This window comes from Escherichia sp. 93.1518, from assembly GCF_013368915.2.
GTDB classification, from domain to species: Bacteria; Pseudomonadota; Gammaproteobacteria; order Enterobacterales; family Enterobacteriaceae; genus Escherichia; species Escherichia ruysiae.
In genome coordinates, this window is record NZ_JABWMT020000019.1 from 1 (window position 1) to 57,227 (window position 57,227).

Consider the following 57,227-nt stretch of genomic DNA (forward strand, 5'->3'; position numbering starts at 1 on the left):
GCGCATTATAGGGAGTTATTCTGAGCTGACAAGAGGAAATTTAAAATAATTTTCCAAATGCGCGTTTTTTATTCTTTGTGCTTATTTCAGCGTCGGTTTGTCGGTTAAATGGGCAATTTCCCGGGCGAAATTCGCCACTTGCTCCCAATCGGTATAGACAACTTCTTTGCGCGTATCCGTTTCACCGCCTGACATCTTCATGATGAGCTTGATCATAAAGCGGTCGTACCAACGATAGCGGGGATAACGCAGCGCCCCGGCAATGACTGCACAGCGATCGGGACGCCATTGTGAGTTCATCAGAAACTTCCGCGCGTAGCTATTAGTCTGCACAGTACGCTTCTCCGGTTTACGCGCCACCAGGTTTACGGAGTAAAAGGCGCTCGGCATTGAGTTCAGCTGCGTCGCATGTTTTTTGACAAATTCCTGGAACGCAGAATGGTAGTGACCGTAGCGAATAGACGCGCCAATGACCACGCGATCGTAGTTTTCCCACTGTGGCTCTTCAATGCGGTGCACATTAGCGACATCCGCCTGGATCCCCAGTTCTTTCAGTTCCGAAGCCAGGTAGGAGGCAATCTCGCGCGTTTGTCCGTCCCTTGTTGAGAAAAGAATTAATGTTTTCACGTATTACTCCATCATTCACGCCAGAAAGTCGGGGTAAAGAGCACCAGCAATGTAAACACCTCGAGACGACCAAACAACATATTGGCAATCAGGATCCATTTAGCCACCGGGTTCATGCTGGTAAAGTTATCAGCAACCACGCCAAGCCCCGGCCCCAGGTTATTCAATGTCGCCACAACCGAAGCAAAGGCAGAAAAGTCATCCACGCCAGTGGCGATAATCGCCAACATACTGACAATAAATACCAACGCATAGGCCGAGAAAAATCCCCATACAGCCTCGAGGATACGTTCCGGCAGTGCACGGTTCCCCAACTTAATGCTGTAGACGGCGTTCGGATGCACCAGTCGTTTCAGCTCACGGTTCCCCTGTTTGAACAACAGTAAGATGCGGATCACTTTCAGGCCACCGCCCGTTGACCCGGCGCAACCGCCGATAAAAGCTGAACATAACAGCAGTACCGGCAAAAAGAGCGGCCAGCGGGCAATGCTGTCAGTCGTAAACCCAGCGGTTGTCGCCATCGACACCACCTGGAAAAACGCCTGGTTAATCGTCATCAGCGCCGAACTGTAGACATTATGAAACCACAGTACGAGTGTACAAATAACCACCAGCGTAAACTGTACGCCGATAAACATGCGAAATTCCGGATCGCGCCAGTAAACCTTCAGACTACGACCACTTAGCAGCGAGAAGTGCAGGCCATAGTTACAGCCGGAGATCAGCAGGAAGATAGCAATGATAGTGTTAATTGTCGGGCTATCGAAATAGCCAACGCTGGCATCATGGGTTGAGAAGCCGCCAATGGCGATTGTCGCGAAGCTATGACCGATGGCATCAAAAGCATTCATTCCGGCAAACCACAGCGCCAGCGCACAGGCGACGGTCAGCAAGACATAAATCAGCCACAAGGTTTTCGCCGTTTCCGCAATACGCGGGCGCATTTTGTTATCTTTCAGCGGGCCGGGCATTTCTGCGCGATAGAGCTGCATCCCACCCACGCCGAGGATAGGTAGTATCGCGACTGCCAACACGATGATCCCCATCCCGCCAAACCATTGCAGCATCTGGCGATAAAAAAGAATCGCATGAGGGAGCGAATCCAGCCCCACCAGCGTAGTGGCCCCGGTGGTGGTCAGGCCGGAGAAAGATTCAAAAAACGCATCGGTAATCGTGAGGTTCGGGCTTTCCGAGAAGATAAAAGGGAGCGCACCGACGCTACCCAGCACCGTCCAGAACAGCACCACAATCAGAAAACCTTCGCGGGATTTCAGTTCGCCCTTCTCTTTACGGTTCGGCCACCACAGCATAGAGCCAATGGCGAGGGCGACAAAAAAGGTCTGGGTAAAAGCGCGGCCTGCCCCATCCCGGTAGATGAGTGCTACCAGCCCAGGGATAATCATGGTCCCTGAAAATAAGATGACCAGTAGTCCAACGATTCGGGTAATGGCGCGAAAATGCATCTCTGCCGCTTCCTTAGTTCTGCAAAACGAAGTGGGGATTATTCTTCAATCGCTAACAATTGCAATGAACCACGGCTAAAATCCGCCAGCTTTGCGGAAAATTCAGCCACTTTCGCCGCCGGAAGCGCCAACCGCAGCAGAACGAATGCCTGATAATCACTGTTGATAATTTTGCCACCACACTGCCCCAGCAACGCTTCAATGCCGGTTAACTGACTATATTCACATTGCAAAGTATATTCGGTTAATGGCGTCTTGCGTTGGGTCGTTAGCTGTCGCAGCGCCTGATTCACGCCGCCACCATACGCTTTCACTAACCCACCAGTGCCCAGCAAGATGCCACCGTAGTAGCGCACCACCACGGCGGTAATTTCCCCGACGCCGCTGCCCATTAGTTGGGCGAGCATCGGTTTACCTGCCGTTCCCGCAGGTTCCCCGTCATCAGAGAAACCCAGTTGTTGAGAATCATCCGGTGCGCCAGCTACCCACGCCACGCAATGGTGGCGGGCATCTGGGTGCTCTGCCCGCACCGATTCAACAAACGCTTTCGCCGCCTCGACGCCATCGGTATGCGCCAACAACGTAATGAAGCGGCTCTTTTTGATCTCTTCAACGACCGTGACCGGTGCCGCAGGAATTAACCAGCTTTCCATCACGCCAGTTTCAGATCCCGGGTCATGTTTTCCACGTTGTTTTCGTGGATCACCACGTTGTCTTCGATACGAATGCCGCCGAACGGTTTCAGTGCTTCAATTTTCTGCCAGTTGAAGTGTTTGCTGAACTGCCCTTCACGCCACGGTGCCAGTAGCGATTCGATGAAGTAGATACCCGGTTCGATGGTTAACACCATGCCTGGCTGGAGAATACGGGTGCAGCGCAGGTACGGATATTTTGCCGGTGCCGCGAGGTGCGTACCGCTATCATCCTGCATAAAACCGGCTACGTCATGCACCTGCAGGCCCAGCGGATGGCCGATACCGTGCGGCATAAACGGTCCGGTGAGATCGTTTTCGACCATCGCTTCTTCACTCATATCGGTGATGATTTGATGTTTACGCAGCAGTTTGGCGATGCGCTGATGGAACTGGATGTGGTAATCCACATAGCTTACGCCTGCTTTCATGGTGGCGATCAGCGCCAGTTGTTCATCATTTACGTCTTTCACCAGCTGTGCGTAGTCGTTGTCGCTTTTTGCCGACCAGGTACGGGTCAGGTCAGCCGCATAGCCGTTATATTCGGCCCCGGCATCCAGCAGGAAGCTGCGCATCTCTTCCGGCGCCTGATGATCCAGTTTGGTGTAATGCAGCACCGCAGCATGTTCGTTAAGCGCCACAATGTTGCTGTAAGGCACGTCGGTATCACGATGACCGGTCGCGGTCAGATAGGCAATATTGATATCGAACTCGCTCATGCCAGAACGGAACGCTTCTTCTGCCGCACGATGACCGTTGACCGCCATTTTCTGCGCTTCACGCATACAGGCCAGTTCGTACTCGGTTTTGAAGGAGCGGTAGTAATGCAGGTAGTCGATCACCCCTTTCGGGTTGATGTTGCTGGCCTCAATACCCAGTTGCAGCGCACGTTCCGGCACCGGACCGATATAACCGATATTGCCGCGCGCAGCAGGCAGCAGGCTACCAATGCCATCGGCTTTCGGCAGCGCGATCACTTCCACATCTTCAGTCCAGAAGGAGGTCGGCAGCGGTTCGACGTTGTGCCAGTAATCAACCGGCAGATAAAACCACAGTTTCGGCTTGTTCACGCCATCCACCAGCAGCCAGCAGTTTGGCACCTGAGTTACCGGCACCCACGCTTTGAATTGCGGGTTCACTTTAAACGGATAGGGATGATCGTCGAGAAAAACGTTGAACAGCTCGCCGGAGTGAATAAGTAATGCATCCAGCTTGAAGCGCGCCAGCGCATCACGAGTCCGTTCTTGTAAGGTAGCTATATGATTTTTATAGAGCGAGGCCAGTGATTCCATTTTTTACCCTTCTGTTTTTTTGACCTTAAGTCTCCGCATCTTAGCACATCGTTCATACAGAGCGTGATTTCTGCCGAGCGTGATCGAATCGGCATTTCTTTAATCTTTTGTTTGCATATTTTTAACACAAAATACACACTCCATTTCATCTGGTACGACCAGATCACCTTGCGGATTCAGGAGACTGACATGCTTTACAAAGGCGACACCCTGTACCTTGACTGGCTGGAAGATGGCATTGCCGAACTGGTATTTGATGCCCCAGGTTCAGTTAATAAACTCGACACTTCGACCGTCGCCAGCCTCGGCGAGGCCATCGGCGTGCTGGAACAGCAATCAGATTTAAAAGGGCTGCTGCTGCGTTCGAACAAAGCGGCCTTTATCGTCGGTGCTGATATCACCGAATTTTTGTCCCTGTTCCTCGTTCCCGAAGAACAGTTAAGCCAGTGGCTGCATTTTGCCAATAGCGTGTTTAATCGCCTGGAAGATCTGCCGGTGCCGACCATTGCCGCCGTCAACGGCTACGCGCTGGGTGGTGGCTGTGAATGTGTACTGGCGACCGATTATCGTCTGGCAACGCCGGATCTGCGTATCGGTCTGCCGGAAACCAAACTGGGCATCATGCCGGGCTTTGGCGGTTCTGTACGTATGCCACGTATGCTGGGCGCTGACAGTGCGCTGGAAATCATTGCCGCCGGTAAAGATGTCGGCGCGGATCAGGCACTGAAAATCGGTCTGGTTGATGGCGTAGTCAAAGCAGAAAAACTACTTGAAGGCGCGATGGCGATTTTACGCCAGGCCATTAACGGCGACCTCGACTGGAAAGCGAAACGTCAGCCGAAGCTGGAACCGCTAAAACTGAGCAAGATTGAAGCCACCATGAGCTTCACCATCGCTAAAGGGATGGTCGCGCAAACGGCGGGGAAACATTATCCGGCCCCCATCACCGCAGTAAAAACTATTGAATCGGCTGCCCGTTTTGGCCGTGAAGAAGCCTTAAACCTGGAAAACAAAAGTTTTGTCCCGCTGGCGCATACCAACGAAGCTCGCGCACTGGTCGGCATTTTCCTTAACGATCAATATGTAAAAGGCAAAGCGAAGAAACTCACCAAAGACGTTGAAACCCCGAAACAGGCCGCTGTGCTGGGCGCAGGCATTATGGGGGGCGGCATTGCTTACCAGTCTGCGTGGAAGGGCGTGCCGGTGATCATGAAAGATATCAACGACAAGTCGTTAACCCTCGGCATGACTGAAGCCGCGAAACTGCTGAACAAGCAGCTTGAGCGCGGGAAGATCGATGGTCTGAAACTGGCTGGCGTGATCTCCACGATCCACCCAACGCTCGACTACGCCGGGTTTGACCGTGTGGATGTTGTGGTAGAAGCGGTTGTTGAAAACCCGAAAGTGAAAAAAACCGTACTGGCAGAAACCGAACAAAAAGTACGCCCGGATACCGTACTGGCCTCTAACACTTCAACCATTCCTATCAGCGAACTGGCCAACGCGCTGGAACGCCCGGAAAACTTCTGCGGTATGCACTTCTTTAACCCGGTGCACCGGATGCCGTTGGTGGAAATTATTCGCGGCGAGAAAAGCTCCGACGAAACCATCGCGAAAGTCGTCGCCTGGGCAAGCAAGATGGGCAAGACGCCGATTGTGGTGAACGACTGCCCCGGCTTCTTCGTTAACCGCGTACTGTTCCCCTACTTCGCTGGATTCAGCCAGTTGCTTCGCGACGGCGCGGACTTCCGCAAGATCGACAAAGTGATGGAAAAACAGTTTGGCTGGCCGATGGGTCCGGCATATCTGCTGGATGTCGTGGGGATTGATACCGCGCACCATGCTCAGGCCGTGATGGCAGCAGGCTTCCCGCAGCGGATGCAGAAAGATTATCGCGACGCCATCGACGCGCTGTTTGATGCCAACCGCTTTGGTCAGAAGAACGGCCTCGGTTTCTGGCGTTATAAAGAAGACAGCAAAGGCAAGCCGAAGAAAGAAGAAGACACCGCCGTTGACGGCCTGCTGGCAGAAGTCAGCCAGCCGAAGCGCGATTTCAGCGAGGAAGAGATTATCGCCCGCATGATGATCCCGATGGTCAACGAAGTAGTCCGCTGTCTGGAAGAGGGCATTATCGCCACTCCGGCAGAAGCGGACATGGCGCTGGTCTACGGCCTGGGCTTCCCTCCGTTCCACGGCGGCGCGTTCCGCTGGCTGGACACCCTCGGCAGCGCGAAATATCTCGATATGGCACAGCAGTATCAGCACCTCGGCCCGCTGTATGAAGTGCCGGAAGGTCTGCGTAATAAAGCGCGTCATAACGAACCGTACTATCCCCCGGTTGAGCCAGCCCGTCCGGTTGGCGACCTGAAAACGGCTTAAGGAGTCACAATGGAACAGGTTGTCATTGTCGATGCAATTCGCACCCCGATGGGCCGTTCGAAGGGCGGTGCTTTTCGTAACGTGCGTGCGGAAGATCTCTCCGCTCATTTAATGCGTAGCCTGCTGGCGCGTAATCCGGCGCTGGAAGCGGCTACTCTCGACGATATTTACTGGGGGTGTGTGCAGCAGACGCTGGAGCAGGGTTTTAACATCGCCCGTAACGCTGCGCTGCTGGCAGAAGTGCCGCACTCTGTCCCTGCGGTGACCGTCAATCGCTTGTGTGGTTCATCCATGCAGGCATTGCATGACGCAGCACGGATGATCATGACCGGCGATGCGCAGGCATGTCTGGTCGGCGGCGTGGAGCATATGGGCCATGTGCCGATGAGCCACGGCGTCGATTTTCACCCCGGTCTTAGCCGTAATGTCGCCAAAGCGGCGGGCATGATGGGCTTAACGGCAGAAATGCTGGCGCGTATGCACGGTATCAGCCGTGAAATGCAGGATGCCTTTGCCGCGCGATCACACGCTCGCGCCTGGGCCGCCACGCAGTCGGGGGCATTTAAAAATGAAATCATCCCGACCGGTGGTCACGATGCCGACGGCGTACTGAAACAGTTTAATTACGACGAAGTGATTCGTCCGGAAACCACCGTGGAAGCCCTCGCCACGCTGCGTCCGGCGTTTGATCCGGTCAGCGGTACGGTAACGGCGGGCACGTCCTCTGCTCTTTCCGATGGTGCAGCCGCCATGCTGGTAATGAGTGAAAGCCGCGCCCGTGAATTAGGTCTTAAGCCGCGCGCTCGCGTGCGTTCGATGGCGGTCGTTGGTTGTGACCCATCGATTATGGGTTACGGCCCGGTTCCGGCCTCTAAGCTGGCGTTGAAAAAAGCGGGGCTTTCTGCCAGCGACATCGGCGTGTTTGAAATGAACGAAGCCTTTGCCGCGCAGATCCTGCCGTGTATTAAAGATCTGGGGTTAATGGAGCAAATTGACGAGAAGATCAACCTCAACGGTGGTGCGATCGCGCTGGGTCATCCGCTGGGTTGTTCCGGTGCGCGTATCAGCACCACGCTGCTGAATCTGATGGAACGCAAAGACGTCCAGTTTGGTCTGGCGACGATGTGTATCGGCCTGGGTCAGGGCATTGCGACGGTGTTTGAGCGGGTTTAACCACTTGCCGGATGCGGCGTAAACGCCTTATCCGGCCTACGGTTCAGAACTATTTGTAGGCACGATAAGACGCAACAGCGTCGCATCGGGCATTGTTTGCCGGATGCAGCGTCGATGTAAATGCCACTGATTAACAGTTTAGTTGCCGTTCTTCCCGCCTGTCAGGGGCGGGTTTTTTTATGGCTTAGATAAACGCAAACGCATCGCCAAACAGGCGGTCTTCCCGCGCATTACGCTCACTGCAAAACAGGTCACGGGCGATTTTCGCCATCTCAAAACGTCCGGCAATGTAGATATCATGCTCTGCCAGCGTACCGTGATCCTGCAACACCGCCGTTAAAACCGTGCCAGTACGACCACGCCAGCCCGCTTCCGGTTGTTCAACCACCGGCACCACTTGCAGACCAGGATGCTTAAGCGAAAGCGCCTCAAGTTCGGAAAGATCATAAAGGTGCTGCTCTTCACGCCCGCCCCAGTAAATGGTGATATCACGATTGGGATTACGCGCCAGCGCCGTCAGCAAAATCGAACGGGCATAAGAGAACCCGGTGCCGCCCGCAATCAGAATCATCGGACGCTCTTCATCATCGCGCAGCCACGCATCACCGTGCGGAATATCGACCACGATTTGATGATCTTTGAGGATGCGATCCATGACTGCTTTCGCGTAAAGGTTGATTTCAGAAGCGCCAATATGCAGCTCAATGAAACCTTGTTCATTCGGCGTCGAGGCCATTGAGAACGGGCGTTTATCGCGCTCGTCCATCACTACCATCAAATACTGACCAGCACGAAAAGAAAAGGCCGCGTCTGGCACGATTCGGACACGATATACGGTATCCGTGATAGCTTCTACCGAGGTCACTTTACAGCTTAAGGTTGTCATGCGCTTTCTCTGTCGGATCGATAAATAGGGCAATACAAACGCGCCTCAGGCGCTTTTACCGTTGTTAAAAATAGCCAGTTCATCCCAGATTGCATCAATACGCGCGACAACGTCCGGATCTTTTTTGATAGGACGCCCCCACTCGCGCTGGGTTTCCCCCAGCCATTTATTCGTGGCATCCAGCCCCATTTTTGAACCCAGCCCGGAAACAGGCGAGGCAAAATCCAGGTAATCAATGGGTGTATTTTCTACCAGAACGGTATCCCGCGCCGGGTCCATACGGGTAGTAATCGCCCAAATCACATCATTCCAGTCGCGTGCGTTGACATCATCATCGCAAACGATCACAAATTTGGTGTACATAAACTGGCGTAAGAACGACCAGACGCCCATCATGACGCGCTTCGCGTGCCCGGCGTATTGCTTTTTGATCGTCACAACCGCCAGACGATAGGAACAGCCTTCCGGCGGCAGGTAAAAATCGACAATTTCCGGGAATTGTTTTTGTAGAATCGGCACGAACACTTCGTTCAACGCCACACCCAGTACCGCAGGTTCATCCGGCGGACGACCAGTATAGGTGGAGTGGTAAATCGCATCTTCACGCTGAGTAATATGCGTCACGGTAAATACCGGGAAACTATCGACTTCATTATAGTAACCGGTGTGGTCGCCATACGGCCCTTCTGGCGCCGTTTCGCCTTGTTCGATATACCCTTCCAGTACAATTTCCGCACTGGCGGGCACTTCAAGGTCATTGGAGATACACTTCACCACTTCGGTTTTGGTGCCGCGTAGTAATCCGGCAAATGCATACTCTGAAAGCGTATCTGGAACGGGCGTGACTGCACCGAGAATTGTGGCGGGATCAGCACCCAGCGCCACAGAAACCGGGAAACGTTCGCCCGGATGCACCGCACACCACTCCTGGAAATCCAGCGCGCCGCCGCGATGCGACAACCAGCGCATAATCAGCTTGTTTTTACCAATCAACTGCTGGCGATAAATGCCAAGATTCTGCCGCTCTTTGTGCGGGCCACGCGTTACGGTCAACCCCCAGGTAATCAGCGGAGCGGCATCTTCCGGCCAGCAGGTCATAATGGGAATGCGGTTAAGATCGACATCCTCGCCGGAGACGATTTTTTGCTGACAAGGCGCACCACGTAACCGTTTCGTTGGCATGTTCAACACCTGCTTAAACTGCGGCAGCTTATCAAACAGGTCGCGGAAACCTTTTGGCGGCTCCGGCTCTTTCAGAAACGCTAATAATTTACCGACTTCACGTAGCGCCGAAACATCTTCCTGCCCCATGCCCATCGCCACGCGCTTCGGCGTACCGAACAGGTTGCACAGCACCGGCATCGAGTACCCTTTAGGGTTTTCGAACAACAGCGCAGGCCCACCGGCACGCAATGTGCGGTCAGCAATTTCAGTGATTTCCAGATGCGGATCCACCGGGAGCGTGATACGTTTTAGCTCACCCTGCTGTTCAAGCAGAGTCAGGAAGTCGCGTAAATCGTTATATTTCATGGCGTCCATTGTAGCCTCTTAATCTGCGCCCATTATACGGCGTTCATCTTCGCGATGCTGTAAATTTGTTAAATTAGCGTGAACTCAGGCGCTATAACGCAAACCGGGGAATATAATTAACTTAACGCATCGCTTTTGCTATTCTTGCGCCCCGATTAAACGGATAAGAGTCATTATGCAATCCTGGTATTTACTGTACTGCAAGCGCGGGCAACTTCAACGTGCCCAGGAACACCTCGAAAGACAGGCCGTTAATTGCCTGGCACCGATGATCACCCTGGAAAAAATCGTGCGTGGCAAACGTACCGCAGTCAGTGAGCCGTTGTTCCCCAACTACCTGTTTGTGGAATTTGATCCAGAAGTGATTCATACCACTACCATCAACGCCACACGTGGTGTCAGCCACTTCGTGCGCTTTGGTGCATCGCCAGCGATAGTCCCATCGGCTGTGATTCATCAGCTGTCGGTGTATAAACCGGAAGACATTGTCGATCCGGCAACGCCATATCCAGGTGATAAGGTGATTATTACCGAAGGCGCATTCGAAGGTTTTCAGGCCATTTTCACCGAACCCGACGGCGAGGCACGCTCCATGCTATTGCTTAATCTTATCAATAAAGAAATTAAGCACAGCGTGAAGAACACTGAGTTCCGCAAACTCTAGAACGCAATCCCAAACAGCGTTTTGACATTGGCATCTGTGGTGGCCGCCAGCCACGCAGCATCCTCCCCTCGCCAGTGCGCAATACGTTGCACAATATGAGGCAGATAAGCAGGCTCGTTACGCCGGGATGATGGCTTTGGCGTGAGATCGCGCGGGAGTAAATACGGCGCATCGGTTTCGATCAGCAATTTCTCCGCCGGAATAAATGGCAACAGATCACGCAATTCCATCCCGCGTCGTTCATCGCAAACCCAACCAGTAATGCCGATATAAATCCCACGCGCCACGCACGCCTGCATCTCTTCGCGTGTGCCAGTAAAGCAATGAAGAACCGCACCAGGCAGTTTATTCAGCCACGGCTCCAGCAATGTCATAAACCGCTCATGGGCATCGCGACAGTGCATAAATACCGGCATGTTTAATTCTGCGGCAATACGTAGCTGGGCAACAAAAGCGCGTTCCTGCTCTTCCGGCGTAGAAAAGTTGCGGTTAAAGTCGAGACCACACTCACCAATCGCCACTACTTCTGGCAGCGCGGCCAGTTCAATAATTGCTTCTTCGGTCGCGGCTTGCCACTGGCTGCTGTCATGAGGATGCACGCCCGCCGTTGACCAACAGTGCGGATACTGACGCGCCAGTTTTTGCGCCTGCTGGCTTTCACGCAGGTTAGTGCCGGTGATGAGTAGCCCATCAACTCCCGCGTCAAAAGCGCGCTCTACAACATCACCACGGTCTTTCGCAAATTGTGAACTGGTCAAATTAACGCCGATATCAAACATCCTGCACTCCATATGACAACCGCCCTGACGGGCGGTTGAATTTATTCTTCAGTTTTTTCGCTTTCAGCGTCGTTTTCTTCTTCCCGGTTTCGGCCTTTACCAACGTAAAAGCGGGAGAAGAAGACACCGATTTCAAACAGGCAGTACATCGGGATCGCCAGCAGCGTTTGCGAGAAGACATCCGGCGGCGTCAGCAGCATCCCAACGACGAATGCGCCAACCAGCACATACGGGCGTTTTTTGCGTAAGTCTTCTGGCGAGGTAATCCCCATCCAGCACAGCAGCACAATGGCAACCGGCACTTCAAACGAAACACCAAACGCCATAAACAACGCCATAACGAAGCTTAAGTAGCTGGCGATGTCGGTGGATACCTGTACCCCTTCCGGCGCGGTATTGGCGAGGAAGCCAAATGCCAGTGGAAAGACCACGAAGTAGGCGAACGCCATGCCGATATAAAACAGCAAAGAGCTGGAAACCAGCAGAGGCACCACCAGGCGACGTTCGTGCTTATACAACGCCGGGGCGATAAACGCCCACACCTGATAGAGAATCACCGGCGCTGACAGAATCAGCGACACCATAAAGGTCAGCTTGATCGGCGTAAAAAACGGCGAGGCCACATCGGTGGCGATCATCGTTGAACCTTGCGGCAATTGCTTGATCAACGGCGCGGATACCAGGTGATAGATATCATTGGCGAAATAGACCAGGCACAGAAATATCACGATCACCGCGATAATGCAGTTCAGCAGACGCTTACGCAGCTCAATCAGATGCGTGATAAGCGGTTGAGTATCTTCTACAGACATGTTTACGGTTTATCACTCGACGAAGGGGAAGGTGCAGCGGTTTTCGGTTCAGCGTCCGCAACAGGTTTTACCACCGGCTCTGGCGTGGTTTCTGGCTTCTGTTCCGGCGAACTGGCCTGCGTTTGTGCAGCGGCAGGGGTTACTCCCTCATGCGCAGCTTCATTATCTTTCACCACCGGATTATGGATGGTGTGCGCTTCATCACTCGCCTTTTCAGGATCGTTTGCAACATAGGAACGCTTCATCGATTCTGCAGCCTGGCGTAGTTCATCCATTGACGCTTTCAGTTCAGGCGTCAGGTTGGTCAGGCTTGCCTTTTCAACCTTTTTCAGGCTGTCCTGAAACTCCTGGAGTTTTAACTCCTGGGTCAGTTCGTTCTGCACCGTTGTCGCCAGTGAACGCAACGCGCGAATCCAGCCCGCTACCGTTTTTACCGCCACAGGCAGTCGTTGCGGCCCCAGAACGACGAGGCCGATGATGAATACCAATAGCAGTTCGCTAAAACCGATATCAAACACGGATTACACCTGCTCTTTATCGTGGCGCTTCGCGTCTTCTGTTTTAGCCTGTTCCTGATTCGTATCCGCCTGCTTATCGGCGATAGTTTTTGCAGTAAAATCAGCATCCTGACTGGTTTTATCCTGCTTTGGTTCATCATCGCTCATTGCTTTTTTAAAGCCTTTAATTGATGCACCAAGATCGGAACCGATGGAGCCGAGCTTTTTGGTGCCAAAAAGCAGTACAACGATGACGGCAATAATCAATAACTGCCAAATACTGATACCACCCATACATGTTCCTCTGTGGTAGATGATGATTAAACAAGGCCGCATTATACGTTACACGGCCCGCCTTGAGCGATGAAAAAATCAGCGTGTTTTGCGCCAACCGACAAACCAGGCGATCAGACCACCTGCCATTAACCAGCCGGGCATCAGCCCCCATTCCGGTCGGCTGACCAACAAGAATGTGCCGCTTAATACTAACGTCGCGCCAATTCCGAGAAAATAACGCGATTGTCCCTGACGTACATGATTTGCCTGAAGCTCGCGGGCAATCTTATCAACACTGTGCTGTAAATACTTGCCCTGGCGCAAACTGTCGTAAACCAGTTCAGGCAGTTCTGGCATTTTTTCGACCCAGAACGGCGCTTTTTCTTTAAATGCTCTCACCAGCGCAGGAATACCAACCTGATCTTTAATCCATGACTCGAGAAAAGGCTTCGCCGTTTTCCATAAATCGAGCTGCGGATAAAGCTGGCGTCCTACCCCTTCGATGTAGAGCAAGGTTTTCTGGAGTAACACCAGTTGCGGCTGTACTTCCATATTGAAACGACGCGCCGTATTAAACAGATTTAACAGCACATGTCCAAATGAAATTTCTGCCAGCGGTTTCTCAAAAATAGGTTCACAGACAGTACGAATGGCAAATTCGAACTCTTCAACGTTGGTATCTGGTGGCACCCAGCCAGAATCAACGTGCAGTTCCGCTACCTTGCGATAGTCACGGTTAAAGAAGGCGATAAAGTTTTCCGCCAGATAGCGTTTATCTTCTTTGTTTAGCGAGCCGACAATCCCGCAATCAATACCAATATACTTCGGATTTTCCGGGTGTTCGAAGCTTACGAAGATGTTGCCAGGGTGCATATCGGCATGGAAAAAGCTGTCGCGAAAGACCTGAGTGAAGAACACCTGCACACCGCGTTCCGCCAACAATTTCATGTTGGTGCCGTTTTTCTCCAGCGTCGCGACATCCGAAACTGGAATGCCATAGATACGCTCCATCACCATCATCCCTTCACTGCAATAGTCAGGGTAAACTTCCGGGATGTAGAGCATCGGGCTATTTTCGAAATTACGCCGAAGCTGAATGGCGTTGGCAGATTCCCGCAGCAAATTCAGTTCATCAATCAACGTCTTTTCGTACTCGCGCACCACTTCGGTTGGACGCAGACGGCGACCATCCGGTAGTAAACGCGGCACCCAACGAGCCAGACGATAGATGAGTTTCAGATCCGCTTTTATGACCGGCAAAATATCCGGGCGAATGACTTTAATCACCACCTCTTTGCCATTCGATTTCAACCGAGCAGTATGTACCTGTGCTACGGAAGCCGATGCCAGCGGCTTAATGTCAAAATCATCAAACCACGCTTCCACCGGCAGACCGCCCATCGCCGCTTCAATTTGTGCTTTCGCCAGTTCGCCGTCAAAAGGCGCGACTTTATCCTGCAAGAGCGCCAGTTGGTCAGCAATATGCGGCGGAAAAAGGTCACGGCGGGTCGATAGCATCTGTCCAAACTTGATCCATACCGGACCCAGTTCTTGCAGCGCCAGTCGCAGTCGTTCACCTAATGGTTTGTCTTTATGCCGATTCGGCATCCAGAATAATGAGTATCGCCATAACCGCAACGGCAAAGTGATACGCATTTTAGGGATCAGTTCATCAAGTCCGTAACTTAAAAAAGTGCGAATGATGAAATACAGGCGCCGTACTTCACCTGGCGTCATTAAACTGCCTCCAGTTTTTCCAGCCGTTTGGTTAGCGCATCGACGGCTCGCTCAACGGCGGATGTCTCTTCCGCAAACCAGGCCACTTCAAGCGGACCAGGCGCCATACGCCACTCTTCAGTAATGGCTTCCGCCACGTAGCGTTGCTGGCGTTGAATACCGTGATGCAGGAACTTCGCGCCACCACGCAGGGCTTTGCTAATGCCTTCGGCGGCGATATCACCCGTATAAGGTGCCAGCAGTTCCGCTGGGTCGAACTCCGCCAGATCTGCCAGCGCAACAAAGTTTTGCACCACCTGAATATCGCCCTGCACTTCCAGCTCACCGCTACGAATCAGTGCAGCAAGCTGCTGGCGATCACGAAGTTTCGGCAACACGCTGGCATAAGCGATAACAGTGCAGTCAGCATCGCCTGCCCATTCTCCCAGTACATCGACCTGACGTTCGCTGAACACCAGAATCAACGATGTCGAAAAGCCTTTTACCTCCACGCGCAATACTTTACCCAGCAGACGCGAGCGGGCGGTTTTCAGCGCGGGTGAGCGATACAGGAAGGTGTTGAGCAGACTTTCGATTCCTGCCGTCACTAAAGGTTTAAAAGGCATAGTCGTACTCCTGTCAGAACTTATAACCACGATGCAGCGCCACAACGCCAGCCGTCAGGTTGTAATAGTCGACACTTTCGAATCCGGCATCCTGCATCATGGCTTTCAGAGTATCCTGATCGGGATGCATACGGATGGATTCAGCCAGATAACGGTAGCTGTCGGCGTCATTCGCGACCAGCGAGCCAATACGCGGCAGAACATGGAAGGAGTAAGCGTCATAAGCTTTGCTTAACGGCTCGATAATCGGTTTCGAGAACTCAAGCACCAGCAGGCGGCCGCCGGGTTTCAGCACGCGATACATTGAACGTAGTGCTTTATCTTTGTCGGTGACGTTACGCAGACCAAACGAAATGGTGATGCAATCAAAGGTGTTATCCGGGAACGGCAGCGCCTCGGCGTTCGCCTGAACATACTCAACGTTGCCAATCACACCGATATTACGCAGTTTCTCGCGCCCCATTTTGAGCATGGATTCATTGATATCGGCGAGGACCACCTTACCCGTTTCACCGACCAGGCGAGAGAATTTCGCTGTCAGATCGCCGGTGCCGCCAGCCAGATCCAGTACAGTCTGCCCACGGCGTACGCCGCTGCAATCGATCGTGAAACGCTTCCACAAACGATGAATACCAAATGACATCAAATCATTCATAACATCGTATTTCGATGCCACGGAATGGAAAACGTGGGCGACCATATCCGCTTTTTGCTCTTTCGCGACGGTCTGAAAACCAAAGTGCGTCGTTTCTTGTGACTTATCCACCATCTCAATGCCTGCTCATCAAAAAATTGTTCCAGAAGTGTAACAGATTGGGCGTCGATGCCCTAGATTTCTACCCGGCGTAACTACCCCCAATGGGCTAGCGCGACTGCTGATTATATTCATCATCGCGTTGATAAGCTTCATCATTCGGCTGCCCCGGAACCGACCGCAGTCGATACTCTTCATCCTGACTCACCGCCTGTTCAGCCAAATCCGGATTAATCTCGCGTTTAATTTCTACCCCTAAACCGCGAAACGCTTCTGCCTGCGCCAGCACATTTCCGCGACCTGAAGAGAGTTTTTTCATTGCCTGACGATAGTTATCCTGCGCTTTGTCCAGACTTTGACCTATCGCAGACATGTCATCGATGAACAAACGCATCTTGTCGTACAGCTTGCTGGCGCGATCGGCGATTTGCTGGGCGTTGCGACTTTGATGCTCATAACGCCAGAGATTGGCGATAGTACGCAACGCCACCAGCAGCGTGGTCGGGCTAACCAGCATGATATTGTTTTTCAACGCTTCTGTTATCAGCTCCGGCTGGCGATCAAGCGCCAGTAAAAACGCAGGCTCGACGGGGATAAACATCAGCACGTAATCCAGGGTTCTTAGCCCCGGCAGCTGTTGATAATCTTTACGTCCCAGCAAGCGGATGTGGTTACGCACCGACGCGATATGTTCCTGCAATGCACTTTCGCGGGTGTAGTCGTCTTCCGCGTTGAAGTAGCGTTCATAAGCGACCAGCGTCATTTTGGCGTCGATCACCACGTCTTTCCCCTGCGGTAGCCGCACGATGACATCCGGCTGCATCCGCGAGCGGGCGTCATTTTCGATACTCACCTGGGTTTCGTATTCATACCCTTCACGCAAGCCAGATGCTTCCAGTACTCGCGTTAATACCACTTCGCCCCAGTTGCCCTGGGTTTTATTGTCGCCTTTCAGCGCACGCGTCAGGTTGATTGCCTCCTGGGCCATTTGCGCGTTGAGCTGCTGGAGATTGCGAATTTCGTGGGTCAGGGTATGGCGTTCTTGTGCTTCTTTACCGAAGCTGTCCTGAACCTGACGGCGAAAACCGTCCAGTTGTTCACGCAGCGGCGACAACAGGCTGTTCAGGCTCTGACGGTTTTGCTCATCAACGCGGCGATTGCTGTGCTCGAAAATACGGTTGGCGAGGTTTTCAAACTGCTCGCTCAAACGCTGCTCGCTGTTAATCATCTGGCGAATTTTATCGTCAGCGTGTTGCTGTGCGGCCTCCATCCGCGTGGTCACTTCACGCAGATCAGCCTCCAGCGAGGTGTTAATACTTTGCAGGCTGCGCACTTCGTTATTGAGTAATTCACACTCTGTGCGCCAGTGTTCACTTTGGGTAATTTGTTGTTTTGCCGCGCTTAACTCCGCGACCATCTCTTCACGTTCAGCTAATTGCTCGGCTTTTTGCTGCGCATGTTGATAACTGGCAAACAGCCAGCCGATGGCCACACTGACCAGCGCAATAATGGCATAAACAATGATTGAGAAATCCACAAAGCCTCCTGACGCAACAACTTACCCGCACAAAATAGAATTGTGCTGTACAAACGTCCAGTTGGAAAGGCATTTCCTGCGAGGCGCTACGCAAAAATACAAAAGGCCGAACGCGTCGGCCTTCAGACAGGAGAAGAGAATTACAACAGACGACGCGCCGCTTCCACCACGATTTTCACCGCATGGCTTTCGGTTTGTTTCATCGTCTCAGCATTCGGGATCTCTTGCTGAGTGCGGTTAACGATAACGCCCGCCACCATACCAGCACGCAGGCCCTGACTTGCACACATGGTCAGCAGAGTCGCAGATTCCATTTCATAGTTCATCACGCCCATCGCCTGCCACTCTTCCATAGAACCTTTAAAGTGACGGACTACGCGACCAGAGTAAGTATCGTAACGTTCCTGACCTGGGTAGAAGGTATCAGAAGAAGCAGTCACGCCAACGTGCGTCGTCGCGCCAATAGACTTCGCTGCTTCAACCAGCGCAGTCGTACATTCGAAATCAGCGACAGCCGGGAACTCCAGCGGTGCGAAGTGCAGGCTCGCGCCATCCAGACGAACAGACGCCGTGGTAACCAGTACATCGCCAACATTAATATGCGGCTGAATAGCGCCAGTTGTACCGATACGCAGGAAGGTGCGAATGCCCAGCTGTGCCAGCTCTTCAACAGCAATAGAGGTAGACGGGCCGCCGATACCGGTAGAGCAGACAATAACAGGTTTACCATCCAGCTCTGCACGCCAGGTGGTGAATTCGCGGTGAGATGCCAGCTTAACCGGCTTATCCATCAGCACGGCGATCTTTTCCACACGATCCGGGTCGCCTGGGACGATGGCAAGCGTAGCCCCTTGTAAATCGTTTTTAGTGAGGCCGAGATGAAAAACATCAGACTTGGACATGTACAACTCCTCTGTGAATCGGTTTAGTCAGAAGAAGCAAAAAGGTACTTTACCGAAGGGATTAAGATTTTTTCGTGATAATCATCACTATGATGCAAATGTGTTGCATACATTTACTCATCAAAAGTGACTTAAATCACATAATTTACTCTTAAGTCAGTAAGGCTGCTTAAAAGATGAGCCATTTGAGGCAATGTGAATTGTTGCACGCTGACTATAGTTAACATTGCGCAAAATTTTTATAAGGGTACGGAGAATACCATGACAACAACACAACACTCTGGATTTGCACCTGCTGCATCCCCCCTCGCCTCGACCATCGTTCAGACCCCGGACGATGCGATTGTAGCAGGGTTCACCTCTATCCCTTCACAAGGGGATAACATGCCTGCTTATCATGCCCGTCCAAAGCAGAGCGATGGCCCACTACCAGTGGTCATTGTAGTGCAGGAAATTTTTGGCGTGCATGAACATATCCGTGACATTTGTCGCCGTCTGGCGCTGGAGGGGTATCTGGCTATCGCACCAGAACTCTACTTCCGCGAAGGCGATCCTAATGATTTCGCCGATATTCCCACGTTGCTCAGCGGTCTGGTGGCAAAAGTGCCTGACTCGCAGGTGCTGGCCGATCTCGATCATGTCGCCAGTTGGGCGTCCCGCAACGGCGGCGACGTCCATCGCTTAATGATTACCGGATTTTGCTGGGGCGGACGTATCACCTGGCTATATGCCGCGCATAACCCGCAACTGAAAGCGGCAGTGGCGTGGTACGGCAAACTGACGGGCGATAAGTCGCTGAACTCACCGAAACAACCTGTTGATATCGCAACCGATCTCAACGCGCCGGTTCTCGGCTTATATGGTGGTCAGGATAACAGCATTCCGCAGGAGAGCGTTGAAACCATGCGCCAGGCGCTGCGGGCTGCTAATGCGAAAGCAGAGATTATCGTGTACCCGGACGCCGGTCATGCGTTTAACGCCGATTATCGCCCGAGCTATCATGCCGCATCTGCAAAAGATGGCTGGCAGCGTATGCTGGAGTGGTTTAAGCAGTATGGTGGGAAGAAGTCGCTGTAATGAGAAAAGACCGGGTGGCATTGCCACCCGGTTTATGTTTACCCCCGACGCAAATTCTGCGCCGCCTGCACCATGTTCGCCAGTGCCGCGCGGGTTTCTGGCCAGCCGCGCGTTTTCAGGCCACAGTCCGGGTTGACCCACAGGCGCTCTGCCGGAATGCGTTTTGCCGCTTTCTTCAGCAAGGCTTCAATCCATTCTACGCTCGGTACGTTTGGCGAGTGAATGTCATAGACGCCTGGACCGATTTCATTCGGATAATCAAACTCTTCAAACGACTCCAGCAACTCCATGTCGGAACGCGAGGTTTCGATGGTGATGACGTCTGCATCCAGTGCCGCAATCGAATCCATGATGTCGTTGAACTCGCAATAACACATGTGAGTGTGGATCTGCGTTTCATCTTTCGCCACGGCGGCGTTGATACGGAAGGCCTCTACGCCCCACTGGAGATATGCATCCCAGTCGCTACGACGCAGCGGTAAACCTTCGCGCAGCGCCGGTTCATCAATCTGGATGATGCCAATTCCAGCGGCTTCCAGATCGGCCACTTCATCACGCAGCGCCAGCGCAATTTGTTTGGCGATGGTTTCACGGCTGACATCTTCGCGCGGGAACGACCAGCAGAGAATGGTTACCGGGCCAGTCAGCATCCCTTTCACCGGTTTGTCGGTCAGCGATTGCGCATACTTCGCCCACTCCACGGTAATCGGTGCCGGGCGGCTAACGTCACCAATGACAATCGGTGGCTTCACGCAGCGGGAACCGTAGCTCTGTACCCAACCGTTTTGCGTAAAGACAAAACCGTCGAGGTGCTCGCCAAAGTATTCCACCATGTCATTACGCTCAGCCTCGCCATGTACCAGCACATCCAGTCCCAAACGTTCCTGCTCAACAATGGCCTGCTTGATATGTTCCGCAATGCCCGTGCGGTAGTTGTTGGCGTCGAGATTACCCTTTTTGAAATCCAGACGCAGGGTACGAATTTCCGTGGTTTGCGGGAAAGAACCAATCGTGGTGGTCGGCCACGCTGGCAGTTTAAAACGCGCACGCTGGGCTTCGGCACGCACTTCATAGACATTCGCACGCTGACTGTCCTGGGCGGTGATCGCCGCCAGACGCTTTTCTACCGCCGGATTATGTACACGAGTAGAGTGACGACGCGCCTGAATCGGGGCGCTCCACTCTGCCAGTGCTGCCGTGTCACCACTGTTCAGCGCATCGCGCAGCAGCGCCAGTTCATGGCATTTTTGCAGGGCGAAGGCAAACCAGCTTTTCACTTCTGCATCAAGACGCGTTTCCACGCTCAGGTCGATAGGGCTATGCAGCAGTGAGCAGGAAGATGCCACCCACAAATCACGTTTGCCGACAATGTCCTTAATTTGCGCATATTTCTCGGTGAGATCGGCGCGCCAGACGTTACGACCATTGATAAGACCCGCAGACAGCAGCCAGTCAGAAGGCAGACACTTGTGCAGTTCTGCTACGTCATCTTTACCATGCACGAAGTCGACATGCAGACCCTGAACAGGCAGCGCCGTAATCGTGTCGAGATTTGGCGTTACGCCTTCAAAATAGGTAGTCAGCAGCAGTTTCACCTGCCCCTGTAGAGCATCGTAAGCGGGTTTGTATGCGTCCAACCACGCCTGCGGTAGTTCCAGCACCAGCGCCGGTTCGTCGATCTGTACCCACTCAATACCGCGTTTTGCCAGTTCTGCCAGAACCCGCTGATAAACCGGCAGAATGTCGTTCAGCAGGCTCAGGCGGTCAAACTGTTCACCTTTCACCTTACCCAGCCACAGCCAGGTAACCGGCCCCAGAAGCACAGGTTTCACCTTGTGACCCAGCGCCAGCGCCTCGTCCACTTCATCCAGCAGCTGCGTCCAGGTCAGTTTGAACTGTTGGCCTTTAACGAATTCCGGCACCATGTAGTGATAGTTGGTGTTAAACCATTTGGTCATTTCCGCCGCCGCCGCAGGTTCACCTGTTGGCGCACGACCGCGACCAATACGGAACAGGGTGTCGATATCCACCGAACCATCTTTATTCTGATGACGCGCTGGAACGTTACCCAGCAGCAGGCTGGTAGTCAGAACATGATCGTACCAGGCAAAATCGCCCACCGGCAGCAGGTCAATCCCCGCCTGCTTTTGTTGATCCCAGTGACGAGCACGCAGTTCACGCCCTACTGTCAGCAGTTCTTCACGCGTGGAGTTCCCCGCCCAATAACTTTCTTGCGCTTTTTTCAGCTCGCGACGCAGGCCAACGCGAGGGAAACCGAGGGTGTGATTAAGAATTGTCATTATATGCCCCTTATGGAATTTTTAGTATTTAGCCGTCCAGATGTTTACACATCCATAATTGGCGGTTACTGTATATTCCTCAAGCGCAAATTATTCATGCCGAAGTGAAGGACTTTCATGATCGAAGTAAAACACCTGAAAACGCTACAAGCGTTGCGGAATTGCGGCTCGCTCGCAGCCGCTGCGGCGACGTTGCATCAGACGCAATCCGCCCTGTCTCACCAGTTTAGCGATCTGGAACAACGCCTTGGCTTCCGGCTATTTGTGCGTAAAAGCCAGCCGCTACGTTTTACGCCGCAGGGAGAAATCCTGTTGCAACTGGCAAACCAGGTGCTGCCGCAAATCAGCCAGGCACTGCAAGCCTGCAATGAACCGCAGCAGACGCGCCTGCGCATTGCCATTGAGTGCCATAGCTGTATTCAGTGGCTGACGCCCGCGTTAGAAAATTTCTATAAGAACTGGCCGCAGGTAGAGATGGATTTTAAATCGGGCGTGACGTTTGACCCGCAGCCCGCGTTGCAGCAGGGCGAGCTGGATCTGGTGATGACCTCCGATATTCTGCCGCGCAGTGGCCTGCATTATTCGCCGATGTTCGATTATGAAGTACGCCTGGTGTTAGCACCTGACCATCCACTGGCCGCGAAAACACGAATCACGCCGGAAGATCTCGCCAGCGAAACGCTGCTGATTTATCCGGTACAGCGTAGCCGACTGGACGTCTGGCGGCATTTTCTGCAGCCCGCAGGCGTTAGCCCGTCGCTGAAAAGCGTCGATAACACTTTATTGTTGATTCAGATGGTTGCCGCGCGGATGGGTATTGCCGCTCTACCACATTGGGTCGTGGAGAGTTTTGAGCGCCAGGGTCTGGTTGTGACCAAAACCCTGGGCGAGGGATTATGGAGCCGACTGTACGCCGCCGTGCGCGACGGCGAGCAGCGTCAGCCAGTGACAGAAGCGTTTATTCGCTCGGCGCGCAATCACGCCTGCGATCATCTGCCGTTTGTAAAGAGCGCGGAGCGACCCACTTCCGATGCACCCACAATGAAGCCAGGATCACCAGCGCGCCTGTAATAAATGTTGGCCAATGCGGCTGTTGATGCCAGATAGCCAAGTTAACCAGTAATCCTGCCGGAACGTGCATATTATTCATAATGCCGAGCGTTCCGGCGTCCACCTGAGTCGCACCGTAGTTCCACATAAAATAACCAATCCCGGAAGCCACCACGCCAAGAAACACCAGAATGCTCCATTGCAGCGTGGTTTGCGGCATTTTCTGCGCATTTCCCAGCAAGAACCATGCAACCACCGCCACCAGGAACGCGCCAAGATAGAACCACGCAAAGGCGTTATGCTGCGGCATCGGGCGAGTTTCCATCAGGCGTTTGTAACCCACCATGCCGATGGCAAAAGTGATATTGGAGAGTTGCACTAGCAGCAGGCCAGTCCAGAAATGGTCGGTGACCTGATCATAGCGAATAATCCCGGCACCAATCACCGCGAGTAACGCGCTAAAAGCATATCCCCAGCGCAGACGGCGCTTACTCATAATGTCATAAATCAGCGTGATGTAGAGCGGCGTCAGGACGGTAAATAACAGCAGTTCAGAGACCGTCAGGTAGAGATAGGCGCGGAAACTCAGCATATACATAATGCCAAGCTGCATCGCGCCCACCAGCATATACAGGCCAATGGTTTTCAGGCTATTGCCACGGGTACGCAGGAACGGCAGGAAAACGAGCGCCGCCAGCCCAACGCGTACCAGCACCGAAAAATAGCTGTCGACGTGCCCCGCAAGGTACTCGCCATAAAAGCTAAAGGAGAAGGCCCACAGAATAGTGGTGATGATAAGTAGCGCCACAATGGAAAACTCTTTGATTAACGAGTATCCATTGTAGCGAAGTATCAGGTTGACAACTGACCAAATAAAGAACGATTACGATAAATAGAGCTTACGCAGATAATGCGGCACCGCGTCGTCGGCGTTAGTTCCAATCACTTCCAGTTCCGGATGCAGATCTTTCAGGCGCTGGTGCGCGCTGCCCATAATGCAGCCTTTCCCCGCCATCGACAGCATTTCGGCGTCGTTCATTCCATCGCCAAAGGCAATGCAATCTTGCAGGCTGTAGCCCAGCTTCTTCGCTACCGCTTCCAGCGCATGGCCTTTCGAAACGCCACCCGCCATCACTTCAAGACAAGTTAAGGTAGAGAAACTGACGTTGACGCGATCGCCCCAGCGAGCGTTGATAGCCTGCTCCAGCGGCAACAGTGTTTCATGAGACTCACTGGTGAAGAACACTTTGCTGACGCCTTCCGGCTCCAGCAATCCTGGCTCATACAGCGCATATTTGAACACCGCTTCTTTAAAAAAGCGCATCTCCTCTGGGCGGTGGCGATTCATAAACCATTCATCATCACGATAAACGTTAGTAATGATGTCCGGGTTGTCGTTGACTACACCAAACAGGTCGCTGGCAATGTCATGATCCAGGTTATGCGCGAAAATCAGATTACCATCCAGATCGTGCACGCGCGCGCCATTGGAGGTAATCATGTAAGACTTAATCTCCAGATTATCGCGAATTTGCCCCACGTCGACGTGGTGGCGACCCGTCGCAAACACAAAGTTGATGCCACGCGCGGTGAGCAGTTTTAGGGTTTCTTTGGCGTAAGGGGATAATGTATGGTCGGGAGAAAGTAACGTACCATCTAAATCAGACGCAACAACCTGATACATAAGAAATTTAAACCTCTATAGAGCGATTTCCGCTGGGTGAGTTATGCCGGTTGAAAAATTCAACGATGGCGTGGAGCGCGACTGAGCGCATTGCGTCCTTTTCAAAAAGGATCTCATGGTACGCACCTTTAATTACCAGCGGCCGCCCCCCTTCTACAGGATGGCCCGCTGCGGCGCGGAGTTCACAAAAACGGTCGTGCATACGGTTATCTACCACGCGTTCCTCTTCAGCCTGCAAGAGAAGCGTTGGCGTGGCGTCATCACCCGCACCGGCTAACACCTGTTCGCCAGCCAGAATACTTTCGCGTACCCAATGGTAGGTCGGCCCACCGACGCGAATCGTTGGGTCATCAGCATAGAAACGCAAATTACGTCGATATCGCTGTCTGCTGTGGGTCAGAACATTGATGGTAAACGGCAGCGCGCGCCAGCGCCCGGTGCCAATCGCATAGCCATCACGAAAACGTGGGTGCGCTTCTGCCCAGTTAAGGATCTGCCGCGCCATAAATGATGGCATACGAATCACAATCCCAAACATTGGCGCAGTTAGCGCAATGGCATCGCATACGCCGGGGTGACGTTGCAGAAACAGCGTGGAGATTGCACCGCCCATCGAGTGCGCCAGTATATAGCGTTTACGCCACGGACCTGGCTGGACCTCTTGTTGCCAGAACGCCGCCAGATCATCAACATAATCATTAAAGCGATTAACATGCCCGAGATGCGGATCGGCTAACAGTCGACCGGAACGCCCCTGACCGCGATGGTCGATGATTAACACATCAAACCCCAGATGGAACAGGTCGTAGGCCAGCTCCGCATACTTTACATAGCTCTCAATACGCCCCGGACAAATGACGACTACCCGATCATGTTGCGGAGCGCGAAAGCGGACAAAACGCACCGGAATGTCATCCACGCCGATAAACTCTGCTTCGTCCCGCTGACGCCAGAAGTCGGTCAGTGGCCCCATCGTAAAAGCAGCAAACGCTTTTTCTCTTGTTTCCCAGTCTTTTTGCTGCTGAAACATCGGGTAATCTGCCTCTTAAACCACGTAAAATCGTTTTTTTAAGCGTGCCTGACACAACGCTGCGACAGTAGCGTATTGTGGCACAAAAATAGACTATCCGGGAGATTCCCATGACCTTTGAATGGTGGTTCGCCTACTTACTAACATCGATCATTTTAAGCCTCTCGCCAGGCTCTGGCGCAATCAACACCATGACCACTTCGCTCAACCACGGTTATCGCGGCGCGGTAGCGTCTATTGCAGGGCTTCAGACCGGACTGGCGATTCATATTGTGCTGGTTGGCGTGGGTTTGGGAACGCTATTTTCCCGCTCGGTTATTGCTTTTGAAGTGTTGAAGTGGGCAGGCGCGGCTTACCTGATTTGGCTGGGAATCCAGCAGTGGCGCGCCGCTGGTGCAATTGATCTTAAATCGCTGGCTCCTACCCAATCGCGCCGCCACCTGTTCCAGCGGTCAGTGTTTGTGAATCTTACTAATCCCAAAAGTATTGTGTTTCTGGCTGCGCTATTTCCGCAATTTATCATGCCGCAGCAACCGCAACTGATGCAGTATATCGTGCTCGGCGTCACCACTATTGTGGTCGATATTATTGTGATGATCGGTTACGCCACCCTCGCCCAACGGATCGCACTCTGGATTAAAGGGCCGAAGCAGATGAAGGCGCTGAATAAGATTTTCGGCTCGTTGTTTATGCTGGTGGGGGCGCTGTTGGCATCGGCAAGACATGCGTGAAAAATAATGTCGGATGCGGCGTAAACGCCTTATCCGACCTACTCTGATGATGCGTCTGGCATCAACGCGAAATAATCAAATGAATGCCAAATCCGGCAAATAACGCTCCGGCAAAACCGTCGATCCACTTCGCCAGACGTTGATAACCCCGGCGCATTTGCGGTAGCGCAAACAGGCTGGCAACAACGGTAAACCACGCCAGCGTTTCGACAATAATCAGCGCGAAAATGCCCCAGCGTTCGGTGGTGCCGACGTTATCGCCGACAAACAGTGAGAACACCGAACCAAAGTAGATAATCGCTTTCGGATTCGCGAGATTGGTCAGCAAGCCTTTCAGGAAACTGCGCCCGCTTTTCGCCAGTTCTACCTGTGGCGCAGGCGCAGAAACAGCCTCTTTTTTCAGCGCACCGCGCAGCATCTGGTAACCCATCCAGCAAAGATACAGGCCTCCGCCAACCATAATCAGCGTATGTAGCCAGGCCATTTTTTCGATAATCAAATGTAGACCAAGCAGCGCGATTCCTGCCCAGACCATGACGCCGCAGGTTATGCCCAGCACGCCCATCATCGCTTCTTTACGCGAACGGCTAACGGCAGTTTGAGAGACAAAAAAGAAATCGGGACCGGGGCTCATAAGCGCCACGATGTGCACCATGGCAACGGTGAGAAATAACATCAACATACATTTGACTCGCGGGGAAAACGTTTACGGAATGTTCATCCTGGCACTTTTTTGTGCCGCTGACTACTCTTCGTCGTCGCCGTCGACATGAGCGCGAATCAGCGTCATAAACGGTTTACCAAAGCGTTCCAGCTTGCGCATCCCGACACCGTTTACACTCAACATTTCGCTGGCGGTGATCGGCATCTGTTCAGCCATCTCAATCAAGGTAGCGTCGTTAAACACCACATACGGCGGGACATTGCTTTCATCGGCAATAGATTTACGCAGTTTGCGTAATTTGGCGAACAGTTTACGATCGTAATTGCCGCCAAACGATTTCTGCATCGCTTTCGGTTTGAGCGCGACAATACGCGGCACCGCGAGTTGCAAAAAGGATTCGCCACGCAGCACCGGACGCGCGGCCTCTGTCAGTTGTAGCGCAGAATGCTGGGCGATATTTTGCGTCACCAGACCGAGGTGAATCAGTTGGCGGATCACGCTCACCCAGTGTTCATGACTTTTATCACGCCCCATGCCGTAGACTTTCAGTTTGTCATGACCATAGTCGCGGATACGCTGATTATTAGCACCACGGATCACTTCCACCACATAGCCCATACCAAACCGCTGATTCACACGACCAATGGTAGAAAGCGCAATCTGCGCATCGTTTGAACCATCGTATTGTTTCGGCGGATCGAGGCAGATATCGCAGTTCCCACACGGTTCCTGACGCCCTTCGCCAAAATAATTCAGCAGTACCAGGCGTCGGCAAGTTTGCGCTTCGGCAAACGCCCCCATCGCATTGAGTTTATGGCGCTCGATATCCTGTAGCTGCCCCTGCGGCTTCTCTTCCAGACAGCGGCGCAACCACGCCATATCTGCCGGATCGTAAAACAGCATTGCTTCCGCAGGTAGGCCATCACGCCCGGCGCGACCTGTTTCCTGATAGTAGGATTCAATATTGCGCGGAATATCAAAATGCACCACGAAGCGGACGTTAGGTTTGTTGATGCCCATACCGAACGCCACGGTCGCCACCACAATTTGCAGGTCATCGCGCTGAAATTTTTCCTGCACGTCGGCGCGGACATCGTTTTCCAGCCCGGCGTGATACGCTGCTGCGCTAATCCCCTTGCTTTGCAGGCGCGCGGCGGTATCTTCTACCTTCGCACGACTATTACAGTAAATAATCCCCGACTTACCGCGTTGTTCCTGCACGTAACGCATCAGTTGATCGAGCGGTTTGAACTTCTCCATCAACATATAGCGAATATTCGGGCGGTCAAAACTACTGATTTGAATCAGCGGATCGTTAAGCCCCAGCAGGCGCACGATATCCTGGCGGGTGGTGTCATCGGCTGTAGCGGTTAGCGCCATAAACGGCAGCGTCGGGAAACGCTGGCGTAACTGACCGAGCGCAGCATATTCCGGGCGGAAATCGTGACCCCATTGGGAAATACAATGCGCTTCATCAACGGCTAATAAGACAGGATTCCAGTGCGCCAGGTGTTCAAGGAAGTTATCCAGCATCAGGCGTTCCGGCGCGATATACAGCAGGCGAATTTGCCCGGTGCGGCAGCCTGTCATCACTTCAAGCTGCTGCTCTCGGTTTTGCGTCGAGTTAAGGCACGCCGCCGCTACACCGTTGGCTTGCAGTTGATCCACCTGGTCTTTCATCAAGGAAATCAGTGGTGAAACAACGACAGTAAGACCGTTCAATAACAACGCAGGGATTTGATAGCACAGGGATTTTCCGCCGCCAGTTGGCATGACGACGAGGCAATCGCGACCGGAAAGTACGGTGTCGATAATTTCTTCCTGGCCGGGGCGAAACTGTTGGTAGCCAAAGGTTTCTTGTAAAACCTGTTTAGCTCCGGACTCCAGATTCAACACTTCCGCCTGCGCCACATTCACCCCGATTGCCTGAAATAAAAACAGGCGCTATTTTCAGCGTCTGCGCGAGAAACTGCAATGCTTTTAGTCTCTGGCAGGATAATCCTGGATGCTGGATTCCAGGTTTGCCTTTCAATCAACTCGTATTAGAACAGGTCGTTTAGCATAACCCCCACACCGACGCGGGTCTGGTTAAAGTTATAGTCGATGAGCGATTCGCCGTAACCGCTGTAAACCTGAGTATAAAGACGCACATGTTTGGTGATCGGGTAACTTAAGCCTAACTCCGCACCACCGTAACCGGTATTCCAGTTGTACTGTCCTTTCGCACTCAACACCGCATCACCGAGGTGATAGCCGATTTTAAGCTGGTAGTAACCCATATATTTGGTGATATCCGGGTTATCGTCAGTATTACCCACCACATACCACGGTTTGACTTCCACCAGCCAGTTGCCGTTTTCTGCCATCAGGCGGGTGTAGATACGGTTCCAGCTACGGGACGTCGGGTCGGAACGCCCGTTAGAGTCATGATTGTACCCCAGCTCCACATCGCGCAGTGTCCAGCCAGCAAAGCGGTAATCGGTAGCAAAACCGAGGAACAGTTGCGGTTCATAGTTAGTTTCACGAAACGGCGATGACTCTTCGCTATTAGAAAGCTGCCACCAGGATTTTTGGGTGTAAGATGCACCCAGAACAGAGTTTGCCCCCAAAATCCCACGCCAAAGCGGAAACGCCAGACTTAACTGGAACTTCACTTCATCCTTACGCGCGTTTTCTGCCCAATCGTAACTCGCAATCGCTTCTTTATTCAGATCGCTGGTCTGGGTATAGATGATGTAGTTGGTGTCATAAGGATAAAGGGTGAAAGGATTATCATGTTCCTGCAACATATTGGCGATGATGCTGCCACGTACTGCAGGCGCATCATGCACATCTTTCACCGTTGCTTCTTGTGCATTTGCCACTATCGGCAGCATACACACTGGCAACAAGCAGCCCAGTAGAGTCCGCATCGATCGTGTTCTCCGTAACGAATTATTGATTAGATGAATATTTTTTCTGCGGGCTATTTTACATACTTAACTCAATTGCCGTTAGTTATCCCTTCCTAAAGTAGAAACCAACAACAAAGAAGCATAAAATCAACATTTCGTTAACCAACGAAGTGTAAGGATGATATGTCTGCTGTACTGACCGCTGAACAAGCCCTGAAATTAGTGGGTGAAATGTTTGTCTATCACATGCCGTTTAACCGGGCATTGGGGATGGAACTGGAGCGTTACGAAAAAGAATTTGCGCAGCTGGCCTTTAATAATCAGCCAATGATGGTCGGTAACTGGGCGCAAAGTATTTTGCACGGCGGGGTGATTGCGTCGGCGCTGGATGTCGCCGCTGGTCTGGTATGTGTAGGCAGCACTTTAACGCGTCACGAAACCATTAATGAAGATGAACTACGCCAGCGACTATCGCGGATGGGCACCATTGATCTTCGCGTCGATTATCTGCGTCCAGGCAGGGGTGAGCGTTTTACAGCCACCAGTAGCCTGTTACGTGCGGGTAATAAAGTCGCCGTCGCCCGTGTCGAACTGCACAATGAAGAACAGCTTTATATTGCCAGTGCTACCGCCACCTATATGGTAGGTTGAAAATCTAAAAGCAGGTAAACTGCTGAAACTGATGACAAACGCAAATTGCCTGATGCGCTACGCTTATTAGGCCTACCAGAGAAATGCAATGTATTGAATTTGCATTCTTTTGTAGGTTGGGTAAGGCATGAACAAAGCGCACTTTGTCAGCCATCTGAGCAGGTAAACTGTAATTAACAACAAAAAATGAGTTTTCCAATGGATACAAAACAAACGCGGCAGGGCGTATTACTCGCTCTTGCCGCTTATTTTATTTGGGGTATTGCACCTGCGTACTTCAAACTGATTTATTACGTACCTGCTGATGAGATCCTGACGCATCGTGTAATCTGGTCGTTTTTCTTTATGGTGGTGTTGATGAGCATCAGCCGCCAGTGGTCCTATTTAAAAACCCTGATTCAGACGCCGAAGAAAATATTTATGCTGGCAGTCTCTGCTGTGCTAATTGGTGGCAACTGGTTACTGTTTATCTGGGCAGTGAACAATCACCATATGCTAGAGGCCAGTCTTGGATACTTTATTAATCCACTGGTGAATATATTACTGGGGATGATTTTCCTCGGCGAGCGATTCCGCCGGATGCAATGGCTGGCAGTGATTCTGGCGATTTGTGGTGTGCTGGTCCAGCTCTGGACCTTTGGTTCGCTGCCAATCATCGCACTGGGACTGGCATTTAGTTTTGCCTTCTACGGCCTGGTACGCAAGAAGATTGCGGTTGAAGCTCAAACAGGCATGTTAATCGAAACCATGTGGCTGCTACCCGTGGCGGCGATTTACCTGTTTGCTATTGCTGATAGTTCTACCAGCCATATGGGGAAAAACCCAATGTCGCTGAATTTACTGCTGATCGCCGCTGGTGTTGTCACCACTGTACCGCTGTTGTGTTTTACCGCCGCCGCCACGCGCCTGCGTCTCTCAACGTTAGGCTTTTTCCAGTACATTGGCCCGACGCTGATGTTCCTGCTGGCCGTGACGTTTTATGGTGAAACACCGGGTGCCGATAAGATGGTGACTTTCGCCTTTATTTGGGTGGCGCTGGCAATTTTTGTGATGGATGCGATTTATACGCAGCGTAGAACGTCCAAATAAAAAATAAATATATTCTGAAAAAATGTGCCTGCTCTTGCATGAGAGTGGGCATATTGCCATGCTGGCAGGAGAATCACACAGGGATGTAAAATCAATGTTACGTATATTTATGCCAACATCTAAAGGCAAGATTTCCAGACGCCGTTATTTGTTTTCATTTATTTTAACAAATTTAGTTTGTGTCTTACTTATTGCTTTTTCTGGCGAGGCCGGATCAGGATTTTTTGTTATAATATCTACCATTCTTCTCCATTATCTCGTCATCAATATGAATTGCCAACGACTCCGTGATAGTGGTTTCACGTATATAAAAACGTATATTTTTTGCACATTGGCTGTCTATACCATCTCTATCATCACCATGATTGCCGAACATTTTGATTGTTCAGGCAATGGTTCAATGATTTTCTTAATTTGCTATTTTACCACTTTCAGTATGCTAATACTTGCACCTACTGATTCATCAAAATAATAGTTACGGAGTATTTATGAGTAAGGGATATATGAACGATGGTTCATTAAGTGAAAAATGGAAATACCGATTTAATTTTTATGACCAATATGGTTTTCCTGGATTCTGGGGGGCAACACCAGAATATAAAACAGCATTTAAAGCATTAAAAATAAGGCAACGATTAACTATTCAAATGAATTTCATTGCTTTTTTCTTCTCCTGGATATATTTATTTGTCCTGGGATTATGGAAAAAAGCAATTATAGTTCTATTACTTGGCATTCTCTCACTATTGATTGGTGCATTAATTGGCGTTAATGTACTGGGATTCGCTGTAGCAGGCTATGTTGCTGTTAGCACAAATAAATGGTTCTATGAAAAAGAAGTAAAGGGTATTGATACCTGGAGCCTCTAAATAACAGGTGGCTTAGCCAGGCTAAGCCACCGCTCTCGTTTTTTACAACCAGTTCTTCCGCTTAAAGTACAGATACGGTGCCAGACCCGCGAGAATCATAAAGATAATCGCGCCTGGGTAGCCGAAACTCCACTTCAGTTCTGGCATAAACTCAAAGTTCATCCCGTAGCTGGAAGCGACCAGCGTTGGCGGCAGGAACACGACGGATACCACTGAGAAGATTTTGATGATGCGGTTCTGCTCGATGTTGATAAAGCCCATCGCCGCCTGCATCAGGAAGTTTACCTTCTGGAACAGGGATTCGTTATGCGGCAGCAGGGATTCGATATCTCGCAGGATTTCACGCGCCTGCTCCAGTTGCCCGCCAGGTAAACGCGCCTTGCGTACCAGGAAGTTGAGCGCGCGCTGGGTATCCATCAGACACAGACGAACTTTCCAGCCGATATCTTCCAGTTCCGCCAGTGTGGAGAGCGCCTCGTCGTACTCATCGCCCTGATGCCCCTCCATAATTACCCGGCTCAACTGCTCCAGATCGCTGTAGATGTTTTCAATTTCATCCGCCAGCTGTTCGATTTTGGTTTCGAACAGATCCAGCAGCAGCTCGTAGGCGTTACCGTCAACCATTGACTGACTACGGGCGCGCATACGATACAGACGGAATGCAGGCAGCTCGCGCTCACGCAGAGTAAACAGGCGACCATCACGGATGGTAAATGCCACAGTGGAGTTACCGGCGTGATCTTCCGCATCTTCAAAGAAGAAGAAGGAGTGAATATGCAGGCCATCATCGTCTTCAAAGAAACGCGCCGATGCTTCGATGTCTTCCAGTTCCGGGCGGGTTGCCAGGCTCTGGCCAAGTTCAGATTGTACGCGCAGTCGCTCGTCGTCATCCGGTTCGACAAGATCAATCCATACTGCATCTACAAGGGGTTGTGACTCTTCGACTTCCAGCCGGGTCAGTCGGTTATTTTCCAGTTGAAATGCGCTCAGCATGACCGGGACTCCCAATGCTTAAAATATCGGACAGTTCGGTGGGCACACAGAAACAAATTGGGTTTCAGACCATTAAACAGCCTGACTCAGCGCGACGGGAAAAATTGAGGTCGCTGACAACCGCTAAGGCTATCAGCAAAAGGGGATAGCCTTAGGAGTTGATCCTGGATGACAGGATAATGAGCCAGTATCTACTGGGTGTGTCCAAGGCGAATGTCCTCTTAGAGTGATCGTGCGCGCATGTTACGCCAGCAAAATTTTGCCGTCAACACGCAACGGAACACCACAGAACAATAGTTGAACTTCGCGCTTTTTGGTACTCGTCAAGGTCGTTAACAGGATAAAAAAATCACACAGCCAGGACCTATAATGGCGCATCGGCTACTCATTGGTAAAGGAATGATCACCTTGAATCTCAAACGGATTTTTCTCGCCCTCGTCTTACTCCCCTTGTTTGCTGTTGCTGCTGATGACTGCGCGCTCTCAGATCCGTCGCTGACAGTACAGGCGTATACCGTTAACCCTCAGACAGAGCGGGTGAAAATGTACTGGCAAAAAGCCAATGGCGAAGCGTGGGGAACGTTACAGGCGCTGCTGGCGGATATTAATAGCCAGGGGCAAATTCAGATGGTGATGAACGGCGGCATCTATGATGAAAGCTATGCGCCGCTCGGTTTGTACATCGAAAACGGTCAGCAGAAGGTGGCGCTAAATCTCGCCTCAGGGGAAGGGAACTTCTTTATCCGTCCTGGCGGCGTGTTTTATGTCGCGGGAGATAAAGCCGCTATCGTTCCGCTGCAGGCATTTAAAGCCAGTAAAGAGATTCAGTTCGCAGTGCAGTCAGGGCCAATGTTGTTAGAAAACGGCGTAATTAATCCGCGCATTCACCCGAATGTTGCCTCGCGTAAAATTCGTAACGGTGTAGGGATAAATAAACAAGGGAACGCTGTGTTTTTGTTGAGCCAGCAGGCGACAAATTTTTATGATTTTGCCTGCTATGCCAAAGCAAAACTGGACGTCGAGCAGCTGCTTTATCTTGATGGCACGATCTCGCATATGTATATGAAAGGCGGAGCAATCCCGTGGCAACGCTATCCTTTTGTTACCATGATTTCCGTCGAGCAGAAAAGTTAGAATGATCGTTTTGTGTCAGATACTGAATATGGTGCTGATGCCGGATGCGGCGTAAACGCCTTATCCGGCCACAATTTATTGAATCTGCATGATTTTGTAGGCCGTATAAGGTGCACAGCACCGCATCCGGCAACGTTATACCGTCTCCAGCCGGGCGTAAGCCGCCACCAGCCATTTGATTCCCTGGCCCTGGAACGCCACCTGCAAACGGCTATGTTCGCCGCTGCCTTCCATATTGACGATAGTGCCTTCACCAAATTTGGCGTGGCGCACGCGCTGGCCGAGCTTGTAACCGCTGTCGTTCTCGACCATCGGCGTACCCATACGCTGATGGCTGACCGGGCGGCTTACCGTGGCGCGCAGGCGCACCTCTTCCACACACTCTTCCGGTAGCTCGCCGATAAAGCGCGACGGGCGATGGTAAACTTCTTTGCCGTACAGGCGGCGGGTTTCCGCGTAAGTCAGCGTCAGTTTCTGCATCGCGCGGGTTACACCAACGTAGGCCAGACGGCGTTCTTCTTCCAGACGCCCGCCTTCATCCAGCGACATCTGACTTGGGAACATGCCCTCTTCCATACCGACAATAAACACCTGCGGGAACTCCAGACCTTTCGCCGAGTGCAGCGTCATCAGCTGTACCGCATCCTGCCAGGTATCCGCCTGCCCTTCACCTGCTTCCAGTGCCGCATGGGAGAGGAACGCCTGTAGCGGCATTAAATCTTCGTCTTCTTCGTTGTAGCTGAACTGGCGCGTTGCCGTCACCAGTTCCTCTAAGTTTTCGATACGCGTCTGGCCTTTTTCGCCTTTCTCCTGCTCGTACATGGTGCGCAGGCCGGAGTCTTTAATTACCCGGTCAGTCTGTACATGCAGCGGCATATCGGCAGTTTCCTGCGCTAAGGCGTCGATCAGTTCCATAAACCGCTGCAAGGCGCTGGCAGCACGACCAGCGAGAGCTTTTTCCTGCAACAGTTCACGACACGCCTGCCAGAGAGTTAACTGGCGATCGCGCGATGTCTGGCGCACTACGTCCAGCGTCCGGTCACCAATACCCCGCGTTGGCGTATTGACCACGCGCTCAAATGCCGCGTCATCGTTGCGGTTGGCAATCAGGCGCAGATACGAGAGCGCATCTTTGATTTCCTGACGTTCGAAGAAGCGCATCCCGCCGTAAATGCGATACGGCATACTGGCCTGCAATAAAGCTTCTTCCAGTACACGCGACTGGGCGTTGCTACGGTAGAGGATAGCGCACTCAGCGAGCGCCCCGCCGTTGTCCTGCCAGGTTTTGATGCGGTTAACCACGAAACGCGCTTCGTCGAGTTCGTTAAAGGCGCAATAGAGGGAAATCGGCTCACCGTCCGCACCATCGGTCCACAGTTTTTTACCCAGACGCCCATTGTTGTTTTCAATCAGGGCGTTGGCGGCGCTCAGAATATTGCTGGTAGAGCGGTAGTTTTGCTCCAGACGAATAGTTTCGGCACCGGGGAAATCATTGAGGAAACGCTGAATATTCTCGACCTGCGCCCCACGCCAGCCATAGATTGACTGGTCGTCATCACCAACAATCATTACTTTGCCGGTATCGCCCGCCAGCAAACGGATCCACGCATACTGAATGTTGTTGGTATCCTGGAATTCGTCCACCAGAATGTTGGTGAAACGTTCGCGATAGTGCTGAAGGATATGCGGCTTGTTAAGCCAAAGCTCATGCGCGCGTAGCAGCAGTTCCGCGAAATCCACCAGACCCGCGCGATCACACGCTTCCTGATACGCCTGATAAACCTTCTGCCAGGTTTGCTCCACCGGATTACCGTAGCTCTGAATATGATGCGGACGCAGTCCTTCATCTTTCTGGCTGTTGATGTACCACATTGCCTGACGTGGCGGCCACTGCTTCTCGTCGAGATTCATCGCCTTGATCAGACGTTTAAGCAGGCGCAGTTGGTCTTCGCTATCGAGGATCTGGAAATCCTGCGGCAGGTTGGCGTCCATATGGTGCGCACGCAGCAGGCGGTGCGCCAGCCCGTGGAAGGTGCCGACCCACATGCCGCCCTGACTGGTGCCCATCAGTTGCCCGATACGATGGCGCATCTCCGCCGCCGCTTTGTTGGTAAAGGTCACCGCCATAATCGAGTACGGCGAGCAGTTTTCCACGCTCATCAGCCAGGCGATACGATGCACCAGTACGCGCGTCTTACCACTGCCTGCGCCCGCCAGCACCAGAAGGTTGCTGCGTGGCGCGGCCACCGCTTCGCGCTGTTTGTCATTAAGGCTTTCGAGCAGGTAAGAAACGTCCATTGGCACCGCCGCGTAAAAATAGGTTGGGCGGAGAAGCGCAACGCCCTCCGCCAAAAAGCTGGGTATATATACAGATTTGCTGATTATATCAGCGAGGTCAGAGATGCCAACCGGGAAATTTCCAGATGCGGCAGTAAACGGCTGTCCCAGGTTTGCATCAGATCGCCATTTTCCGGTCTGATCCAACAGGCCTGCATTCCGCTGCGGATCGCCCCACCCACGTCGGTGGTAAGATCGTCACCTACATGTAAGATCTCGCCGATCGGCACATTGAGTTTTTCTGCCGCCAGAAAGTACATATCGCTGAACGGCTTCGAGCGTCCGTGTGGGCCAGCGCGCAGCACAAACTCAAAGTAGTCGCCCAAACCAAACAGTTCCGGCTGTGCGTTACCGTTGGTGATCGCCACCAGCGGCCATTTCTTCGCCAGCTGTTTTAAGGTGTCGTGCGTTTGCTGCGGAACATCGATCCGACTGCGCCATTTGGCAAAGTTGATCATCGCAGCATGTGCGCCTGCACTGGCCTCTTCGGCACTCAGCCCGGCATCAAGCATCGCTTGTTCAATCGAGCGAAAACGCCAGCGCGTCACGTCGTGATAAATCTCGGGTTCCGCTTCCCGTACCGCCTGACGCAGGCGTTGCAGATCTTCATTCTGGAAGCTGCGCAGCGCCGGATGATAATTTTGCACAAAGGTAAGCGCCTCTCGCTCGGTGCGCAAAATCACCGGACGGTTGTCGTAAAGGGTATCATCCAGGTCAAAGGTGAGCGCCGAGATGCGCCCCAAAGGCCGGTAAAAACGCATTATTTCCCCCGTTTGGCGCGTGGATGCGCCGCATCATACACCGAGGCAAGGTGTTGAAAATCAAGATGAGTATAGATTTGCGTGGTAGAGAGATTGGCATGACCCAACAGCTCTTGCACACCACGCAGATCGCCGCTCGACTCCAGCATATGCGTGGCGAATGAGTGACGTAATTTATGCGGGTGAACGTGATTATTCAGCCCCTGTTTGATGCCCCATTCGGCAAAGCGTTTTTGTACGTTACGCGCAGAGATGCGTTTACCCAGTTTCGACAGGAAAAGTGCGTCGTCTTCGCTGCCAAACAGGTCGCGTAAATCAAGCCAGTGCTCAATCCACGCCACGGCGTTACGACCAATCGGCAGGCGGCGCTCTTTGCTACCTTTTCCTATCACCCACACTTCGCCGGACTCCAGGTCGAGGTGTTTGATATCCAGCCCCACCAGTTCGGAAAGACGCAGCCCCGCGCCGTACATCACTTCCAGCATTGCCCGGTCACGTACAGCGAGGGGATCGTTGATATCGATATCCAGCAGCCGATTCATATCATCGACGTCGATATTTTTCGGCAGATGACGCGGCGCTTTCGGTGCCGAAACACCTTTCGCCGGGTTAGCTTTGAGCTCGTTCTGGCTGACCAGCCAGTCAAAAAAGCTACGTAGCGCAGAAAGCCGTAATGCGAGACTTGCCGCTCCCAACCCTTTACGACGACTGCGTACAGCAAAATTACGCACCATCGCCACATCACATTGTTGCCAGCTTTGCAGGCCGTTTTCGCTGGCAAAATTGATGATCGCCTCAAGCTGCCGCTGGTAGTTAACCAGGGTAATCGGGCTAAGTTGACGCTCCACGCTCAAATAACGTAGGTAGCGTTCCACATCGGTATGTAAATCGGTCATACGCGTTCAATCCAACGCTCCAGAAGCTCCGGCATCATCAGCGCAATTTCATGGAGTAACTGCGTTCCCTGCCCTTGTTGATAGTGACTGGCATCACGGCTGGTGAACAGCACCACACCAAGATCAGCATCACTTCCCAGCATCGACATCGCCACCGATCCCACCGCTTTCGCTTCCGGCAGCACCACCAGCAATTCAGGCCCGTTAAGCGGCCCCAGATAATGCGGTTCCTGCCCCAGACGCTGAATACGCAGAGGTTCGAAAGCCTGACGGCTTAATGCCAGATGGGTATGGTTCGACGGCGCGCCTAAACGCCAACGATCCGGGAACAGGCGCAGACTCGCACCCGCCAGGCCAAGATCGCGTGCCCACCGATGAAAGCGCATTAGCATGTCGTCGAGACTGCTGGCGGCAGTAAGAGTGCGCTGCAAATAGAGTAAGCGATAAAACAGGCCTTCGTTGGCGATAGCCTGTTCCATCAACAGCGCCATGTTCTCTTCCAGAACATGAATATGGTTACGCGCGCGAGCCATATGCCATTCGACGAGCGAAACGGTGCCACGTACCGGATGCGGCACTCGAATTGCCTCTACTGCGTGCGCATTGCGGATAAAAAACTCAGGATTTTTAATCAGGTAATCGACAACCGCCCGGTCATCAAGCTCCGTGAGTGTTTCCTGTAGTTCTTCCCCTGGTTGCTTCATAGATGAATAAATCCGTCGTAAACATGTACTGCCGGACCCGTCATATATAACGGATGACCCGGACCTTTCCAGGCAATATCAAGGCGACCGCCAGGGAGTTCCACACGAACTTCTTCGGCCAGCAAACCTTGCTGAATTCCTACCGCTACCGCCGCACACGCGCCGCTGCCGCAGGCCTGGGTTTCTCCTGCACCACGTTCATAGACACGTAAACGAATATGCTCGCGCTTAACCACTTGCATAAAACCGATGTTGGCACGTTCCGGGAAACGTTCGTGGCTTTCCAGAACAGGCCCCAGTGTTTCTACCGCCGCAGTATCGACATCATCGACCTGAATCACGCAGTGCGGATTTCCCATCGACACCACGCCGCATAAGATTGTCTGCTCGGCGGCGCGCATGATATAGGTCTTTTCCGCTTTGTTGGCGCGAAACGGCACGGCGGAAGGTTCGAAATTTGGTTCGCCCATATTTACCCGAACCAGATCGTCATCGGTGACGGTCAGTACCATCCGACCATTGGCAGTACTGACGCGAATATCGCGCTTATTTGTCAGCCCTTTCAGGCGTACAAAGCGGGCAAAGCAGCGTGCGCCGTTGCCGCACTGCGCCACTTCACTCCCATCAGCATTGAAAATGCGATAGTGGAAATCCAGTTCTGGATCGTACGGCGGCTCAACCACCAGTAGCTGGTCAAAACCCACACCCAGGTGCCGATCCGCCAGGCGACGAATCAGATCCGGTGAAAAAAAGACATTCTGCGTTACCGCGTCGACGACCATAAAATCGTTGCCAAGGCCATGCATTTTCGAGAACTGCATTATCTACTCCATTCACGCGGGTACAGAAACTGACTTTTAGTAATTCACCTGAGATGGGCCATCGCCAGTGGCGCGGTCGTTTTTATCCGGCAACGTGGATTGTGTTTGCGTATCTACCGGTTTGGTCGGCGGTGGCGCGTTTTTATCTGCGGGCGGGAAATAGAGCGGACCTTTCAGACCGCAGCCCGTCAGGCTGAAAAGAGTAAGTAATACAGTGAGTGCTTTAAACACGTTTTTCATTATGGATTGCCTGTAAAGTTCATCGCTTTCTGCTTTCTATCATCGCAGGAGAAGACGTAAAAGCAAGCGTTTAGCGACTCTTTATGAAGTCTGAAAAGTGAGGAATTGCTGCGAGTATAACGCTTACAAGAGAGGATTTATGTTTTGCTGGTAGTTTCGTGATCGACACCTCGCGCCAGGATGGCTTTATGTACTATCGCAATGTTTATACCTGGATCGATACAGAGGTAAGGGTTATGCCATTCCCCTGCCCGGCGAAAACACACTTCAGAGAGGAAGATGTGCGTGAGATTCAAAACAGAGACATTATTATTCCGGTGACGGAGGAATCATGCCGGAATGCAGCAGACGGGCAAACTTTGAAGCCCTGACCCCATGCCGCTATACTGCCGCCATCACCTAAAAACAGGATACAACAATGAACGACAGTGAATTTCATCGCCTGGCTGACCAACTGTGGCTAACCATTGAAGAACACCTGGACGATTGGGATGGCGACAGCGATATCGACTGCGAAATCAACGGCGGCGTACTGACCATTACCTTTGAAAATGGCAGCAAAATTATTATCAACCGCCAGGAACCACTGCACCAGGTGTGGCTGGCAACCAAACAGGGCGGCTACCACTTTGATCTGAAAGGCGACGAGTGGATTTGCGATCGCAGTGGCGAAACCTTCTGGGATTTGCTGGAACAGGCGGCGACGCAGCAGGCGGGAGAGACGGTGAGCTTCCGTTAAGATTTCATGCCGGATAAGCCTCGCTTTCCGGCATACTCATCACGAAAAATACTGCTGTAACAGCGGCGTGTCATTATCCTGATTGGCTGGCGGCATGTTGCCGATAGATTTGGTACGGAACGGAATGACCTGTTCGCGACCATCGACCTTCACAATCTGATAGAACTGCGGCAGGTTGAAGTTGATGAAACTGGAGCCGTAAGTGAAACGGTCGTGCGATGACGAGTAGAAGCGGCTGACGTCACGCACCAGCTCCTCTTTGCTACCTTCGCAGTGGTGATACACCTCAACCCGATTGCTTTCATCGAGAATGTAGATATTAAAACCGTTCTCATCATGCGTTTCTTCGAAGAAAAACTGGATTATCCCTTCGCTGGCAAAGCCATCCACTACTGCCGGTAATTTGACGTGATTGGTCTCAACCTGCACTGACAAACCATGCAGTTTGTTATGCGAAATAGCGCCATAAAACTCGATAGCATTTTCCAGTTTCTGCACAGACACATTCAGGCGTTCGAAGAACAAGCCCCAGGTTTGACCAGAAACACGCAGCGCCTTGAAGCGCCCGGTTTCCTGGCGAGTGCTGGAAAGACGCAGTTCGATACACTCAGAAACCAGTTGTTGCACGCGAGTACGGATTAATCCGCGCAGATGCTGGCTATAACAGAAGACTTCTACGCTATCCGGCGGCGCGGCGTCCTGATGCATTTTGCCAAGGATGGTTTTCAGGGCTTCAATCATCGACTGCTCGCCGTTGAAATGTAGCGTGCGCACTTCGTTCCATGAATTGCGATACAACAGGTCAACACTACCCACCAGGCATTTTTGCTCTTCGCCAAAGCTGAAGACATCCAGCTTACGGAAATCGAAATGTACTACCTGGTTACGAAACGCTGTCGTCGGGTCATATTCCAGGTTGACGATAATCGCCAGATGGCGGATCTCACAGGGGCTGTAGAGCGCCTTCGGCGTCGGCGCAGGTAAACGCAACGGGAAATGGTGCGACACATCAGCCACCATCTCCTGCAACTTAGGCAGATCGACAATGCCGTTGCCTTTAATAAACAGATGCGTCCGTGATGTCAGCAAGCCATTAAACCACGCCCAGGCCACCAGCTTATTCAGATAGCGGTTATATTCCAGCGGCTGATGACTGATGATCGACTCGATTGTCGGCGCACGGTTATACAGATACCAACCTGAACGGTTGGCACGACCCGGCGGCACATAAATAAAGGTCAGGTTTGGCTCGGAAAGATCCGGTGAAATCTGCGGGTTTACCAGCGTCACTTTCCCCGGTAATGCTTCAAACGCAGCGTACAGTTTACGCGTCAGCACGCCGATATCCTGCGGGCTGGCGGAAACGCTAAGGTTATTGCGACGGGCAAAGCGGATCAGATTACGGTAGCTCTGCATCATCGCATCAAGCAACTCGTTGTGCGCTTCACGCACCTGATCAATCTTCCAGTTGGCGCGATTATCAAGCATCGCCAGACGGGCTTCGTCCCATCCCCACTCTTTTACCAGTTGGCTTAATACTTCACGACGCCAGCCTACGCAAGCGCGTTCGCGGCTGAGTTTTTCGCACACTTTTAAATAGAAGCAGCGACGCACTAAATCCAGACGGGTGAAATCTTCAATTGCCGTCAGATATTCAGTAACGCGCTCCAGCATCATGCAGTAAGGATCGAGACCAAATGACACTATTTCGCCATCGTGCAAACGCTGTTTGATATCTTTCGCCAGCAGGCGTGGGTCTGGATATTCCCAGGAATAAGCTTCCAGCAGCAGTGTTTTCAGCACCGCTTTGTACGGAGAATCGATGCTTTTGTAGAGTTGCCAAAGGCTGGCGCCAAAGTACTCTTCAGCGGAAAGCGAGCTTAAGCCACCGAGATCCAGCCATTCATTAGGCGTGAGCACGCCCTGCGCGTAGAGCGTCATTACGTAGTCATCGTAATGCTCTTCTTCGTCGCACGGCACCATATTCCACAGAATACGCTTACCGGCAAGACGCACGGCGGTACGATAAAATTCGTCAAGCAGCAGTATATGCTGGGTAGAGCCACAATCTTCGCCCCCCAGACTACCACTTTCATTATGGCGGAAACGGTTTTCATCAATCAGGAAGAAGCTGACTTCCACGCCCAGCGAGGCGGCCCAACTTTCCAGCAGGCTGCATTTACGTTGTAGTAACTGGCGCTCTTCGGTATCGAGCCAGGATTGATGGCAGACCCAGATATCCAGGTCGGAGGAACAGCTTTGCCCTATAGACGAGGTGCTGCCCATGGTGTATACGCCAGTAATCGGAAGCTCGCCTTTTGGCGGATCCTGTACTGACATTCCACGATACAGTTCCAGTTCGTTCAGGTAGTGGCGTTGGGTTTCATCAGGCGTGTAAAGGCAAATGCCTCTGGGAACATTACCATCAAGGTAACCCGGCATTAGCGGATGGTGATAGTGCAACAATGTCGGCAGCAGACTGTAGACCTGTTGGAATGCAGGCCCCATAGCAGCAAGCGCGCGATCCACGCGCAATTGATTTATGGCATCCAGTCTCTGTTTCAGAGTCTCAATATAGAGGTACAAGACGTATCGCCTGATTTGCTACCCGTCATATCTGTGATTCCGCCAACATCAACGGAAACACGCGGCATTCGGGATATTTCGTATGTCAAAGGTAACCGTACCACTTTCCGCGCCTGGTTTTTTTAGTTTCACGACGAAAAAATGGTCTAAAACGTGATCAATTTAACACCTTGCCGGTTGACCGTAAAGAAAGATGCGCTACATACAAGTGTAGCACCGTTTATTCTCTGTAAATTCCTTATTACGACGGCTTGAAGCGCCTGTCAGGAACCAGCGCCTGGCTACATTTTACGTTTTGCACAGGCATCGACGTTTCACCACAACACTGACATCGCTCCGGCAAGGATGTTAGGATGGACCATGGATGATAATGACGGTAACAAGCATGTTAGACAATGTTTTAAGAATTGCCACACGCCAAAGCCCACTTGCACTCTGGCAGGCACATTATGTCAAAGACAAATTGATGGCGAGCCATCCAGGGCTGGTGGTTGAACTGGTGCCGATGGTAACGCGCGGCGATGTGATTCTTGATACGCCGCTGGCGAAGGTTGGCGGAAAAGGCTTATTTGTGAAAGAGCTGGAGGTCGCGCTCCTGGAAAACCGTGCCGATATCGCCGTGCATTCAATGAAAGATGTGCCGGTTGAATTTCCGCAAGGACTGGGGCTGGTCACCATTTGCGAGCGCGAAGATCCTCGCGATGCCTTTGTTTCCAATAACTATGACAGTCTGGATGCGTTACCCGCAGGCAGCATCGTCGGAACTTCCAGCTTACGCCGCCAGTGCCAACTGGCTGAACGCCGTCCGGATCTCATTATCCGTTCTCTGCGCGGCAATGTCGGTACTCGTCTGAGTAAACTGGATAATGGCGAATACGATGCCATTATTCTTGCCGTAGCTGGCTTAAAACGTTTAGGACTGGAGTCTCGCATTCGTGCTGCGCTGCCGCCTGAAATTTCTCTTCCGGCAGTAGGACAAGGTGCTGTAGGCATTGAATGCCGCCTTGATGATTCGCGCACCCGCGAGGTACTCGCCGCGCTGAATCACCACGAAACTGCGCTACGCGTCACCGCCGAACGCGCCATGAATACCCGCCTCGAAGGCGGTTGTCAGGTGCCGATTGGTAGCTATGCCGAACTTATCAATGGCGAAATCTGGCTGCGTGCGCTGGTTGGCGCACCGGACGGTTCGCAGATTATTCGCGGTGAGCGCCGTGGTTCGCCGCAGGATGCCGAGCAAATGGGCATTTCGCTGGCGGAAGAGCTACTGAATAACGGCGCGCGCGAGATCCTCGCCGAAGTCTACAGCGGAGATGCGCCAGCATGAGTATCCTGGTCACCCGTCCATCTCCCGCAGGAGAAGAGTTAGTGAGCCGTCTGCGCGCACTGGGACAGGTGGCCTGGCATTTTCCGCTGATTGAGTTTTCTCCGGGTCGGCAACTGCCACAACTTGCCGACCAGTTGGCGGCACTGAGCGAAGGCGATCTGGTATTTGCCCTTTCGCAACATGCCGTTGCTTTTGCACAGTCACAGCTGCATCAGCAAGGTCTCAAGTGGCCCGCCCTACCCGATTATTTCGCCATTGGTCGCACTACCGCACTGGCGCTGCATACCGTGAGCGGACACGAAGTTCGTTATCCGCAGGATCGGGAAATCAGCGAAGTCTTGCTACAATTACCTGAATTACAAAATATTGCAGGCAAACGTGCGCTAATTTTACGTGGCAACGGCGGTCGTGAGCTGATCGGGGATACCCTGACGGCACGCGGTGCTGAAGTCATTTTTTGCGAATGTTATCAACGATGCGCCATTCATTACGATGGTGCAGAAGAAGCGATGCGCTGGCAGTCTCGCGAAGTGACAACGATCGTTGTTACCAGCGGTGAAATGCTGCAACAGCTCTGGTCGCTGATTCCACGATGGTATCGTGAGCACTGGTTACTACGCTGTCGACTACTGGTCGTCAGCGAGCGTCTGGCGAAACTCGCCCGGGAACTGGGCTGGCAAGATATTAAGGTCGCCGATAACGCAGACAACGATGCGCTTTTACGGGCATTACAATAACTCTCATAACAGGAAGCCATAATGACGGAACAAGAAAAAACCTCCGCCGTGGTTGAAGAGACCAGGGAGGTCGTGGACACCACGCCACAATCTGTCACAGTAGAAAAAAAGAGTAATAACAGTACTGCTCTAATTTTAAGTGCGGTGGCTATCGCTATTGCTCTGGCTGCAGGTGTCGGTTTGTATGGCTGGGGTAAACAACAGGCCGTCAGTCAGACGGCCACCAGCGATGTTCTGGCTAACCAACTCGCGGCTCTGCAAAAAGCCCAGGAGAGCCAAAAAGCCGAGCTGGAAAGCATCATAAAACAACAGGCTACGCAGTTAGAGCAGGCAAATCGTCAGCAAGAAACGCTGGCCAAAAAGCTGGATGAAGTTCAACAAAAGGTCGCCACTATTTCAGGTAGTGACGCCAAAACCTGGCTGCTGGCGCAGGCTGATTTCCTGGTGAAGCTCGCCGGACGTAAATTGTGGAGCGATCAGGACGTCACTACCGCTGCGGCATTGCTGAAAAGCGCAGACGCCAGTCTGGCGGATATGAATGACCCGAGTCTGATTACCGTTCGCCGGGCAATTACCGATGATATCGCCAGCCTTTCTGCGGTCTCACAGGTAGATTATGACGGCATCATCCTCAAGCTGAATCAGCTTTCTAATCAGGTTGATAACCTGCGTCTGGCCGATAATGATAGCGACGGTTCGCCGATGGATTCCGATGGTGAAGAGCTTTCCAGCTCCATCAGCGAATGGCGCATCAATCTGCAAAAAAGCTGGCAGAACTTTATGGACAACTTCATTACGATTCGCCGTCGTGATGACACCGCCGTACCGCTGTTAGCGCCGAATCAGGATATCTATCTGCGCGAAAATATTCGCTCTCGCCTGCTGGTCGCTGCACAAGCTGTGCCACGTCATCAGCAAGAGACTTACCGCCAGGCGCTGGAGAACGTCTCCACCTGGGTACGTGCTTACTACGATACTGACGATGCCACCACCAAAGCGTTCCTCGACGAGGTGGATCAGTTAAGTCAGCAAAATATCTCGATGGATCTCCCGGAAACCCTGCAAAGCCAGGCAATGCTGGAAAAACTGATGCAGACTCGCGTGCGCAATCTGCTGGCGCAACCAGTAACACCAGTAGCGGAGGCTGCACCTGCACCGCAAGCTGATACACCGGCAGCCGCGCCGCAAGGAGAATAACCATGCTAAAAGTGTTATTGCTCTTTGTGTTGCTGATTGCAGGCATCGTCGTCGGCCCAATGATTGCCGGACACCAGGGTTACGTGCTGATCCAAACGGATAACTACAATATCGAAACCAGCGTCACGGGACTGGCAATCATTTTGATTCTGGCGATGGTGGTGCTGTTTGCTATCGAATGGTTACTGCGACGGATTTTCCGCACAGGCGCACACACTCGCGGTTGGTTTGTCGGCCGTAAGCGTCGCCGCGCGCGTAAACAGACCGAGCAGGCGCTGCTGAAACTGGCGGAAGGCGATTATCAGCAAGTCGAAAAGCTGATGGCGAAAAATGCCGATCATGCTGAGCAACCCGTAGTGAACTATTTGCTGGCTGCCGAAGCCGCGCAACAGCGTGGTGATGAATCGCGCGCCAATCAGCATCTGGAACGCGCGGCAGAACTGGCGGGCAATGATACTATTCCGGTAGAAATCGCCCGCGTTCGCCTGCAACTGGCGCGTAATGAAAACCATGCGGCACGCCACGGCGTGGATAAGTTGTTGGAAGTAACGCCACGCCATCCAGAAGTATTACGTCTGGCTGAACAGGCTTATATCCGCACGGGCGCATGGAGTTCGCTACTGGACATCATCCCATCAATGGCGAAAGCCCACGTTAGCGATGAAGAACACCGCGCAGCACTGGAACAACAGGCATGGATTGGCCTGATGGATCAGGCGCGGGCTGATGACGGTAGTGAAGGCTTGCGTAACTGGTGGAAAAATCAAAGCCGGAAAACGCGTCATCAGGTGGCGTTGCAGGTGGCAATGGCGGAACACCTTATTGAATGTGATGACCATGACACCGCCCAGCAAATTATCATCGACGGCCTGAAACACCAGTATGACGATCGTTTGCTGCTGCCGATCCCACGCCTGAAAACCAACAATCCAGAACAACTGGAAAAAGTGCTGCGTCAACAGATCAAAAACGTGGGCGATCGCCCGCTGTTATGGAGCACATTGGGTCAGTCGCTGATGAAGCATGGCGAATGGCAGGAAGCATCCCTCGCCTTCCGCGCGGCGCTGAAACAACGCCCGGACGCTTATGATTATGCATGGCTTGCCGACGTGCTGGACAGACTGCACAAACCGGAAGAAGCCGCCGCGATGCGCCGCGACGGTTTAATGCTAACGTTACAGAATAACCCGCCACAGTAATCCTTTCTCACCTGGAGGCACAGAGCCTCCGGGCCTTTCCTGAAGGGATAAAAAAACGCCTGCTCTTATTACGGAGCAGGCGTTAAAACAGGTCTGTATGACAACAAGTGGGTGCTTCACTCAACGTTGTGTCCATGGTGTCTGATGAGGCAAAAGCGACATCTGTCAGTGGACGATAAGCACCGTAAACGGCTCTGCGTCATTCCGGAGTTTATGAGGCACTAAGGCGAACATAAGAAATGGAATGAGCATCTACTCAATCATTATGCCATATAGGACAAGGAAATAACATCCTTTAATACTTGTTATGAGATAATTCTGCACCCTGTTTTCATTCACTTGCAATAATTACATTGGTGAATGTTATCTCAAATCTGGCAGCCTTTGGTTATATACTTCATGAATAGTTAAAGTCGTTAAATAGGCAATATAAATATTAATTGAATTCAAAATCAAAATAGCATCAATAATCAATATTATATAATAAACCAGCCTTACATATCCGCCACACTGGAGGTAGGATTGAAAATGCTCTCCTGATATTCATATTTATTTCCACGGTATATAAATAATATATTTCCATAAATTATTTATATAATTATTTTATCAGGGAGAGGGATCTCAATTATCAATGCTTAATTACGTCGTCGTTTTGATGACAGGAAACCGGAGCATTTCGCATGGAAATTTCTTTTTCACCCAAACTCCTTGTTATTGCTGTTGCCACTGCTATTCCCCTTATGGCCAGTGCAGCAGATACCCCGTCAACTGCCACCGCACGCAAAGGCTTTGCCGGATACGATCACCCAAATCAATATCTGGTTAAACCGGCAACCCAAATTGCCGATAATATGATGCCAGTAATGCAGCACCCGGCGCAGGATAAAGAAACCCAGCAGAAACTGGCAGAACTTGAGAAAAAAACCGGCAAGAAACCGAACGTGGTTGTTTTCTTGCTGGACGATGTGGGCTGGATGGACGTTGGCTTTAACGGCGGCGGCGTGGCGGTGGGTAATCCAACGCCAGACATTGACGCCGTTGCCAGCCAGGGGCTGATTTTAACGTCTGCTTATTCACAACCCAGTTCTTCACCAACCCGCGCAACGATTCTCACTGGACAGTATTCCATCCACCACGGCATTTTGATGCCGCCGATGTACGGACAACCTGGCGGTCTGCAAGGGTTAACGACACTACCGCAACTGCTGCATGATCAAGGCTATGTCACTCAAGCCATCGGGAAATGGCACATGGGGGAAAACAAAGAGTCGCAGCCGCAGAACGTCGGCTTCGATGATTTCCGTGGCTTCAACTCAGTGTCCGATATGTATACCGAATGGCGCGATGTTCACGTAAATCCGGAAGTCGCCCTGAGCCCGGATCGTTCTGAATACATCAAACAATTACCGTTCAGCAAAGATGACGTTCATGCCGTGCGCGGCGGTGAGCAAAAAGCCATTGCCGACATTACGCCGAAATATATGGAAGATCTGGATCAACGCTGGATGGAATATGGCGTTAATTTCCTCGATAAAATGGCAAAAAGCGACAAACCTTTCTTCCTCTATTACGGCACTCGCGGCTGTCACTTTGATAACTACCCGAACGCAAAATATGCGGGAAGTTCTCCGGCGCGCACCTCTTACGGCGACTGTATGGTTGAGATGAACGATGTGTTCGCCAACCTGTATAAAGCACTGGAGAAAAACGGTCAGCTCGATAACACGCTGATTATCTTTACCTCCGATAATGGCCCGGAAGCCGAAGTGCCGCCACACGGTCGCACACCGTTCCGTGGCTCTAAAGGTTCGACCTGGGAAGGCGGCGTCCGCGTACCGACTTTCGTGTACTGGAAAGGCATGATCCAGCCGCGTAAATCTGACGGTATTGTCGATCTGGCAGATCTCTTCCCTACCGCGCTGGATCTGGCGGGTCATCCTGGGGCGAAAGTGGCAAATTTAGTGCCTAAAACCACCTTTATCGATGGCGTGGATCAGACTTCTTTCTTCCTCGGAACAAACGGTCAGTCCAATCGTAAAGCCGAGCACTATTTCCTGAATGGTCAACTCGCTGCCGTGCGTATGGATGAGTTCAAATATCATGTTCTTATTCAGCAGCCATATGCCTATACCCAGAGTGGATATCAGGGAGGATTCACCGGTACAGTAATGCAAACGGCGGGCTCTGCGGTATTTAATCTCTATACCGATCCGCAGGAAAGCGACTCCATCGGCGTGCGGCATATTCCGATGGGAGTACCGCTACAGACCGAAATGCATGCGTATATGGAGATCCTGAAAAAATATCCGCCACGCGCGCAGATTAAATCTGACTAAGCCGCGACCTTTGCCGGATGCGATGCTGATGCATCTTATCCAGCCTACAGAACGCTGCAATTTATTGAATTTGCACGATCATGTAGGCACCGGCAAGCAACTGCAGCGGCCTCCAAATGGCCGCTTTTTACTTACTCACCACCATCAAATGTGCCTGCATAATGTCGCTGGCCGGGCGGCCGTGCGCCAGCAAATCAGCCATTGCTTTAAGATATGGCGGTAGATGGCGGAAATAACGCTGATACCCGGCACATAAATAATTCAGCCCCGGTTTGCCGCTGGTATCGAGCATAAAGCGGTGTTTCGGGCAACCTCCCCAGCACGCTTTTAACACGTTGCAACTTCGACACTGCGCCGGCAACTGCTTAAATTTATCTTCACCGAACTCCTGCTGTTGCGGGGAATCGATCATTTCTGCAACTGTCTGCTGAAGCATATTCCCCAGTCGATATTGTGGATAAACATAGTGATCGCAGGCGTAAACATCGCCGTTGTGCTCAATAATCACCGAGCGCCCACAGGTCGGCTGATGATGGCAAACTGCGCCCGGCACGCCGACAAAATTGGCGAACGCCCATTCGATATTCATTACGAAAATCTTGCCGACGTCGCGTTTGATCCAATAGTCGAATATCGCCACCAGAAATTCACCGAACTCATCGGGGCGCACCGACCATTCCGTCAACTCACCCTGAATATCGCCAGGCGCATGTAATTTCAGTCCATCGCGGGCAGCTGTTTCATCAGCCAGACGTTCCACTACCGGAATAAACTGGATGAACTCCACGCCCGCCTCACGTAAAAAATCATAAACCTGTAACGGTTGCTGCGCGCTGGTACGGTTGACGCACGCCAGAACGTTATAATCAACGCGATATTTTTGCAGTAATTTAAGTGCGCGTATCACCAGCTTATGCGTTGGTCTGCCGCCTTTGGTCACGCGATATTGATTATGGATCTCAGCCGGACCATCCAGCGATAAACCGACCAGGAAATGATTTTCTGCCAGAAATGCACACCATTCATCATCGAGCAGCACGCCGTTAGTCTGGAAGCTGTTACTTACCTTCCTGCCAGCACCATATTTCGCCTGTAGCGCCACTGCACGGCGGTAAAACTCCAGCCCGAGTAACGTTGGTTCGCCGCCCTGCCAGGTAAAAGCCACTTCGTTTTGGGGTTCGCTGGCAGCAATATAGTGACGGACATACGCTTCAAGCGTGTCATCGTCCATATGCGTGACAGGTTGTTCGCGGTAAAGGGATTGTTTTTCGAGATAAAAACAGTAGTCACAGTTCAGATTACAATCTGAACCGCTCGGTTTCGCCATTACGTGAAAAGCACGCGTCGGAACCTGTTGCAGCATAGTCGCTCCTTGCCTGAAGTCGTCCTTCGATGAAGTTAAGGGCGAAATAATACCGTGTGGCAATGAGTTACTACGGGCGTTTATTGCGAAGGGTGAGTGATGGAATGCACAGAAAACAAAAAACCCCGCCGAAGCGGGGTTCAAAATTGGTCGGCGAGAGAGGATTCGAACCTCCGACCCACTGGTCCCAAACCAGTTGCGCTACCAAGCTGCGCTACTCGCCGAAATACTGCTTTTTGAATTTTTAGTTCAATTCTTTAAAGTCGTGGTGCGAGGGGGGGGACTTGAACCCCCACGTCCGTAAGGACACTAACACCTGAAGCTAGCGCGTCTACCAATTCCGCCACCTTCGCATTGTCACAACTTCTAATAATGGGGTGGCTAATGGGATTCGAACCCACGACAACTGGAATCACAATCCAGGGCTCTACCAACTGAGCTATAGCCACCACTACAAATCTTGTTACGCGGTATTACTACCACCGCAGCTCAAGCGCCGGGACTAAATGGCGCGCCCGACAGGATTCGAACCTGAGACCTCTGCCTCCGGAGGGCAGCGCTCTATCCAGCTGAGCTACGGGCGCTTAGCGCCGTTGCGGGGGTGGATAATACGGACTTCCCACCCCTCTGTCTAGTCCCTTTTTAAATAAAATGCGCGTTTGGTTACGGTTTGTGCATTTTGCTGCTTATTCCTCCAGTTTATGCACTTTACCGTGGCGATTAAGGCCAAAAACTTTATAAATCGCCGTCACCGCCAGCATGAAGATGATGCCGACAAACAGCGACATACGGGTATCTTCATTAAAGTACATGCCGATCAAAACGCAAATCAGGAATGCCATTGTTACGTAATTGGCCCACGGGAAGAGAATGGAGCGGAACGGATGGCTGGCAATCGCCGCTTTGTGCGCACGACGAAAACGCAGCTGACTAATCAGGATCACAAACCACGGCACCATCCCCGGAAGAACGCTGGCGCTGTAGACGTAAACAAACACACGCTGTGGATTGGGGATGATGTAGTTCAGGCATGAACCAATCAACAGAATGGCTATTGATACCGCCACACCCGCAACCGGTACGCCGTGACGAGAAACTTTCGCCATCGCCGCCGGTAACTGACGGTTTTTCGCCAGCGCGTAAAGCATACGTCCGCAACTGTACATGCCGCTGTTACAGCCAGAGAGCGCCGCCGTCAGCACCACAAAGTTGATAATGCCCGCCGCTGCGGTAATACCGATTTTGGCGAAAGTCAGTACGAACGGGCTGCCGTTGCTGCCAATTTCATTCCACGGGAAGATGGTGACGATAACGAAAATCGCGCCTACGTAGAAAATCAGGATCCGCCACAGTACTTTGCCTACCGCGCTGCGCAGCGTCACCTGCGGATTCTTCGCTTCACCGGCAGTGATACCAATCAGCTCCACGCCCTGGTAGGACGCCACCACGATACACAGCGCGGTCAGGAACCCTTTCCAGCCACCCGCAAAGAAACCGCCATGCTCTGTGAGATTGCTAAACCCAATCGACTGCCCGCCATTACCAAAGCCAAAGAAAATCACGCCCAGGCCAATGACGATCATCACAATAATTGTGGTGACTTTGATCATCGCGAACCAGAACTCGATTTCGCCGTACAACCGCACCGCCGCCAGATTCGCCAACGCCACCAGCGCCACCGCGATCAATGCGGGTATCCACTGCGCCATCTCCGGGAACCAGAACTGGACGTAGACGCCGATGGCGGTAATTTCTGAAATCCCCACCGCCATCCACATAAACCAGTAAGACCAGGCGGTGAGATAGCCAAAAAACGGGCTCATATAACGATGCGCATAAACGGCGAACGAACCGGTAACCGGTTCGAGGAACAACATTTCGCCCATTGAACGCATAATGAAAAAGACGAACAGCCCGGCGATGATATAGGCCAACAATACGGATGGCCCGGCCCATTTCAAGGTACTGGCGGCTCCCATAAACAAGCCAACGCCAATGGTGCCCCCCAGGGCGATGAGTTCGATATGTCGAGCTTCCAGCCCACGCTGTAGCTCTGGTTTGTTATCTGCCATAAATCCTCGTGTTGTGTTTGCATGTTTTTCCGGTGTTACCGGTTATCGTTATGGGTACATCGAGTGTTGCGAATGTTTTCGTAATTTAGAAGAAATGGCAAATGAAGCATTAAAAATTTGAATGCTTTGTGTAATAAAACAGCAGGCAGGCGACGGAGTGACCACTCCGTCGCTTTACAGAAAGGAAAATCAGAGGTTGCCGGTGTAGTGCCAGCGTAAATAACGCAGCAAACGAAGCTGACGCTTAATGCGGCTCGGCTGCGAAAGCAGGCGGTAGAGCCACTCCAGCCCCAGCGTTTGCCAAATTTTCGGCGCGCGTTTCACATGACCAGTAAAGACATCGTAAGTCCCGCCAACGCCCATATACAGCGCATCTGGATGCACCAGACGGCAATCGCGCATGAAGATCTCCTGCTTGGGCGATCCCATCGCAACGGTGACGATTTGCGCTCCACTGTCATGAATGCGTTCAAATAGTGCCTGACGCTGCTCGGGTTTAAAATAACCATCCTGACTACCAACGATATTCACATTCCACTGGTTGCGCAGTTTAGCTTCAGTTTGCGCCAGCACTTCAGGTTTACCGCCAACAAGAAATACTGGCGTCCCTTCTTTTCCTGCGCGCGCCATCAGCTCTTCCCAGAGATCGGCTCCGGCAACGCGGGAAACCTGTGCCTGTGGGTACTTTTTCCGTACCGAACGCACAACGCTAATACCATCGGCATATTTAAATTCGGCAGCGTTAATTAACTCCCTGACCTCGGCGTTATCTTCAATGGTCAGCATTTTTTCGGCATTAATGGCAACCAGCGTTCCCTGCTTAAGCTGCCCGTCAGCGAACAGATAATCGAGGGCGTGCTGCATATCACGCCAACCGATCAACGGTAAGCCACGTAGCGTATAGGTCGGTGCCGTGGTGTTGTTATTCATTGTTATCCTTCAACCCGCGCCCGGAGCGATGATTTTGTGCGTTTATGAATGAGTCCGGCGCTTTCAAAAAGCCAGTACAACAGTTTTGCGATCATCAGACATGCGCCGAAGACCACGATAAAAAAGACCACGCGTGAGACAAACGAATCCAGCCCTTCGCGCGCCAGTACAATCATATTAAAGATCGCCCCGAAGCAGAAACTGTGCAATATCGCGGCCTTATAACGATTGGTTTCGCGGTTGCCCAGCTCATACAGCCAGTCGAACCATTTAATGATCAGTCCAACTACAATCGCCCCCAGAGGAATAAACAGCGCACCGCCCATAACAACCAGTGAACCAATAAGCGTAGGCGAGATTGCCAGGCCGGAGTGATTGTTCAGCACTTCCCAGGTGAAATAGTTGGCAGAATTCAGCACCATGCTCGGGCGTCCCGGCCACAACCAGGAAGGAATAAAGACATAGAAATCGCGGACAATCGGCGCCAGCCCCTGGAAGTCAATGTTGTCGTAGTTCTGCAACAGCAACGCCAGATTCTCCCACGGCGAGAAGGTGTCGCGGGTGAGATAGAGAAACGTATAGAACGCCTCATCGCCGCTAACGTTCATTCCATAGCGTTTAAGCGCCAGCCAGAACATGCCAACAATCCCCAGCACGCCTGCCGCCGCCAGCATCCACAACGAAATCCAGCCGCGAATAATGCCAATAAACAGGAAGATAGCGAATGCGATGATGATATTGGCGCGAGTACCGCCGACAATCATATAAGTCAGCAAGCCAAATGCGACCGTGCTGACGAGGAAAAACAGCCACGCTTTGCTGTCCTGGCGCAGAAAGTAGACCACCAGCATCGCCGGGATGAAAAAGTAAAAGAAGCGTTTTAGCGCCACGCCGGAGACTTCACTGGAGAAGATCTGGCTGTAGGAGTTAAGCCGGAACAGCAAAAAACCGTTGTGCATGAAGAAGATGCCGACGCTCACCAGGGCGATACCCATCAGGATCACCCACGTAAGATTGGTCTCCACGCGGTTCATGGTAAACAGCGGGCGGCGCGGTACATCAGCAACGCGTTTGCGTAGGCGGGTTTTGTAGGTGACATAGTAAACCGCGTAGAAGCAAGCAGCAGAAAGCAGCGCCTGAAGGAGAATTTCTGGCGGCGCAACGCCGACATTAAAGCGAAATACCAGCACGCTGGTCAGCGGAAAGCCAAAGAAAAAGGTGAGCAAAAACAGCAATGAAAAGAAGACATTGAAGTTAAAGCGCACGCGGCGAAACTCAAACCAGGTCAGCGTAGCAATAAACAGTGAGCAAAGCAGCCAGACAACAAACAGGCCGCTAAATTGCAACAGGCTCATGCGTCCTCCCCGCTGGCAATAGCCAGCGCCCGCTGCCAGCCTTGCAGATAGTTCGGGCTAAAGAAGGCAATGTTGTTTTTGTCCACCGACGCAAGCTGGCGCTGCGCTTCACGCACAATATCCTCGTTGAGATCGTCGGTAGTAAACAGCACCGGCAAATGCTGTTCCGTCATATCCTGCCAGAACGGATTTTCCCGGTTAAGTACGCAGGGAATGCCTGCCTGAATCAGCAAACACAGAGTACCAATGCCCTGCTGGCGGGCAAAAATAAAGTAGCCGAGATCGCACTGACGAAGTAGCGCCAGATAGGCGTCAAAATCCAGTTTTTCGCTCAGAACTTGCAGATTTTCTTCGCTGAACAGTTTCAGTCCTGCCTGACGAACTTCGTTAATATATGCATCGTTGTTGGGCGGATATCCCATCGGCACCACCACTTTTACCGTATCGCCAAACTGCTGATGAACAGCATTTAAGGCGGCGATGTGTTCATTGCTACGATCGCCGGAGTTCCCCACCAGAATGGTCATTTTCCCTTCACGTTGCCGATCGTTCGCCATCGTATTGAGAGAAGGATCCATTCGGGTTGGGAAGTAAATCAGTTCGCCCCGCACCTTAGGATGCGTTTTAGCAAAAAAGCTCAAATCACCGCGAGTGGCAAATACGCAGCCAACTCGCTTTTGTGCCAGTCGGCGGACAGGATAGAAAAGTTTGAATTTCAGCCCGCTGGAAACCTCATAGAGATCTGCACCCCAGATATGCCAGTAAAACTGGCTGGGTTTGATACCACCACTCAGCAACGCCAGCCATAGCGCGGTGTTGAACTGACCGTGGAAGAAAAATCGCTGCTGGCGGTTAG

Annotated in this window: 53 protein-coding genes, 4 tRNA genes and 1 pseudogene (1 of these 58 running past the window's edge); 18 read left to right on the top strand and 40 right to left on the bottom strand. The window is 52.1% G+C overall.

Annotated elements, in window-relative coordinates; all coding sequences use genetic code 11:
* Positions 1–81: 81 nt before the first annotated feature.
* Genes hemG through pepQ form a run of 4 tightly spaced genes read right to left on the bottom strand, consistent with a single transcriptional unit; the run spans position 82 to position 4,074 of the window.
* On the bottom strand, positions 82–627 hold the full coding sequence (hemG, locus tag HEN21_RS14680) for a menaquinone-dependent protoporphyrinogen IX dehydrogenase (RefSeq protein ID WP_000853955.1): 546 nt from the start codon (positions 625–627) through the stop codon (positions 82–84).
* Between the two features lie 11 nt (positions 628–638).
* On the bottom strand, positions 639–2,090 hold the full coding sequence (trkH, locus tag HEN21_RS14685) for a Trk system potassium transporter TrkH (protein ID WP_000545681.1): 1,452 nt from the start codon (positions 2,088–2,090) through the stop codon (positions 639–641).
* Positions 2,091–2,128: 38 nt separating this feature from the next.
* Positions 2,129–2,743: an IMPACT family protein gene (locus tag HEN21_RS14690; protein WP_016158874.1), complete on the bottom strand. Its 615-nt coding sequence runs from the start codon at positions 2,741–2,743 to the stop codon at positions 2,129–2,131.
* Positions 2,743–4,074, bottom strand: coding sequence for a Xaa-Pro dipeptidase (gene pepQ / locus HEN21_RS14695; RefSeq protein WP_000444561.1), 1,332 nt, complete (start codon positions 4,072–4,074; stop codon positions 2,743–2,745). Before pepQ ends, HEN21_RS14690 begins: the two co-directional genes overlap by 1 nt.
* Before the next feature lie 189 nt (positions 4,075–4,263).
* Here pepQ and fadB point away from each other — a divergent pair, with 189 nt between their 5' ends.
* Positions 4,264–6,453: a fatty acid oxidation complex subunit alpha FadB gene (gene fadB, locus HEN21_RS14700; protein ID WP_176252073.1), complete on the top strand. Its 2,190-nt coding sequence runs from the start codon at positions 4,264–4,266 to the stop codon at positions 6,451–6,453.
* Positions 6,454–6,462: 9 nt separating this feature from the next.
* Positions 6,463–7,626 (top strand): acetyl-CoA C-acyltransferase FadA, encoded by a 1,164-nt coding sequence (fadA, locus tag HEN21_RS14705; RefSeq protein ID WP_105285811.1) that lies wholly within the window; start codon positions 6,463–6,465, stop codon positions 7,624–7,626.
* A gap of 184 nt (positions 7,627–7,810) precedes the next feature.
* On the opposite strand, the gene fre is transcribed toward fadA, so the two are convergent.
* Complete coding sequence (gene fre, locus HEN21_RS14710) at positions 7,811–8,512, bottom strand: NAD(P)H-flavin reductase (protein WP_010352530.1); 702 nt, start codon at positions 8,510–8,512, stop codon at positions 7,811–7,813.
* 45 nt (positions 8,513–8,557) lie between these two features.
* On the bottom strand, positions 8,558–10,051 hold the full coding sequence (gene ubiD, locus HEN21_RS14715; protein ID WP_176252074.1) for a 4-hydroxy-3-polyprenylbenzoate decarboxylase: 1,494 nt from the start codon (positions 10,049–10,051) through the stop codon (positions 8,558–8,560).
* 166 nt (positions 10,052–10,217) lie between these two features.
* Between ubiD and rfaH the strand changes: the two genes are divergently transcribed.
* On the top strand, positions 10,218–10,706 hold the full coding sequence (gene rfaH, locus HEN21_RS14720; RefSeq protein WP_001192392.1) for a transcription/translation regulatory transformer protein RfaH: 489 nt from the start codon (positions 10,218–10,220) through the stop codon (positions 10,704–10,706).
* On the opposite strand, the gene tatD is transcribed toward rfaH, so the two are convergent.
* The 9 genes from tatD to udp form a co-directional block, all read right to left on the bottom strand.
* Positions 10,703–11,485, bottom strand: a complete 783-nt coding sequence (gene tatD / locus HEN21_RS14725; protein WP_016158871.1) for a 3'-5' ssDNA/RNA exonuclease TatD — start codon at positions 11,483–11,485, stop codon at positions 10,703–10,705. The two genes, rfaH and tatD, sit on opposite strands and share 4 nt — an antisense overlap.
* Before the next feature lie 41 nt (positions 11,486–11,526).
* Positions 11,527–12,297 (bottom strand): Sec-independent protein translocase subunit TatC, encoded by a 771-nt coding sequence (gene tatC / locus HEN21_RS14730; RefSeq protein ID WP_000109945.1) that lies wholly within the window; start codon positions 12,295–12,297, stop codon positions 11,527–11,529.
* Between the two features lie 2 nt (positions 12,298–12,299).
* Positions 12,300–12,815, bottom strand: a complete 516-nt coding sequence (gene tatB, locus HEN21_RS14735) for a Sec-independent protein translocase protein TatB (RefSeq protein WP_000459596.1) — start codon at positions 12,813–12,815, stop codon at positions 12,300–12,302.
* Positions 12,816–12,818: 3 nt separating this feature from the next.
* On the bottom strand, positions 12,819–13,088 hold the full coding sequence (tatA, locus tag HEN21_RS14740) for a Sec-independent protein translocase subunit TatA (protein ID WP_001295260.1): 270 nt from the start codon (positions 13,086–13,088) through the stop codon (positions 12,819–12,821).
* A gap of 78 nt (positions 13,089–13,166) precedes the next feature.
* Positions 13,167–14,807, bottom strand: a complete 1,641-nt coding sequence (gene ubiB / locus HEN21_RS14745) for a ubiquinone biosynthesis regulatory protein kinase UbiB (protein ID WP_000187538.1) — start codon at positions 14,805–14,807, stop codon at positions 13,167–13,169.
* Complete coding sequence (gene ubiJ, locus HEN21_RS14750) at positions 14,807–15,412, bottom strand: ubiquinone biosynthesis protein UbiJ (RefSeq protein WP_001116107.1); 606 nt, start codon at positions 15,410–15,412, stop codon at positions 14,807–14,809. Before ubiJ ends, ubiB begins: the two co-directional genes overlap by 1 nt.
* A gap of 13 nt (positions 15,413–15,425) precedes the next feature.
* Positions 15,426–16,181 (bottom strand): bifunctional demethylmenaquinone methyltransferase/2-methoxy-6-polyprenyl-1,4-benzoquinol methylase UbiE, encoded by a 756-nt coding sequence (gene ubiE, locus HEN21_RS14755; RefSeq protein WP_000227958.1) that lies wholly within the window; start codon positions 16,179–16,181, stop codon positions 15,426–15,428.
* 94 nt (positions 16,182–16,275) lie between these two features.
* Positions 16,276–17,703: a DNA recombination protein RmuC gene (gene rmuC / locus HEN21_RS14760; RefSeq protein WP_016158870.1), complete on the bottom strand. Its 1,428-nt coding sequence runs from the start codon at positions 17,701–17,703 to the stop codon at positions 16,276–16,278.
* A 140-nt stretch (positions 17,704–17,843) separates the two neighbouring features.
* On the bottom strand, positions 17,844–18,605 hold the full coding sequence (udp, locus tag HEN21_RS14765; RefSeq protein WP_000045188.1) for a uridine phosphorylase: 762 nt from the start codon (positions 18,603–18,605) through the stop codon (positions 17,844–17,846).
* Positions 18,606–18,866: 261 nt separating this feature from the next.
* Between udp and HEN21_RS14770 the strand changes: the two genes are divergently transcribed.
* Positions 18,867–19,682: a dienelactone hydrolase family protein gene (locus tag HEN21_RS14770; protein WP_105285815.1), complete on the top strand. Its 816-nt coding sequence runs from the start codon at positions 18,867–18,869 to the stop codon at positions 19,680–19,682.
* Positions 19,683–19,720: 38 nt separating this feature from the next.
* Here HEN21_RS14770 and metE read toward each other — a convergent pair whose 3' ends face one another.
* The gene (gene metE / locus HEN21_RS14775; protein ID WP_176252075.1) at positions 19,721–21,982 is read right to left on the bottom strand and encodes a 5-methyltetrahydropteroyltriglutamate--homocysteine S-methyltransferase; all 2,262 of its coding nucleotides are present in this window, start codon (positions 21,980–21,982) and stop codon (positions 19,721–19,723) included.
* 117 nt (positions 21,983–22,099) lie between these two features.
* Here metE and metR point away from each other — a divergent pair, with 117 nt between their 5' ends.
* Positions 22,100–23,053, top strand: coding sequence for an HTH-type transcriptional regulator MetR (metR, locus tag HEN21_RS14780; protein ID WP_016231528.1), 954 nt, complete (start codon positions 22,100–22,102; stop codon positions 23,051–23,053).
* On the opposite strand, the gene bioP is transcribed toward metR, so the two are convergent.
* From bioP to pldB, 3 genes are all read right to left on the bottom strand, one after another.
* The gene (bioP, locus tag HEN21_RS14785; protein WP_176252076.1) at positions 22,941–23,840 is read right to left on the bottom strand and encodes a biotin transporter; all 900 of its coding nucleotides are present in this window, start codon (positions 23,838–23,840) and stop codon (positions 22,941–22,943) included. The genes metR and bioP overlap by 113 nt on opposite strands.
* Before the next feature lie 75 nt (positions 23,841–23,915).
* Positions 23,916–24,716: a sugar/pyridoxal phosphate phosphatase YigL gene (yigL, locus tag HEN21_RS14790; protein WP_000285345.1), complete on the bottom strand. Its 801-nt coding sequence runs from the start codon at positions 24,714–24,716 to the stop codon at positions 23,916–23,918.
* Positions 24,717–24,723: 7 nt separating this feature from the next.
* Entirely contained in the window at positions 24,724–25,746 is a 1,023-nt protein-coding gene (gene pldB / locus HEN21_RS14795) for a lysophospholipase L2 (RefSeq protein ID WP_000487634.1), read from the bottom strand.
* A 110-nt stretch (positions 25,747–25,856) separates the two neighbouring features.
* Here pldB and rhtB point away from each other — a divergent pair, with 110 nt between their 5' ends.
* Positions 25,857–26,477: a homoserine/homoserine lactone efflux protein gene (gene rhtB / locus HEN21_RS14800; RefSeq protein ID WP_000142513.1), complete on the top strand. Its 621-nt coding sequence runs from the start codon at positions 25,857–25,859 to the stop codon at positions 26,475–26,477.
* A gap of 61 nt (positions 26,478–26,538) precedes the next feature.
* On the opposite strand, the gene rhtC is transcribed toward rhtB, so the two are convergent.
* From rhtC to pldA, 3 genes are all read right to left on the bottom strand, one after another.
* Entirely contained in the window at positions 26,539–27,159 is a 621-nt protein-coding gene (rhtC, locus tag HEN21_RS14805) for a threonine export protein RhtC (RefSeq protein WP_000928829.1), read from the bottom strand.
* A gap of 63 nt (positions 27,160–27,222) precedes the next feature.
* Positions 27,223–29,052: an ATP-dependent DNA helicase RecQ gene (gene recQ / locus HEN21_RS14810; protein ID WP_024192193.1), complete on the bottom strand. Its 1,830-nt coding sequence runs from the start codon at positions 29,050–29,052 to the stop codon at positions 27,223–27,225.
* Positions 29,053–29,183: 131 nt separating this feature from the next.
* Positions 29,184–30,053 carry a phospholipase A gene (gene pldA, locus HEN21_RS14815; RefSeq protein WP_001259596.1) on the bottom strand — a complete coding sequence of 290 codons (870 nt, stop codon included), beginning with the start codon at positions 30,051–30,053 and terminating at the stop codon, positions 29,184–29,186.
* A 165-nt stretch (positions 30,054–30,218) separates the two neighbouring features.
* Between pldA and yigI the strand changes: the two genes are divergently transcribed.
* The 4 genes from yigI (at position 30,219) to HEN21_RS14835 (ending at position 32,644) form a co-directional block, all read left to right on the top strand.
* The gene (gene yigI, locus HEN21_RS14820) at positions 30,219–30,686 is read left to right on the top strand and encodes an acyl-CoA thioesterase YigI (RefSeq protein ID WP_001277144.1); all 468 of its coding nucleotides are present in this window, start codon (positions 30,219–30,221) and stop codon (positions 30,684–30,686) included.
* 198 nt (positions 30,687–30,884) lie between these two features.
* Positions 30,885–31,775 (top strand): EamA family transporter RarD, encoded by an 891-nt coding sequence (rarD, locus tag HEN21_RS14825; RefSeq protein ID WP_000379997.1) that lies wholly within the window; start codon positions 30,885–30,887, stop codon positions 31,773–31,775.
* Positions 31,776–31,869: 94 nt separating this feature from the next.
* Entirely contained in the window at positions 31,870–32,247 is a 378-nt protein-coding gene (locus tag HEN21_RS14830) for a hypothetical protein (protein ID WP_032159886.1), read from the top strand.
* Positions 32,248–32,263: 16 nt separating this feature from the next.
* Positions 32,264–32,644, top strand: coding sequence for a DUF2628 domain-containing protein (locus HEN21_RS14835; protein ID WP_000033710.1), 381 nt, complete (start codon positions 32,264–32,266; stop codon positions 32,642–32,644).
* 42 nt (positions 32,645–32,686) lie between these two features.
* On the opposite strand, the gene corA is transcribed toward HEN21_RS14835, so the two are convergent.
* Together corA and ysgD are read right to left on the bottom strand one after the other, a co-directional pair.
* Positions 32,687–33,637, bottom strand: coding sequence for a magnesium/cobalt transporter CorA (corA, locus tag HEN21_RS14840; protein WP_000947145.1), 951 nt, complete (start codon positions 33,635–33,637; stop codon positions 32,687–32,689).
* A gap of 151 nt (positions 33,638–33,788) precedes the next feature.
* Positions 33,789–33,845: a YsgD/CorL family protein gene (gene ysgD / locus HEN21_RS23095; protein ID WP_212723238.1), complete on the bottom strand. Its 57-nt coding sequence runs from the start codon at positions 33,843–33,845 to the stop codon at positions 33,789–33,791.
* A 161-nt stretch (positions 33,846–34,006) separates the two neighbouring features.
* Between ysgD and HEN21_RS14845 the strand changes: the two genes are divergently transcribed.
* Entirely contained in the window at positions 34,007–34,771 is a 765-nt protein-coding gene (locus tag HEN21_RS14845) for a phosphodiester glycosidase family protein (protein ID WP_000951169.1), read from the top strand.
* Between the two features lie 135 nt (positions 34,772–34,906).
* Here the strand turns inward: HEN21_RS14845 and uvrD are convergent, their stop codons facing one another.
* The 6 genes from uvrD to lptM form a co-directional block, all read right to left on the bottom strand.
* Complete coding sequence (uvrD, locus tag HEN21_RS14850) at positions 34,907–37,069, bottom strand: DNA helicase II (protein WP_000383446.1); 2,163 nt, start codon at positions 37,067–37,069, stop codon at positions 34,907–34,909.
* Between the two features lie 83 nt (positions 37,070–37,152).
* A complete protein-coding gene (gene yigB / locus HEN21_RS14855; RefSeq protein WP_001213584.1) occupies positions 37,153–37,869 on the bottom strand; it encodes a 5-amino-6-(5-phospho-D-ribitylamino)uracil phosphatase YigB in 717 nt (238 codons plus the stop codon).
* Entirely contained in the window at positions 37,869–38,765 is an 897-nt protein-coding gene (gene xerC / locus HEN21_RS14860; RefSeq protein ID WP_000130704.1) for a tyrosine recombinase XerC, read from the bottom strand. The genes yigB and xerC overlap by 1 nt, the downstream gene beginning before the upstream one ends.
* Positions 38,762–39,469 (bottom strand): DUF484 domain-containing protein, encoded by a 708-nt coding sequence (locus tag HEN21_RS14865; RefSeq protein WP_021549970.1) that lies wholly within the window; start codon positions 39,467–39,469, stop codon positions 38,762–38,764. Before HEN21_RS14865 ends, xerC begins: the two co-directional genes overlap by 4 nt.
* The gene (gene dapF, locus HEN21_RS14870) at positions 39,466–40,290 is read right to left on the bottom strand and encodes a diaminopimelate epimerase (protein WP_001160645.1); all 825 of its coding nucleotides are present in this window, start codon (positions 40,288–40,290) and stop codon (positions 39,466–39,468) included. The genes HEN21_RS14865 and dapF overlap by 4 nt, the downstream gene beginning before the upstream one ends.
* A gap of 36 nt (positions 40,291–40,326) precedes the next feature.
* Entirely contained in the window at positions 40,327–40,530 is a 204-nt protein-coding gene (gene lptM, locus HEN21_RS14875) for an LPS translocon maturation chaperone LptM (RefSeq protein ID WP_000799886.1), read from the bottom strand.
* 179 nt (positions 40,531–40,709) lie between these two features.
* On the opposite strand from lptM, the pseudogene HEN21_RS14880 reads away from it, so the two are divergent.
* Together HEN21_RS14880 and cyaY are read left to right on the top strand one after the other, a co-directional pair.
* A pseudogene (locus tag HEN21_RS14880) lies at positions 40,710–40,901 on the top strand (DKNYY family protein); the annotation flags it as partial.
* A gap of 47 nt (positions 40,902–40,948) precedes the next feature.
* Complete coding sequence (gene cyaY, locus HEN21_RS14885; protein WP_000999936.1) at positions 40,949–41,269, top strand: iron donor protein CyaY; 321 nt, start codon at positions 40,949–40,951, stop codon at positions 41,267–41,269.
* A gap of 39 nt (positions 41,270–41,308) precedes the next feature.
* Here the strand turns inward: cyaY and cyaA are convergent, their stop codons facing one another.
* Entirely contained in the window at positions 41,309–43,855 is a 2,547-nt protein-coding gene (cyaA, locus tag HEN21_RS14890) for a class I adenylate cyclase (protein ID WP_176252077.1), read from the bottom strand.
* A gap of 385 nt (positions 43,856–44,240) precedes the next feature.
* On the opposite strand from cyaA, the gene hemC reads away from it, so the two are divergent.
* From hemC to aslA, 5 genes are all read left to right on the top strand, one after another.
* A complete protein-coding gene (gene hemC, locus HEN21_RS14895) occupies positions 44,241–45,182 on the top strand; it encodes a hydroxymethylbilane synthase (protein ID WP_032147775.1) in 942 nt (313 codons plus the stop codon).
* Entirely contained in the window at positions 45,179–45,919 is a 741-nt protein-coding gene (gene hemD, locus HEN21_RS14900; protein WP_105285825.1) for a uroporphyrinogen-III synthase, read from the top strand. Before hemC ends, hemD begins: the two co-directional genes overlap by 4 nt.
* A 21-nt stretch (positions 45,920–45,940) precedes the next feature.
* A complete protein-coding gene (gene hemX / locus HEN21_RS14905) occupies positions 45,941–47,116 on the top strand; it encodes a uroporphyrinogen-III C-methyltransferase (RefSeq protein ID WP_000139134.1) in 1,176 nt (391 codons plus the stop codon).
* A 2-nt stretch (positions 47,117–47,118) separates the two neighbouring features.
* Positions 47,119–48,315, top strand: a complete 1,197-nt coding sequence (gene hemY / locus HEN21_RS14910; RefSeq protein ID WP_000921807.1) for a protoheme IX biogenesis protein HemY — start codon at positions 47,119–47,121, stop codon at positions 48,313–48,315.
* 680 nt (positions 48,316–48,995) lie between these two features.
* Positions 48,996–50,651 carry an arylsulfatase AslA gene (aslA, locus tag HEN21_RS14915; protein WP_176252078.1) on the top strand — a complete coding sequence of 552 codons (1,656 nt, stop codon included), beginning with the start codon at positions 48,996–48,998 and terminating at the stop codon, positions 50,649–50,651.
* Between the two features lie 127 nt (positions 50,652–50,778).
* Here aslA and HEN21_RS14920 read toward each other — a convergent pair whose 3' ends face one another.
* The 9 genes from HEN21_RS14920 to rffT form a co-directional block, all read right to left on the bottom strand.
* The gene (locus HEN21_RS14920; RefSeq protein WP_176252079.1) at positions 50,779–52,014 is read right to left on the bottom strand and encodes an anaerobic sulfatase maturase; all 1,236 of its coding nucleotides are present in this window, start codon (positions 52,012–52,014) and stop codon (positions 50,779–50,781) included.
* A gap of 147 nt (positions 52,015–52,161) precedes the next feature.
* Positions 52,162–52,238, bottom strand: a tRNA-Pro gene (locus HEN21_RS14925).
* A 42-nt stretch (positions 52,239–52,280) separates the two neighbouring features.
* Positions 52,281–52,367 (bottom strand) — tRNA-Leu (locus tag HEN21_RS14930).
* Positions 52,368–52,387: 20 nt separating this feature from the next.
* Positions 52,388–52,463, bottom strand: a tRNA-His gene (locus HEN21_RS14935).
* Between the two features lie 58 nt (positions 52,464–52,521).
* Positions 52,522–52,598 (bottom strand) — tRNA-Arg (locus HEN21_RS14940).
* A 102-nt stretch (positions 52,599–52,700) separates the two neighbouring features.
* Entirely contained in the window at positions 52,701–54,086 is a 1,386-nt protein-coding gene (gene thrP / locus HEN21_RS14945; protein WP_000774732.1) for a bifunctional threonine/serine APC transporter ThrP, read from the bottom strand.
* Between the two features lie 189 nt (positions 54,087–54,275).
* Positions 54,276–55,016 carry a lipopolysaccharide N-acetylmannosaminouronosyltransferase gene (gene wecG, locus HEN21_RS14950; protein ID WP_176252080.1) on the bottom strand — a complete coding sequence of 247 codons (741 nt, stop codon included), beginning with the start codon at positions 55,014–55,016 and terminating at the stop codon, positions 54,276–54,278.
* Between the two features lie 2 nt (positions 55,017–55,018).
* Positions 55,019–56,371 (bottom strand): ECA oligosaccharide polymerase, encoded by a 1,353-nt coding sequence (gene wzyE, locus HEN21_RS14955; RefSeq protein ID WP_176252081.1) that lies wholly within the window; start codon positions 56,369–56,371, stop codon positions 55,019–55,021.
* On the bottom strand, positions 56,368–57,227 hold the 3' portion of the coding sequence (gene rffT, locus HEN21_RS14960; RefSeq protein WP_176252082.1) for a TDP-N-acetylfucosamine:lipid II N-acetylfucosaminyltransferase. Its footprint extends 220 nt past the window's final position; the window shows 860 of its 1,080 coding nt (coding positions 221–1,080); its start codon lies off the right edge, out of view — the gene reads right to left on this strand; it ends in the stop codon at positions 56,368–56,370. Before rffT ends, wzyE begins: the two co-directional genes overlap by 4 nt.

What these genes read in the sequence shown, in the direction of transcription:
- HEN21_RS14835 (WP_000033710.1), top strand. Translation starts at nt 32,264, where the DNA reads ATGAGTAAGGGATATATGAACGATGGTTCATTAAGTGAAAAATGGAAA.
- wecG (WP_176252080.1), bottom strand. Translation starts at nt 55,016, where the DNA reads ATGAATAACAACACCACGGCACCGACCTATACGCTACGTGGCTTACCG.
- HEN21_RS14920 (WP_176252079.1), bottom strand. Translation starts at nt 52,014, where the DNA reads ATGCTGCAACAGGTTCCGACGCGTGCTTTTCACGTAATGGCGAAACCG.
- yigB (WP_001213584.1), bottom strand. Translation starts at nt 37,869, where the DNA reads ATGCGTTTTTACCGGCCTTTGGGGCGCATCTCGGCGCTCACCTTTGAC.
- pldB (WP_000487634.1), bottom strand. Translation starts at nt 25,746, where the DNA reads ATGTTTCAGCAGCAAAAAGACTGGGAAACAAGAGAAAAAGCGTTTGCT.
- HEN21_RS14690 (WP_016158874.1), bottom strand. Translation starts at nt 2,743, where the DNA reads ATGGAAAGCTGGTTAATTCCTGCGGCACCGGTCACGGTCGTTGAAGAG.
- hemY (WP_000921807.1), top strand. Translation starts at nt 47,119, where the DNA reads ATGCTAAAAGTGTTATTGCTCTTTGTGTTGCTGATTGCAGGCATCGTC.
- pepQ (WP_000444561.1), bottom strand. Translation starts at nt 4,074, where the DNA reads ATGGAATCACTGGCCTCGCTCTATAAAAATCATATAGCTACCTTACAA.
- metE (WP_176252075.1), bottom strand. Translation starts at nt 21,982, where the DNA reads ATGACAATTCTTAATCACACCCTCGGTTTCCCTCGCGTTGGCCTGCGT.
- hemD (WP_105285825.1), top strand. Translation starts at nt 45,179, where the DNA reads ATGAGTATCCTGGTCACCCGTCCATCTCCCGCAGGAGAAGAGTTAGTG.
- rhtC (WP_000928829.1), bottom strand. Translation starts at nt 27,159, where the DNA reads ATGTTGATGTTATTTCTCACCGTTGCCATGGTGCACATCGTGGCGCTT.
- ubiB (WP_000187538.1), bottom strand. Translation starts at nt 14,807, where the DNA reads ATGACGCCAGGTGAAGTACGGCGCCTGTATTTCATCATTCGCACTTTT.
- rhtB (WP_000142513.1), top strand. Translation starts at nt 25,857, where the DNA reads ATGACCTTTGAATGGTGGTTCGCCTACTTACTAACATCGATCATTTTA.
- lptM (WP_000799886.1), bottom strand. Translation starts at nt 40,530, where the DNA reads ATGAAAAACGTGTTTAAAGCACTCACTGTATTACTTACTCTTTTCAGC.
- corA (WP_000947145.1), bottom strand. Translation starts at nt 33,637, where the DNA reads ATGCTGAGCGCATTTCAACTGGAAAATAACCGACTGACCCGGCTGGAA.
- yigL (WP_000285345.1), bottom strand. Translation starts at nt 24,716, where the DNA reads ATGTATCAGGTTGTTGCGTCTGATTTAGATGGTACGTTACTTTCTCCC.
- metR (WP_016231528.1), top strand. Translation starts at nt 22,100, where the DNA reads ATGATCGAAGTAAAACACCTGAAAACGCTACAAGCGTTGCGGAATTGC.
- tatD (WP_016158871.1), bottom strand. Translation starts at nt 11,485, where the DNA reads ATGTTTGATATCGGCGTTAATTTGACCAGTTCACAATTTGCGAAAGAC.
- tatC (WP_000109945.1), bottom strand. Translation starts at nt 12,297, where the DNA reads ATGTCTGTAGAAGATACTCAACCGCTTATCACGCATCTGATTGAGCTG.
- uvrD (WP_000383446.1), bottom strand. Translation starts at nt 37,069, where the DNA reads ATGGACGTTTCTTACCTGCTCGAAAGCCTTAATGACAAACAGCGCGAA.
- rarD (WP_000379997.1), top strand. Translation starts at nt 30,885, where the DNA reads ATGGATACAAAACAAACGCGGCAGGGCGTATTACTCGCTCTTGCCGCT.
- HEN21_RS14770 (WP_105285815.1), top strand. Translation starts at nt 18,867, where the DNA reads ATGACAACAACACAACACTCTGGATTTGCACCTGCTGCATCCCCCCTC.
- ubiD (WP_176252074.1), bottom strand. Translation starts at nt 10,051, where the DNA reads ATGGACGCCATGAAATATAACGATTTACGCGACTTCCTGACTCTGCTT.
- hemC (WP_032147775.1), top strand. Translation starts at nt 44,241, where the DNA reads ATGTTAGACAATGTTTTAAGAATTGCCACACGCCAAAGCCCACTTGCA.
- fadA (WP_105285811.1), top strand. Translation starts at nt 6,463, where the DNA reads ATGGAACAGGTTGTCATTGTCGATGCAATTCGCACCCCGATGGGCCGT.
- trkH (WP_000545681.1), bottom strand. Translation starts at nt 2,090, where the DNA reads ATGCATTTTCGCGCCATTACCCGAATCGTTGGACTACTGGTCATCTTA.
- pldA (WP_001259596.1), bottom strand. Translation starts at nt 30,053, where the DNA reads ATGCGGACTCTACTGGGCTGCTTGTTGCCAGTGTGTATGCTGCCGATA.
- wzyE (WP_176252081.1), bottom strand. Translation starts at nt 56,371, where the DNA reads ATGAGCCTGTTGCAATTTAGCGGCCTGTTTGTTGTCTGGCTGCTTTGC.
- fre (WP_010352530.1), bottom strand. Translation starts at nt 8,512, where the DNA reads ATGACAACCTTAAGCTGTAAAGTGACCTCGGTAGAAGCTATCACGGAT.
- thrP (WP_000774732.1), bottom strand. Translation starts at nt 54,086, where the DNA reads ATGGCAGATAACAAACCAGAGCTACAGCGTGGGCTGGAAGCTCGACAT.
- hemX (WP_000139134.1), top strand. Translation starts at nt 45,941, where the DNA reads ATGACGGAACAAGAAAAAACCTCCGCCGTGGTTGAAGAGACCAGGGAG.
- udp (WP_000045188.1), bottom strand. Translation starts at nt 18,605, where the DNA reads ATGTCCAAGTCTGATGTTTTTCATCTCGGCCTCACTAAAAACGATTTA.
- aslA (WP_176252078.1), top strand. Translation starts at nt 48,996, where the DNA reads ATGGAAATTTCTTTTTCACCCAAACTCCTTGTTATTGCTGTTGCCACT.
- rfaH (WP_001192392.1), top strand. Translation starts at nt 10,218, where the DNA reads ATGCAATCCTGGTATTTACTGTACTGCAAGCGCGGGCAACTTCAACGT.
- ubiE (WP_000227958.1), bottom strand. Translation starts at nt 16,181, where the DNA reads ATGGTGGATAAGTCACAAGAAACGACGCACTTTGGTTTTCAGACCGTC.
- ubiJ (WP_001116107.1), bottom strand. Translation starts at nt 15,412, where the DNA reads ATGCCTTTTAAACCTTTAGTGACGGCAGGAATCGAAAGTCTGCTCAAC.
- HEN21_RS14830 (WP_032159886.1), top strand. Translation starts at nt 31,870, where the DNA reads ATGTTACGTATATTTATGCCAACATCTAAAGGCAAGATTTCCAGACGC.
- HEN21_RS14845 (WP_000951169.1), top strand. Translation starts at nt 34,007, where the DNA reads ATGGCGCATCGGCTACTCATTGGTAAAGGAATGATCACCTTGAATCTC.
- HEN21_RS14865 (WP_021549970.1), bottom strand. Translation starts at nt 39,469, where the DNA reads ATGAAGCAACCAGGGGAAGAACTACAGGAAACACTCACGGAGCTTGAT.
- fadB (WP_176252073.1), top strand. Translation starts at nt 4,264, where the DNA reads ATGCTTTACAAAGGCGACACCCTGTACCTTGACTGGCTGGAAGATGGC.
- cyaY (WP_000999936.1), top strand. Translation starts at nt 40,949, where the DNA reads ATGAACGACAGTGAATTTCATCGCCTGGCTGACCAACTGTGGCTAACC.
- xerC (WP_000130704.1), bottom strand. Translation starts at nt 38,765, where the DNA reads ATGACCGATTTACATACCGATGTGGAACGCTACCTACGTTATTTGAGC.
- dapF (WP_001160645.1), bottom strand. Translation starts at nt 40,290, where the DNA reads ATGCAGTTCTCGAAAATGCATGGCCTTGGCAACGATTTTATGGTCGTC.
- yigI (WP_001277144.1), top strand. Translation starts at nt 30,219, where the DNA reads ATGTCTGCTGTACTGACCGCTGAACAAGCCCTGAAATTAGTGGGTGAA.
- tatA (WP_001295260.1), bottom strand. Translation starts at nt 13,088, where the DNA reads ATGGGTGGTATCAGTATTTGGCAGTTATTGATTATTGCCGTCATCGTT.